Here is a 57,057-nt window from a genome sequence, read left to right on the forward strand (position 1 = left end):
CTTGGGACCGACTCCAGCCCCAGGATGCGACGAGCCGACATCGAGGTGCCAAACCATCCCGTCGATATGGACTCTTGGGGAAGATCACTCGCGGGAACTGACACCGGTACCTGATACGGCCGGTGCAGCACACAAGGAGAAACACCATGCCTCAGCCCGCCAAGGGTGCCCGTCTGGGCGGCAGCGCTGCGCACGAGAAGCTTCTTCTCATCAACCTCGCGAAGTCGCTGTTCGAGCACGGCCGCATCACCACGACCGAGGCCAAGGCCCGCCGCCTGCGTCCGGTCGCCGAGCGCTTCATCACCAAGGCGAAGAAGGGCGACATCCACAACCGTCGCCTGGTGCTGCAGTCGATCACGGACAAGAGCATCGTGCACACGCTCTTCACCGAGATCGCCCCGCGGTACGAGAACCGCCCCGGTGGCTACACCCGCATCACCAAGATCGGCAACCGTCGTGGCGACAACGCCCCGATGGCGGTCATCGAGCTGGTCGAGGCGCTGACCGTGGCCCAGCAGGCCACCGGTGAGGCCGAGGCCGCGACGAAGCGCGCGGTCAAGGAAGACGCCGCCAAGAAGGACGAGGCCCCCGCGGCCGAGTCCGAGGCCGTCGAGGACGCCAAGCCGGCCGAGAAGGCCGACGAGGAGTCCAAGGACGCCTGAGCGTTCTGAGACCCGGATACGGGCCCGCACCACCCTTCGGGGCGGTGCGGGCCCGTTCTGCTGAGAGGATCTTCGGGTGAGTGACGAGGCAGAGCCCGGACACGTACGGGTACGGCTGGACCTTTCCTACGACGGCAGGGACTTCTCCGGCTGGGCGAAGCAGAACGGCCGGCGCACGGTGCAGGGCGAGATCGAGGACGCGCTGCGGACGGTGACCCGGTCCCCGGTGACGTACGGCCTGACGGTGGCGGGCCGGACGGACGCCGGGGTGCACGCGCGCGGGCAGGTGGCGCACGTCGACCTGCCGGCCCCGGTGTGGGCCGAGCACGAGGAGAAGCTGCTGCGGAGGATGGCGGGGCGGCTGCCCCCGGACGTGCGGATCTGGCGGGCGGCCGAGGCCCCGGCGGGGTTCAACGCGCGCTTCTCCGCACTGTGGCGCCGGTACGCCTACCGGGTGGCGGACCGGCCGGGCGGTGTGGACCCGCTGGTCCGCGGCCACGTGCTGTGGCACGACCGTCCGCTCGACCGGGACGCGATGAACGAGGCCGCGGCCCTGATGGTGGGGGAGCACGACTTCGCCGCGTACTGCAAGAAGCGGGAGGGCGCCACGACCATCCGGACGCTGCAGAAGCTGCACTGGGTGCGCGACGCCGAGTCGGGCGTGCTCACGGCGACCGTCCAGGCCGACGCGTTCTGCCACAACATGGTGCGGGCGCTGATCGGCGCGGCGCTGTTCGTCGGGGACGGACGCCGGCCCGCGGGGTGGCCCGTCGAGGTGCTGGCCGCGCGGGTGCGCGATCCGGCGGTGCACGTGGTGCGCCCGCACGGACTGACACTGGAGGAAGTTGCCTACCCGGCCGACGCGTTGCTGGCCGCGCGCGCCCTGGAGGCGCGCAACGTCAGGACGCTGCCGGGGGCGGAGTGCTGCTGACCGGACGGCGGCGCAGGGCACGGACCAGCTTGGCCGCGAAGTGCAGGGCCAGGGCGGTGGAGGCGGAGGAGCGGAACCAGCCGATGTCCGGGGTCCACCAGGCGTAGCCGGCGGCCGCGGTGAAGAACAGCAGCGCCGCCGTCCGCAGCACCCACCAGTGGGCCGGGTGCGGCTCGTCCTGCGGCGGGGCCTCCGGGTGGACACCGCTCTTCGTGGTCATGGTGTCCCGCATGCCCGCGAGAAAGCCCCGCCGGGCCAGCACCCGGGCGCCGGGGAGCTCCGCGAGCACCTCCTGCGCGCCGCCGTACCCGGCGGGCGGCGGGGGGAGGCGCAGGGCGGCGACCAGCTCGCTCTGGTGGCGGGCGGGGTCGCCGGTGGCGCGCAGGACGTGGGCCAGCGGGCGGGGGTCGGCGATCCCGTAGGCACGGGCGAGCGCGGCGGCCGTCGCCGTCGCCTCCGCGTGGTCGGTGGCGGGGGCGGCGGTCTCCCAGACGTGGGCCGCCGCCTTCCTGCCCCGGTGCACCAGCGTGAAGCTGCTGCGTTCCGGGGTGCGGTGCAGGACCAGGGCCGGCCAGTCCTCGGCCGTGGTGAAGTTGCCGGCCGCCGCGGTGAGCGGGTCCTCGGGGAGCAGCGCGCCCCGCCTGCCGCGCACCGGGTCCGGCACGATCTCGACGTACGTGTGGTGGTTGCCGGCCGGGGCCGTCCGCAGGCTGTGCCCGCAGATCAGGGCGGCCCTGGCCACCTCGGTGGGCCCGGTGGAGGCGATGGCCAGCGACCGCGGTGCCAGCTCGCGCTCCCAGTCGTGCGCACCGGTGTCCGGGGGCACGGGCGAGCCGCGGAAGAAGGGGATCCGGGTCGCCAGCTCGATGCGGGTGTCGGAGCGGGCCTCCAGGAACTCCTCGCGGGCCTCGCCGAAGTACGTCCACGGGAAGGTGGTGGCGTGCACCCCGATGCTGCGGAAGGCGGTCAGGGCCTCCTCGTGGCGGTTCAGCGCCCACAGGACGTAGGCCAGGTGGTTGCGGAAACCGGCGGCCTCCCGGTCCCCCGGGGCGTAGCTCTCCGACAGCGCCTGCGCGCGGGCCACCGCCGCCGCGGTGCGCGCGCTGTGCGGCCCGGGCCCGGGCGTCCCGTCGTCCGCGATCAGGTACTCCACGACGGCCTGGAGCGGCAGCGCGTGGAGCCGGGAGCCCGGAGGAGCCTGGTCGGCCGTGCGCTCGGCGTAGGCGAACATCTCCTCGTGCGAGCCGTACCACTTGGCGCAGAGGTACTGGAGCGCCTGGACGTGGCAGCCCTCGTGGTGCGGATCGCGGGCGTTCGCCTCGGACCGATAGGTGTCGAAGACCTCGCGCGGGGCCTGGATGCCGCGGGCCTGGGTCAGTGCGATGCGCCACGGGACCGGGTCGCCGGGGTTCAGCTCGGCGGCGGCGGAGATCACCGGCACCGAGTCCCGCAGCACCGCGTGGAACGCCCGGAACTGGTCGGCCTCGACGTGCTTGGCGCGGGCGCCGGTCCGTATCTGCCAGGCCTGGTAGATGTACTGGTCGGCCTTGACCAGCACGGCGTCGGGGTCCTCGGGGGAGTCCTCCAGCCAGCTGTCCAGCCAGCCCGGGTGGTGCAGCGAGGCCCGCGCGAGGCGGGAGACGCAGGTGTCCCTGCGCTCCCACTGGGCGTGCTCGCGGGTGCCCGCGAGCAGTTCGGCGGCCGGCGCGTGGTCGCCCGATGAGGCGGCGGCGAGTGCGGCCCGCAGCGGGGGGTCCGGGGCGTCGAGGACCACGGCGTCGTCCGGGGGCAGGTCGGCGCCGATCGCGTTGCTGTGGCGCAGGACGCGCGGGACGGTGAAGAGGGCGGTCAGACGCACGGCTGCGGGTCCTCGGTCGAGGGGAAGGACGGGGCTGGTGCGTGGGGGGAGATGCGGGGCGGGCCGGGTGCGTGGGGGAGCACCGGACCGTCAGGTGACGGGGGCCTGCGCCGCCGCCGAGGCCTGGACCTCACCGCGGTGGCGGATCTGGCGGAAGGTGAAGTCGGTCAGGTCGTCGCCGACCGCGTACACGTCCTCGGAGGACTCCGTCGTGTCCCGCCCGTCGGTGTAGCCGCCGATGGTGAAGTAGGCGTAACGGCCGTAGGAGTTGGCGGTACGCCGGCACACGGACCCGCCGCGGCAGAAGGTGGGGACGCCCGAGCCGCTGAGCGAGGCGAGACCGCCGGACGCCTCCTGGGCGGCCTTCCTGGCCTCCTTCTCGGTGCCGAAGACGGCGAGGCCGATGGTGACCGCGATGCCGTCCTTGCTGTACGTGGCGCGGATGACCTGGTCGCAGCCGTTGCCGTCGAGGACCGAGCCGAGGGCGCCCTGGGTCGTCGTGGCGCAGGCGGCCGTGCGCGCGGTCGCGTTCTTGGCGTAGACGCGGTCGCCCATGGTCAGCTTCCTGCCGGGGAAGAAGGCGTCCACGGTGACCGGGGAGCTGTCCTTCTTCTCGTCGGCTATGTAGTCCTTCGGGTCCGGCGGGCGCGGCGGCGCGACCGAGGAGAAGGAGGGGTCCGGTGCGGACTCCGAGGGCAGATCGGCCGGGCCCGGCAGCTCGGTGGCGCTCTTCTTCGGCCCGGAGCCGCCGCCCCCGTCGGCGGAGATGACGGCCGTGGCCACGATCGCGCCGACCGCCGCGGTGGCCAGCGCCCCGCCGCCGATCAGCATCCACTTCCGGCGCCTGCCGCGCGACGCGGAGGCCTCCGCCAGCGCCGCCCAGTCCGGAGTGCGGCTGTCTCCCGGCCCCCAGGAGGGCCCCCCTTGCCCAAAGCTCATGCGGCGAATCCTAGACCGACCGTAATCCGGTTGGGTCCACGGTTCGGCTGCCGTGACAATGCTGTGCATGGGACATCTCGAAGCAGGCCATCTGGAGTACTACCTGCCGGACGGACGGGTGCTGCTCGGCGACGCGTCGTTCCGGGTGGCCGACGGCGCCGTGGTCGCCCTCGTGGGCGCGAACGGCGCGGGCAAGACGACCCTCCTGAAGCTGCTCGCCGGGGAGCTCCAGCCGCACGGCGGCTCGGTCTCGGTCAGCGGGGGACTGGGGGTGATGGCCCAGTTCGTGGGCTCGGTGCGGGACGAGCGGACCGTCCGCGACCTGCTGGTGTCCGTGGCCCAGCCCCGCATCAGGGAGGCGGCGAAGGCCGTCGACGCGGCCGAGACACGCATCCTCACGGTGGACGACGAGGCCGCGCAGATGGCGTACGCGCAGGCGCTCAGCGACTGGGCGGAGGCGCGGGGGTACGAGGCCGAGACGCTGTGGGACATGTGCACCACGGCCGCGCTCGGCGTCCCGTACGAGAAGGCGCAGTGGCGGGAGGTGCGCACGCTCAGCGGCGGTGAGCAGAAGCGGCTGGTCCTGGAGGCGCTGCTGCGCGGCCCCGACGAGGTGCTGCTCCTGGACGAGCCGGACAACTACCTGGACGTCCCCGGCAAGCGGTGGCTGGAGGAGAGGCTCAAGGAGACCCGCAAGACGGTGCTCTTCGTCTCCCACGACCGCGAGCTCCTCTCCCGGGCCGCCGAGAAGATCGTCAGCGTGGAGCCCAGCCCGGCCGGCTCGGACGTCTGGGTGCACGGCGGCGGGTTCGGCACCTACCACCAGGCGCGCAAGGAACGCTTCGCGCGCTTCGAGGAGCTCCTGCGGCGCTGGGAGGAGGAGCACGCCCGGCTGAAGGCGCTCGTCCTGCGGATGCGGCAGCAGGCGGCGAACAGCCCCGACATGGCGAACCGCTACCACGCGATGCAGACCCGCTTCAAGAAGTTCGAGGAGGCCGGACCGCCGCCGGAGCCGCCCCGCGAGCAGGACATCAGGATGCGGCTGCGCGGCGGCCGGACCGGGGTCCGGGCGGTGACGTGCACCGGCCTGGAGCTGACCGGGCTGATGAAGCCGTTCGACCTGGAGATCTACTACGGGGAGCGGGTGGCGGTGCTCGGCTCCAACGGATCGGGGAAGTCGCACTTCCTCCGCCTGCTGGCGGGCGAGCCGGTGGCGCACACCGGGGAGTGGAAGCTCGGCGCACGGGTCGTGCCCGGCCACTTCGCCCAGACCCACGCCCACCCGGAGCTGCTCGGCACGACGCTCGTCGAGATCCTGTGGAAGGAGCACGCCAGGGACCGCGGCGCCGCGATGTCGGTGCTGCGGCGCTACGAGCTGGAGCGCCAGGGGGACCAGGCCTTCGAGCGGCTGTCCGGCGGGCAGCAGGCGCGGTTCCAGATCCTGCTCCTGGAGCTGGCCGGCACGACCGCGCTGCTGCTGGACGAGCCGACGGACAACCTCGACCTGGAGTCGGCCGAGGCCCTGCAGGACGGGCTGGAGGCGTACGACGGGACGGTGATGGCCGTCACCCACGACCGGTGGTTCGCGAAGTCCTTCGACCGCTACCTGGTCTTCGGCTCCGACGGGGTGGTCCGGGAGACCGCGGAGCCCGTCTGGGACGAGCGCCGGGTGGAGCGGGAGCGGTAGGGCCCGACGCGTTTTGACCCGTCCGGGGCGGGGCGGGTACTGTCAGGGGTTGTTATACGTATTGGCTTCGTCGTTCTCACGCGAAGGGCCCTTACGTAGGTTCTCTGGAGCAGTTACCAGTGGCTCGCATACGGGCAGTGTTCCCGGCATTGTGCGCCCCAGCTGCATGATCGCTTCAGAGGTGCCATGTGTCTGGACCTCATCCACTGAAGAAGCGAAGGCTACGAAGTGCGTACGTACAGCCCCAAGCCCGGCGATGTCACTCGCCAGTGGCACATCATCGACGCCGAGGACATCGTCCTGGGCCGTCTGGCCACCACGGCTGCGAACCTTCTCCGAGGCAAGCACAAGGCGATCTACGCCCCCCACATGGACATGGGCGACTTCGTCATCATCATCAACGCCGAGAAGGTCCACCTCTCCGGCAACAAGAAGACCCAGAAGATGGCGTACCGCCACTCGGGCTTCCCGGGCGGTCTCCGTTCCGTGCGGTACGACGAGCTCCTCTCGAAGAACCCCGAGAAGGCCGTCGAGAAGGCCATCAAGGGCATGATCCCCAAGAACACCCTGGGTCGTCAGATGCTCTCGAAGCTCAAGGTCTACGCGGGCGACCAGCACCCGCACGCTGCGCAGCAGCCGGTCCCGTTCGAGATCACCCAGGTCGCGCAGTAGTTCCGGCCTCCCCCCTAAGACGTACAGAAAGATCTGAGGAGAATCGTGGCCGAGACCACTGTTGAGACGACCACCGAAGGTGCCGAGGGCACCGAGGGCGAAGAGACCTTCGCCGAGGTGACCACCTTCGAGTCGGAGGTCCCCGTCGAGGGTGAGTACACCTCCGAGTCGCTCGCGGGCCGCTTCGGCGACCCGCAGCCCGCCGCCGGCCTCGGCCGTCGCAAGAACGCCATCGCCCGCGTCCGGATCGTCCCGGGCACCGGCAAGTGGAAGATCAACGGTCGCACCCTTGAGGACTACTTCCCCAACAAGGTGCACCAGCAGGAAGTCAACGAGCCCTTCAAGGTGCTCGAGCTCGACGGCCGCTACGACGTCATCGCCCGCATCTCGGGTGGCGGCGTCTCCGGCCAGGCCGGCGCCCTGCGCCTCGGTGTGGCCCGCGCGCTGAACGAGGCCGACGTGGACAACAACCGCGCCACGCTGAAGAAGGCCGGCTTCCTCTCCCGCGACGACCGTGCGGTCGAGCGCAAGAAGGCCGGTCTCAAGAAGGCCCGTAAGGCCCCGCAGTACAGCAAGCGCTAAATCGCCTGCTCGTCTGCTTTACACGAACGCCCCGGCGGCACACCCCGTGCCGCTGGGGCGTTCGTTTATCGGCCCGTGCGGGCGTATAACGGCTTGAGACGCTTGCACGTTTATCGGGTCGATGGCCTCGGGCGCGCCCTCATTCGCTGTGCCTTGCCTTGCTATGCCCTGTTTTGTTTACTTTGGTTTGCGGTTTCGGAGCACCTTCGGAGGACACCAGTGGGACGACTCTTCGGCACGGACGGCGTACGCGGTGTCGCCAACGCGGACCTGACAGCGGAGCTCGCGCTCGGCCTGTCGGTCGCGGCGGCGCACGTACTGGCCGAGGCGGGCACCTTCGAGGGCCACCGGCCGACCGCCGTGGTGGGCCGCGACCCGCGCGCGTCCGGAGAGTTCCTGGAGGCCGCCGTCGTGGCGGGCCTGGCGAGCGCGGGCGTGGACGTGCTGCGCGTCGGTGTGCTGCCCACCCCGGCCGTCGCCTACCTCACCGGCTCGCTCGGCGCCGACATCGGCGTCATGCTCTCCGCCAGCCACAACGCCATGCCGGACAACGGCATCAAGTTCTTCGCCCGCGGCGGCCACAAGCTCGCCGACGAGCTGGAGGACCGCATCGAGTCGGTCTACGAGCAGCACCGCACCGGCGAGCCCTGGGTGCGCCCGACCGGCGCCGGCGTGGGACGCGTCACCGACTACACCGAGGGCTTCGACCGCTACGTCGCCCACCTCGTCGCCGTCCTCCCCAACCGGCTCGACGGGCTGAAGGTCGTCCTCGACGAGGCCCACGGCGCCGCCGCCCGCGTCTCGCCCGAGGCGTTCGCCCGGGCCGGCGCCGAGGTCGTCACCATCGGCGCGGAACCGAACGGCCTGAACATCAACGACGGATGCGGCTCCACCCACCTGGACCTGCTGCGCTCGGCCGTCGTCGAGCACCGCGCCGACCTCGGCATCGCGCACGACGGCGACGCGGACCGCTGCCTGGCCGTGGACGCGCACGGCCAGGAGGTCGACGGCGACCAGATCCTGGCGGTGCTCGCCGTCGCCATGCGCGAGGCCGGCCACCTGCGCAAGGACACCGTCGTCGGCACGGTCATGTCGAACCTGGGCTTCAAGACGGCGATGGAGCGCGAGGGCATCCAGCTCGTCCAGACCGCCGTCGGCGACCGCTACGTCCTGGAGTCGATGAAGGCCGAGGGCTTCGCCCTGGGCGGCGAGCAGTCCGGCCACGTCATCGTCCTGGACCACGCCACGACGGGGGACGGCACCCTGACCGGGCTGATGCTCGCCGCCCGGGTCGCCGCCACCGGACGCACCCTCGCCGACCTGGCGGGCGTCATGCAGCGCCTCCCGCAGGTCCTGGTCAACGTGCCGGACGTCGACAAGTCCCGGGTGGACACCTCGCCCGAGGTGGCCAACGCGGTGACCCTGGCCGAGCGCGAGCTGGGCGACACCGGGCGCGTGCTCCTGCGCAAGTCGGGCACCGAGCCGCTGGTGCGGGTCATGGTCGAGGCCGCCGACCTGGAGCAGGCGCGCGCCGTGGCCGGGCAGCTGGCCGACGTGGTCAAGGCCGCCCTCGGCTGACGGAACCCCGACGCACCGACGGACCCGGCCGCACGGCCGGGTCCGTCCTGCGCTGCCGGGCCCACAACGCCTTCTGCACCAGCAGCGTCAGCGTCCCCGCCAGCACGATGCCGCCCAGGTTGGCCATCAGCTGCCCCGAGGACCCCCAGGTCTGCGCCAGGTCCTGGTAGCTGAAGGCCACCGCGGCGTTGGCGGCGGCCGGGACCGTGGTCACCGAGATCGCCACACCGATCAGCGCCCCCGACTTCGCCGAGGTCAGCGACAGCGTCCCCGCGATGCCCGCCAGCAGCGCCACCACGAACGACATCCAGTCCGGATGCCAGATGAAACCGGTGTTCGGCCGGTCCGCCGCGACCATGTCCGCGGTGAACAGCCCGAGCGCGTCCATCAGCCGGGCGAAACCCGCCGTGAGCACCATCGCCGCCACGAAGCCGCCGGTCAGCGCCCACAGCGACCGCCCCACCAGCCTCGGCGCACGCTGCACCACGGCCGTCGAGATGCCCGCCAGCGGGCCGAACTCCGGGCCCACCGCCATCGCACCCACGATCAGGACCGCGTTGTCGAGCATCACCCCGCACGCGGCGAGCATCGTCGCGAGGGCGAGGAAGGCCACATAGGTGACGCTGAACGTCGACTCCTCGTGGGTGACCTCGCTCAGCTCCTCCCACAGCACCGCGTCCGCGCTCTCGCCGGGCGCCGCCCGCTCCGCCTCGTCGGCGTGCCGGGAGAGGGTGAGGTCGATGTTCTCGACGGTGATCGAGCCGACGCTGTCGATGCCCCTCTCCCGCAGCGCGCCGATCAGTTCGTCGCCCGCCTCCCGCGCCACGTCGCACAGGACCACGTCGCCCGCCGGGCTCCGCGCCGCACCCGCGAGCACGGCGACATGGGCGGTGCCCACGGTCCGCTCGACCAGGCCGACCACCTCGTCGGTGCGGTCGGCGGGCACGATGAGGCGCAGATGCAGCACGGCGCATCCCTTCCGGCGTCAGAGCTTGCGCAGCGAGAGCCGCTGGACCTTGTGGTCCGGCCCCTTGCGGAGCACCAGAGTGGCACGGCTGCGCGTCGGCGCCACGTTCTCCAGCAGATTGGGCTTGTTGATGGTCCGCCACATCGTCCGGGCGTAGTCCAGCGCCTCCTTCTCGGAGACCTGGGTGTACTTGCGGAAGTACGAGAAGGGGTTCTGGAACGCCGTCTCCCGCAGCCTGCGGAAGCGGTGGAGGTACCAGTTCTCGATGTCCTCGGCACGCGCGTCGACGTACACGCTGAAGTCGAAGTAGTCCGCGAGCCCGACCCGGGTCCGGCCGTCCTTGCCGGGCAGCGCGGGCTGCAGCACGTTCAGCCCCTCGACGATCAGGATGTCGGGGCGGCGCACGGTCAGCCGCTCGCCCGGGACGATGTCGTAGATCAGATGCGAGTAGACCGGCGCCGTCACCTCGTCCTTGCCGGCCTTGATGTCGGCGACGAACCGGGTCAGCGCCCGCCGGTCGTACGACTCCGGGAACCCCTTGCGCGACATGAGGCCCCGCGCCTCCAGCTCCTTCATCGGCAGCAAGAAGCCGTCCGTGGTCACCAGCTCCACCCGGGGGTGCTCCGGCCAGCGTGCCAGCAGCGCCTGCAGGATGCGGGCGGTCGTCGACTTGCCGACGGCGACACTGCCGGCCACCCCTATGACGAACGGTGTGCCGCGCTGCTCGCCGTGCCCGTTGCCCGCGTCGCCCAGGAAGGTGTTCAGGGCGCCGCGCAGTCCCGAGGTCGCCTGGACGTACAGGTTGAGCAGCCGGGAGAGCGGCAGATAGACGTCCCGGACCTCGTCGAGGTCGATGACGTCGCCGAGCCCGCGCAGCCTCTCGACCTCCTCCGCGGTCAGCGGCAGCGGGGTCTTGTCGCGCAGAGCGCTCCACTCGGCCCGGGTCAGGTCGACGTAGGGCGTCGGCGCGTGCTCGGTGCGGCGGGGGCTCCGTGCGGACGAAGTGATCACGTACTCATTGTCGCGGGAGTTCTGACGGAGTGGGGGGTGGGGTCGGTCACGTGGGGGAACCGGAGGTGCCCGATCGGTCGGAACGGGCCGGAGGCCCGGGGCGCACAGCCGCGTCCCGCGCCTCCGTCCCGACCGGGCCGCCGCGTCAGCCGAAGGCCTTGACGTCACCCCAGCCGCCGGAGATCACCGTCTTCGCAGGCCCGTTGGTGTTGGTCTTGGACGGGTGGTAGACCTTCACCGATCCGTCGACGGTGAAGCGCGCCCATAGGTCGGGGATGCGGTCGTTGTTGACGTCCGGGATCCCGATGACGGTGTCGATGGCGGCGCCGGTCCACGCGTTCCCGTACGGGGTGTCGACGCCCTCGCGGGAGGCCGCCGCCGTCTGCAGGGAGGCGGCACAGGCCGCGAAGAAAAAGGCAGCGGAGAAGAAACAGACAACCAGCAACAAGGCTGCCGACGAGACGAAGAAGACCGGCAGCCCCGTCCAGAAGCAGGCCCAGGCCAAGGCGGCACCCAACGTGTCCTCGGCTTGGGCCACCCACAAGAGCTCGGGCGGCTCCAAGGCGAGCGCGAGCAAACCCGGTGGTACTTCGGGTGGGTCCTCGCGGAGCAACGCAGGCAGCAGCCGGGGCGGCGGCTCAGGGAAGTCCGGCGAATCGGGTGGATCCTGTTCGGTCGGCAACAGCTTCGTCCCCGGGACGAAGGTGGTGATGGCCGACGGCTCGACCAAGGCCATCGAGGACGTCAAGGTCGGCGACAAGGTGCTCGCCACCGCCCCGGAGACCGGAAGGACCAGCGTCGAGACGGTCACCGCCGAGATCACGGGTGAGGGCGTCAAGCACCTGGTCAAGGTCACCATCGACACCGACGGGGACCGGGGCGACGAGACGGCCTCGGTCACCGCTACCGACGGTCACCCCTTCTGGGTCGAGGAACTCGGCGCCCGGATCGACGCGACGGACCTCAAGGGCGGCGAATGGCTCCGCACCGGCGCCGGCACCCACGTCCAGGTCAGCGCGATCCAACGCTGGACGGCGACCGGCGAAACGGTTCACAACCTCACGGTCAGTGACACCCACACGTACTATGTGCTCGCTGGTCAGACGCCGGTTCTCGTTCACAACAGCGACTGTGATCTTCCTGAGGGGTACACGTCTTCCCCGGCGCTCAAGGGTGATCCGTATCATCCGGACCCGGTAGCCGCGCGACGTGCACAGAACCGGGAGTTGTACGCCGGAACCGTAGGGGACAGGGCGGGGGCCCTTGGGCACAGGACGAGAATCCCTGCGCAGAAGGCTCCGTTCAATTCGCACGGACAGGTGGTCTTCTCGAACGGGAAGAACTACATCATGCCAGATATTGACGGGCATAATGTGTCGGACGGCTGGAAGATGTTCAACCGCAAGGGCCAACGGATCGGTACTTATGACCCAGATCTCAACTATCTCAAGGAATAACCGATTCGCGATCGAAGTGATCGGTGATCCCGCCTCGGAGGGCGGCGTCTCGTCGCCTTCCGAGGTCGCCGGTAGGCTCACGGTCGGGGATTTCTCAGAATCATTCCTGATGGACCTGAGCTTCTGGACGGTGGCTGACTACTCTCGAAGTTGGGAGAGAGCCCTGAGGGAGCTTGAGGTGAGCGACAATTCGGCCTCGTGCCTCGTCTCTTCGATCACGGACCCGGAGACCGCTAACTTCATCTCCTGCTGGCCCATTTACCGGGAAGGGGAATCTGTCCACGTGCAAAATTCGATCATCTTCCTGGATGGCCTCGAAGAAGAGTTCAATCCACAAGAGCCTTGGCGATATGTGGAGGCTCGAAGTTTGGTTGACGAGGACGGGAACCAAATTTCTGAGTGGTCGACGACCATCTCTGAGGTGCGGCGGTTCCGCGAGTCCATCGGGGATCAGTGAGCCTTTTCCAACCTCACGCTGACGCGTGGTGAAGGACAAGAACGGCCTGGACGATCGCGGTGATGCGGTTGGTGCTGCAGCGGAGTTTCCGCAGGAGGCGCCAGCCCTTGAGGGTGGCTGTGGCCTGCTCGCCAAGACAACGGATCTTGGCGTGGGTGGTGTTGTGGCGGCGCTTCCACTGCTTGAGGTGGTGCCCTCGAAACGGGACACGAACGGGCCTGCCGGCTCCTTGGTATGCCTTGTCCGCCCAGCAGGCCCGCTGCGGCGAGCGCGTCGATGATCCCGTGCTGCCGGGCGGCGGTCAGGTCGTGGGTCGAGCCGGGCGGAGCCGGTGAGGCCCACAGCAGACGGCCGAACGGATCGGTGAGGACCTGGACGTTCATGCCGTGGCGTTTGTGTTTCCCGGAGTAGTAGGGGGTGTCGGCGGCGATGCGGTCGATGGGCAGCAGGGTTCCGTCGAGGATGACGAACGCCTTCGTCCGGATGGTCCTCATCGCCTCGGCCAGGGTCGGGGCGAGGGCGGCCAAGACCTCGATGGCTTCACGTATGTAGCGGTAGACGGTGGCGATTCCGATGCCGAACCCGGCCGCAAGCCGGGCGTAGGTGTCGCCACACCGCAGGTGGGCCAGGGCGAGCAGGGCCTGACGGGCCACGGGAAGCCGTCGCCACCGCGTCCCGATGTCCCGACGCCTGGACGTCAGCTGTCCGGCCAGGAACCGCAGGGTGCGGGTGGACAAGGTCGATCGAGGACGGGTCCGGCCTCAGCCCCCGGCCTTCCCGCTCCCCGCCTTCCCACCCCCGCATGAGCCACCCCCGCATGAGCCACCCCCACATGAGCGGCCCCGACGCGAGCGGCCCCACCCGAGCTGTCCCCCAGGAGCACCCCCCGCCCCGCGCCGCCGGAGGGTTCACCCCTGTGCCGGAACACTTTTGGCGCAGCGTCAGGCGCTTCGGCGGCGCCCGGGCCGGTGATACCGGCCTTATGGTGTCGATATGTGCGGAATCGTGGGTTATGTCGGAACGCAGTCGGCGCAGGACGTCGTGGTCGCGGGGCTGAAGCGGCTGGAGTACCGGGGGTACGACTCCGCCGGGGTCGCCGTCCTCGCGGACGGGGGGCTGGCCGCCGCGAAGAAGGCGGGCAAGCTCCTCAATCTGGAGAAGGAGCTCAAGGACCGGCCGCTGCCGGCCGGGAACGCCGGGATCGGGCACACCCGTTGGGCCACCCATGGCGGGCCCACCGACGGCAACGCCCACCCGCATCTCGACAACGCCGGCCGGGTCGCCGTCGTGCACAACGGGATCATCGAGAACTTCGCGTCGCTCCGTGAGGAGCTGGCCGGGCGGGGCCACGACCTCACCTCCGAGACCGACACCGAGGTGGTGGCCCATCTGCTCGCCGAGGCGTACTCGTCCGGCGGCGACCTGGCGGACGCCATGCGGCAGGTGTGCCGTCGGCTGGAGGGTGCGTTCACCCTGGTCGCCGTCCATGCGGACGAGCCCGACGCGGTGGTCGGGGCCCGGCGGAACTCACCGCTCGTCGTGGGGGTCGGCGAGGAGGAGGTCTTCCTGGCCTCCGACGTCGCCGCGTTCATCGCGCACACCCGGTCCGCGATCGAGCTGGGCCAGGACCAGGTCGTCGAGCTGCGCCGGGACGGGGTGACGGTCACCGGGTTCGACGGGCGGCCCGCCGACGTGCGGGAGTACCACGTCGACTGGGACGCCTCGGCCGCCGAGAAGGGCGGCTACGCCTCCTTCATGCTCAAGGAGATCGCCGACCAGCCCAAGGCGGTCGCCGACACCCTGCTCGGACGCGTCGACGACTCCGGCACGCTCCACCTCGACGAGGTGCGCATCGCGCCGGGGGTGCTCCGCGAGGTCGACAAGGTCGTCATCGTCGCCTGCGGGACCGCGTTCCACGCCGGGATGATCGCCAAGTACGCCATCGAGCACTGGACCAGGCTGCCCTGCGAGACCGAGCTCGCCAGCGAGTTCCGCTACCGCGACCCGATCCTGGACCAGCGCACCCTCGTCGTCGCCATCTCGCAGTCCGGCGAGACGATGGACACCCTGATGGCGGTCCGGCACGCGCGTGAGCAGGGGGCGCGGGTCCTCGCCATCTGCAACACCAACGGCTCGACGATCCCCAGGGAGTCCGACGCCGTCCTCTACACGCACGCCGGACCCGAGGTCGCCGTCGCCTCCACCAAGGCGTTCCTGACCCAGCTCGTCGCCTGCTACCTCGTCGCGCTCTACCTCGGACAGGTGCGCGGCACCAAGTGGGGCGACGAGATCCGCACCGTGGTGCGCCAGCTCTCCGAGATGTCCGGCGCGGTCGAGCGCGTCCTGGACACCATGGAGCCCGTACGCGAACTGGCCCGCTCCCTGGCCGCCCACGACACCGTGCTCTTCGTGGGCCGGCACGTGGGCTATCCGGTGGCCATGGAAGGGGCGCTGAAGCTCAAGGAGCTGGCGTACATGCACGCCGAGGGGTTCGCCGCCGGAGAGCTCAAGCACGGGCCGATCGCGCTGATCGAGGAGGGGCTGCCGGTCGTCGTGATCGTCCCCTCGCCGCAGGGCCGTTCGGTGCTGCACGACAAGATCGTGTCGAACATCCAGGAGATCAGGGCGCGCGGAGCCCGTACCGTCGTGATCGCGGAGGAGGGCGACGAGGAGGTCGTCCCGTACGCCGACCACCTCATCAGGATCCCGGTTACGCCTACGCTGCTCCAGCCGCTGGTCGCCACGGTGCCCCTGCAGGTCTTCGCCTGCGAACTGGCGACGGCCCGGGGCAACGAGGTGGACCAGCCGCGCAACCTGGCGAAGTCCGTGACAGTCGAGTGAGTGAGTGAGTGAGCGCGTGATCATCGGGGTCGGGATCGATGTGGCGGAGATCGAGCGCTTCGGCGCGGCGCTGGAGCGCACGCCCCAGCTGGCCGATCGGCTCTTCCTGGAGCGGGAGTTGCTGCTGCCGGGCGGGGAGCGGCGCGGAACCGCGTCGCTGGCCGCCCGGTTCGCGGCGAAGGAGGCCCTGGCCAAGGCGCTCGGCGCGCCGGGCGGGCTGCTCTGGACCGACGCCGAGGTCTGCGTCGAGGAGAGCGGCCGGCCCCGGCTGGAGGTGCGCGGCACCGTCGCGGCACGGGCGGCCGAGCTCGGCGTCCGCAGCTGGCACGTGTCCCTCAGCCACGACGCGGGGGTGGCGTCGGCCGTGGTGATCGCGGAGGGTTGACCGTATGCGACACGCCTACAGCGTCGAGACCGTACGGGCCGCCGAGCGGGCCCTCATGGCGCGGCTCCCGGAGGGCGCGCTGATGCGGCGCGCCGCCGCCGGACTCGCGGTGGCCTGCGGCGATCTGCTGCGCCGGAACGGACGCGTCTACGGGGCGCGGGTGCTGCTCCTCGTCGGCAGCGGTGACAACGGCGGGGACACCCTGTACGCGGGCGCCCGGCTGGCCCGGCGCGGAGCAGCCGTCCGTGCCGTGCTGACCAGCCCGGACAAGGTCCACGGCGCCGGGCTCGCGGCGCTGCTGGCGGCGGGCGGGCAGGTGCTCGGCGGCCCGCCCGGCGCCGTCGGGACCGTCGACCTCGTCGTCGACGGCATCACCGGGATCGGGGGCCGCGGCGGACTGCGGCCCGGGGCGGCGGAGCTGGTGCGCGCGGTCACCGCGGGCCACGCGCCCGTCCTCGCCGTGGACCTGCCTAGCGGCGTCGAGGCGGACACCGGGCAGGTGCTCGGTGAGGCCGTGCGGGCCGACGCGACGGTCACCTTCGGCACGTACAAGCCCGGGCTGCTCGTCGACCCGGCCGCCGGGCACGCGGGCGCACTCCGGCTCGTCGACATCGGCCTGGCGGCGGACCTGCCCGACCGGCCCGACCTGGAGGCCCTCCAGTACGCCGACGTGGCCGCCCTGCTGCCCGCGCCCGGGTCCGCGAGCGACAAGTACCGGCGCGGGGTCGTCGGGGTGGCCGCGGGGTCGGAGCGCTACCCGGGCGCGGCCGTGCTGGCGGTCGCGGGGGCGCTCCGCGGGGGTGCGGGAGCGGTGCGGTACAGCGGGCCCGGGGCCGGCGCGGTGCTCGCCCGGTTCCCGGAGACCCTGGTGCACGCCGGTCCGCCGTCGAAGGCCGGACGGGTGCAGGCCTGGGTCGTCGGCCCGGGGCTGGGCGACTCCTCCGCGTCGGCGGAGGCCGTGGCCGACGTGCTGGCCGCGGAGGTCCCGGTGCTGGTCGACGCGGACGGACTGCGGCTGATGGACGCCGCGGCCGTGCGCGCGAGGACCGCCGCCACCGTCCTCACCCCGCACGCCGGTGAGGCCGCCGCCCTGCTCGGCACGGGGCGCGAGGAGGTCGAGGGCGGACGGCTCGCCGCCGTGCGGGAGCTGGCGGCCCGCTACCGCGCCACGGTGCTCCTGAAGGGCTCGACGACGCTCGTGGCGGAGCCCGGGGACACGCCCGTGCGGGTCAACCCGACCGGCACGCCCTGGCTGGCCACGGCGGGCAGCGGGGACGTGCTGTCCGGGCTGACCGGTTCGCTGCTGGCCGCGGGCCTCGCCGCCCACGACGCCGCGTCGGTCGGCGCCCATCTGCACGGTCTCGCGGCACGCCTGGCCTCGGACGGGGCACCGGTCGCCGCACAGGACGTCGCGGACGCCCTGCCGGCGGCGTGGCGGGACGTCCTGGCCTGATCCACGCTGGAAGGCACAGGCCTGAGCGACGGGAACGGGCGGTGACCGGACATGGGCAGCGGCAGCGGCATCCGCGTACGCAGGGTGTACGACCCGCCGGAGGACGACGACGGCACCCGCGTGCTGGTCGACCGGCTCTGGCCGCGCGGGATCTCGAAGGAGCGCGCGGCCGTCGACCTGTGGGCCAAGGACGTCACGCCGTCGGACGAGCTCCGGACCTGGTACCACGAGGACCGGTCGGGCGGCCGGTACGACGCCTTCGCGGACCGCTACCGCACCGAGCTCGGCGACCCCGCCCACACCGAGGCCGTCGAGACGCTGCTCGCGCTGCTGCGCAGGGGCGGCGCCGTCACCCTCGTCACGTCCGTGAAGGACGTCCCGGCCAGTCACGTCCCGGTCCTCGTCGGCCATCTGGAACATGCCCTCGACCACCGGTGACCGCCTCACCGGGCACAGGAGATCGAGAGCACAGGCGTACGGCTCTGAGACACTGGGCGCGATGAACGAGACAGCGACCCTGAGAGCCCGTGCCGAGATCGACCTCGCCGCACTGCGCGCCAACGTGCGCACGCTGCGCGCGCGGGCGTCCGGCGCGCAGCTCATGGCCGTGGTGAAGTCCGACGCGTACGGCCACGGGGCGGTGCCCTGCGCCCGGGCGGCCCGGGAGGCCGGCGCGGCCTGGCTGGGCACCGCCACCCCGCAGGAGGCGCTCGCCCTGCGGGCGGCCGGTATCGGCGGCCGGATCATGTGCTGGCTGTGGACCCCCGGCGGCCCCTGGCGCGAGGCGGTCGAGGCGGACATCGACGTCTCGGTCAGCGGGATGTGGGCGCTCGACGAGGTCGTCGCCGCCGCCACCCTCGCCGGGATCCCGGCCAGGGTCCAGCTCAAGGCGGACACCGGCCTGGGACGCAACGGCTGCCAGCCCGCAGACTGGCCCGCGCTCGTCTCGGCCGCCCGCGCCGCCGAGGACGCGGGCGTCCTGCGCGTCACCGGCCTCTGGTCACACTTCGCCTGTGCGGACGAGCCCGGCCACCCCTCGATCGCCGCCCAGCTGGACGTCTTCCACCACATGCTGGCGTACGCGGAGAAGGAGGGCGTCCGGCCCGAGGTGCGGCACATCGCCAACTCCCCGGCCACGCTCACGGTGCCCGAGTCGCACTTCGACCTCGTGCGCACCGGCATCGCGATGTACGGCATCTCGCCCAGCCCCGAGCTGGGCACCTCCGCCGACTTCGGGCTGCGTCCGGTCATGACGCTGGCCGCCTCGGTCGCCCTGGTCAAGCAGGTGCCTCCGGGGCACGGGATCAGCTACGGGCACCACTACACGACGCCCGCCGAGACGACGCTCGCCCTGGTGCCGGTCGGCTACGCGGACGGGATCCCCCGCCACGCCTCCGGCCGGGGCCCCGTCCTGATCGCGGGCGCCGTCCGCAGGATCGCGGGCCGGGTCGCGATGGACCAGTTCGTCGTCGACCTCGGAGGGGACACCCCCGCGGCGGGCACGGAAGCGGTGCTGTTCGGGCCGGGGGACCGGGGCGAGCCGAGCGCGGAGGACTGGGCGCGGGCGGCGGACACCATCGCGTACGAGATCGTCACACGCATCGGTGCGCGCGTCCCGCGCGTCCATCTCCACGAGGACTCCGGCAGGGACTGAGACCCCGGCCGGAGCGGGCCGCGGTCCGCCCCGGCCGACGACAGCGACGACAGCGACGAAGGAGCACGGCACGGTGAGCGAGACCAGCGCGGAGGACGTGGTGGCGACGGCGGCCGTCGCGGCGGCCGGCTGGCGCCGGGCGGGCGTCGCCGGGGCGGCGATAGGCGTCATCGCCGCGGGCGCGGCCGCCGGCGTCGCCGTCGAACGGCTCACCGTGGGCCGGGGCATGCGCAAGAAGGCCCGCCTCGCGCTGGACGCCTCCGGCCCGTACGGCTCCCTGCGGGGCCACCCCGGCCGGGCCCTCGCGGACGACGGCACCGAGCTGTACTACGAGGTCGACGAGATCGAACCGGACGGCGGGGCGAGCCGTGCGGGCGGACGCCCCGGACCGGGCACCCCCGCAGGCTCGGGGCCGCGCCGCCGCAGGCTCTTCGGCAGCAAGGACCCCGCACCGCTGACCGTCGTCTTCAGCCACGGCTACTGCCTGGGCCAGGACTCCTGGCACTTCCAGCGCGCCGCGCTGCGCGGGCTGGTCCGCACGGTGCACTGGGACCAGCGCAGCCACGGCCGGTCCGAGCGCGGCCGGGCGCAGGCCGAGGGCGTGCCGGTGGGTATCGACCAGCTGGGCCGCGACCTCAAGGCGGTCATCGACGCGGCGGCCCCCGAGGGACCGCTGGTGCTCGTCGGGCACTCCATGGGCGGCATGACGATGATGGCGCTCGCCGACCGCCACCCGGAGCTGGTCCGCGACCGGGTGGCCGCGGTCGCCTTCGTCGGGACGTCGAGCGGCAAGCTCGGCGAGGTGAACTTCGGCCTTCCGGTGGCCGGGGTGAACGCGGTGCGCCGGGTGCTGCCCGGGGTGCTCAAGGCGCTCGGCTCGCAGACGGAGTTGGTGGAGCGCGGCCGGCGGGCGACCGCCGACCTGTTCGCGGGGCTGATCAAGCGCTACTCGTTCGGGTCGAAGGACGTGGACCCGGCCGTCGCGCGGTTCGCCGAGCGGCTCATCGAGTCGACCCCGATCGATGTGGTCGCCGAGTTCTACCCGGCCTTCACCGAGCACGACAAGAGCGCGGCGCTGCCCGCCTTCCGTGGGATCCCGGTGCTGATCCTGGCCGGTGACAAGGACCTCGTGACACCCAGTTCGCACAGCGAGGCCATCGCGGACCAGCTGCCCGACGCGGAGCTGGTCATCGTGCCGGACGGGGGGCACCTGGTGATGCTGGAGCACCCCGAGACGGTGACCGACCGGCTCGCGGACCTGCTGGTGCGGATCGGAGCGGTTCCGGCCGGAGCGCGCTGATCCTCTACCGTTGGTCGGCATGGAAGCAGCGCACAACGGCCCGGTGGCCGACACCGTCGCACCGGGCACCGTCACCCTGGACGTCGCCGTCGAGTCCCCCGAAGAGATGAAGGAGCTGGGCCGCCGGATCGCCGGCGTGCTGGCCCCCGGCGACCTCGTGATGCTCACCGGTGAGCTCGGTGCGGGCAAGACCACCCTGACCCGGGGCCTCGGCGAGGGCCTCGGCGTCCGCGGGGCCGTGACCTCGCCGACCTTCGTCATCGCCCGGGTCCATCCGCCGCTGGGCGAGGGCCCCGCCCTGGTCCACGTCGACGCGTACCGCCTGGGCGGCGGGCTCGACGAGATGGAGGACCTGGACCTCGACGTGTCGCTGCCCGAGTCGGTGATCGTCGTCGAGTGGGGCGACGGCAAGGTCGAGGAGCTGTCGGACGACCGGCTGCGCGTGGTGATCGACCGCGCGGTGGGCGACACCGACGACGAGCGCCGCACGGTGACCCTGGTGGGGATCGGCGCGCGCTGGGCGTCCCTGGACACCGATCTGTCGGCACGCTGAGGGACGCCGGCCCGAGGCCGCTCCCGGCTCCGCTTCCCGACACTTTCCGACAGGGCGTCGGTAAAATGTTGCGCGGGGGAGCCCCGCCGTGGTCACATGGGGTACAGGGGCGGGTTAGGTGTACCTAACCACGTCTCTCACCGAAGCCCGAGGAGGCATCCATGCCGGCACCCGAGCGTGAAGTGCGGCCGCAGTCGTCGCAGGCGGAGCAGCCGCCGGTGTCCGCGGTGTCGATGAAGGACCTGCTGGCCTCCTGCGCGGCCGCGACGGCGGTGTCCACCCCGCCCCGCGACGCGGACGCCGATCCGGACGACACCGGTGACGCGCCGCCCCCCGCGGAGCGCGACGCGGCCTGATCCCGGCCGCCGCCCGGGACGCGGTACGCCCCGGGCCGCCTGCGGTCAGGTCAGGGGACGACGACGACCTTCGCGCCGACCGTGGCGAAGGTCCACATCTCGTCGCCGTCGGCCCGCTTCATCCGCACCCCGCCGGTCTTCATCGTGGGGTCGGGGCTCTGCATCGAGCCGTCCTGGGCGGCGCTGAAGCCCACGGACACGTCGTCGACGTTCGCGAAGCGCACCACGTGCTCGATCAGCACACCGTCGGAGCCCTTGATGGTGCCCGAGCGCGAGGACACCGTGTAGACACCCGGCAGCGGGCTCACCGAGCTCGGCATGACGGTGAACGTCCGGAGGGTCTTCTCCTTGTCGTCCACGAGCCAGACCCGCCGGTCCTTCAGCGCGTACACCACCCGGACACCCGTGTCGGAGTCCTCGGGGACCGCGTGCGGGTCCTTCGGCGGCGCCGGCTTCGACGAGGGAGCCGCCGGCGAGCTGGAGGGCCCGGCCGGAGCGGCGGTCAGGGAGTCGGGCGCGTTCGCCGACGCCTGGTAGGCGAGGAAACAGACCGCGGCCACCGCCGCGGCAGTGAGCCCGGCCACGATTCCCGAGCTGCCCCGTGCCACCGTGAGGTCCCCTTTCACCTGCATCCGTCGCATGTCGTACAAGCATTTACGTCGTACACGCGTATACCCGGCGACGGTACCAGCAGCGAGGAGGGAGCCCGGGACGCTGCACGGGCCGCCGTGGCCCGGTCGGCGGAGCCGTAGGCTGTTCGCGTGCTGCTGCTCGCCATGGATACCGCCACCCCCGCCGTCACCGTCGCCCTCCACGACGGGACCTCCGTCGTCGCCGAGACCGGCCAGGTCGACGCCCGCAGGCACGGGGAACTGCTGCTGCCCGCCGTGCACCGGGTCCTCGCCGAGGCCGGGGTCAAGCTCGACGCCGTGACCGACGTGGCCGTCGGGGTCGGCCCCGGCCCGTACACCGGGCTGCGCGTCGGGCTCGTCACCGCCGCGACCTTCGGCTCCGCGCTGTCCGTGCCGGTGCACGGCGTGTGCACCCTCGACGCCCTGGCGTACGCCGCCGGACCGGAGGGCCCCTTCGCCGTCGCCACCGACGCGCGGCGCAAGGAGGTCTACTGGGCGCGCTACACCGACCCCCGCACCCGGGACGGCGACCCCTCCGTCGACCGGCCCGCCGACATCGCCGAGCGGCTCGCCGGACTGCCCGTCGCCGGTGCGGGCGCGCTCCTCTACCCCGAGGCCTTCCCGGACGCCCGCGGCCCGGAGCACGTCTCCGCCGCCGCGCTCGCCGCCCTGGCCGTCGAACGGCTCGCCGCCGGCGTCGCGCTGCTGCCGCCCCAGCCGCTCTACCTGCGAAGGCCCGACGCCCAGGTCCCGAAGAACTACAAGGTGGTCACCCCCCAGTGACCGCCACGACCGCTGTGCTGCGCGAGATGCGCTGGTGGGACATCGAGCCGGTGCTGGAGCTGGAACACGAGCTCTTCCCCGACGACGCCTGGTCGGCCGGCATGTTCTGGTCCGAACTCGCCCGCACCCGCGGACCCCGGGCCACCCACCACTACGTCGTCGCCGAGGACCCCGCCGACGGGAGGGTCGTCGGCTACGCAGGCCTGGCCTCGGCCGGCGACCTCGCCGACGTCCAGACCATCGCGGTCGGCCGCAGCCGGTGGGGCACCGGCCTCGGCTCCGAACTGCTGACCGACCTGCTGCGGCACGCCACCGCCCTCGAATGCACCGCGGTGCTGCTGGAGGTCCGTGTCGACAACACCCGCGCCCAGAAGCTCTACGAACGCTTCGACTTCGAACCCATCGGCTTCCGCAGGGGCTACTACCAGCCGGGCAACATCGACGCACTCGTCATGCGCCTGACCGTACAAGGAACAGAGACAGACTGATGGCTGACGAACCGCTCGTACTCGGCATCGAGACCTCCTGCGACGAGACCGGTGTCGGCATCGTGCGCGGCACGACGCTCCTCGCCGACGCCGTCGCCTCCAGCGTCGACACACACGCACGCTTCGGCGGCGTCGTACCCGAGATCGCCTCCCGCGCCCACCTGGAGTCGATGGTCCCCACCATCGAGCGCGCCCTCGGGGACGCCGGGATCAGCGCCCGCGACCTCGACGGCATCGCGGTCACGGCCGGCCCCGGACTCGCCGGGGCGCTGCTCGTCGGGGTCTCGGCCGCCAAGGCGTACGCCTACGCCCTGGACAAGCCGCTGTACGGGGTGAACCACCTCGCCTCGCACATCTGTGTCGACCAGCTGGAGCACGGCCCGCTGCCCGAGCCGACGATGGCGCTCCTGGTGAGCGGCGGCCACTCCTCGCTGCTGCTGGCCCCGGACATCACCAACGACGTACGGCCGCTGGGCGCGACCATCGACGACGCGGCGGGCGAGGCCTTCGACAAGATCGCCCGGGTACTGGACCTCGGCTTCCCCGGCGGCCCGGTGATCGACCGGCTGGCCAGGGAGGGCGACCCGAAGGCCATCGCCTTCCCGCGCGGACTGAGCGGCTCGCGGGACCCCGCGTACGACTTCTCCTTCTCCGGCCTCAAGACCTCGGTGGCGCGCTGGATCGAGGCGAAGCGCGCGGCGGGCGAGGACGTCCCCGTCCGGGACGTGGCGGCGTCCTTCCAGGAGGCCGTCGTCGACGTCCTCACCCGCAAGGCCGTCCGGGCCTGCAAGGACGAGGGCGTGGACCACCTGATGATCGGCGGCGGTGTCGCGGCCAACTCGCGGCTCCGGGCGCTCGCCGAGGAGCGGTGCGCGAAGGCCGGGATCAGGCTGCGGGTCCCGAGGCCCGGGCTCTGCACGGACAACGGGGCGATGGTCGCCGCCCTCGGCGCGGAGATGGTCGCGCGCAACCGCCCGGTGTCGGACCTCGGCCTCTCGGCGGACTCCTCGCTGCCGGTCACCGAGACCCATGTGCCGGGTGCGCACAGCCACGCGCACGGCCATGACCACGTGCACGAGATCAGCAAGGACAACCTCTACTCATGACCGTCGCCCTGATGTGGGAGGCCCGCGCCGCCGAGGGCCGGGGCGCGGAGCTGCTGGCGTGGGCCGGGGCGAGGGCGGCCGAGCTGGCCCCCCGGCCGCTGCGCGGCGAGCTGCTGCGCGCCCCGCAGGACCGGGTGCTCGTGCTGACCTGGTGGGACGCGGCGTACGACGACGAGCTCCCGGAGCTGCCGGAGCCGGACGCCGGGCTGGTCACCCGCGCCGTGCACCGCTGGCGCTTCGAGTCCCTCGGTCCGGCGGGCGGCTGATCCGGACCGGGCGCCTCCCGGAACCCCGGGCCGGTGTGCGCGTGTCCCGATGAGTTCCGGGTCCTGCCGGGGTCTACCTTGCACAGCGTCCCGCGGAGCGGCGCGCCGAGTGGAGGAGAGAGACCATGCAGAAGATCAGGCCCTGTCTGTGGTTCGACGGCCAGGCCCGGGAGGCCGCGGAGTTCTACGTGTCCGTCTTCGGCGGCGACTCCCGCATCGTCGAGGTCACCCGCACCACGGACGCCGCGCCGGGGGAGACCGGCACCGTCCTGACGGTGGAGTTCGTCCTCGCGGGCCAGGAGTACCTCGGTCTCAACGGCGGCCCCCAGTTCCGGTTCAGCGAAGCGGTCTCGCTCAGTGTGGACTGCGTGGACCAGGCGGAGGTCGACCGGCTGTGGGAGCGGCTCACCGAGGGCGGTGAGGAGAGCATGTGCGGGTGGCTGAAGGACCGGTACGGCCTGTCCTGGCAGATCGTCCCGCGCGCCCTGCCCGAGCTGCTCGGCGGCCCCGACCGGGCCCGGGCGGACCGGGCGATGAAGGTGATGACGGGGATGCGGAAGCTGGACGTGCAGGCCCTGCTGGACGCCTGACCCGAACCCCGCACGGCGCGTGCCGCACGCCGTGCGCGGGCGGGGCGACGGGCGCACCCTGGAGACAGGAGATCCCGGGAGGTGACCGTCATGATGGAGACCACCGTCGGATGGCATGTCGAGCTGGAGTTCGAGGAGGACAGCCACCGGACCCGTGCCGCCGCGATGGTGCGGCTGAGCGACGGGACCGAGGTGCGGGCGCACGGCTACGCCAGCCGTCACCCCACCGACGCGCAGCAGCCACGGGTGGGCGAGGAGATCGCCGGGGCCCGTGCGCTCAACGAACTGGCGATGAGGCTGCTCACCAAGGCGCACGACGAGATCGACGAGGCGGCGGGCCGGACGTCCTACCCGCTGACCTGACCCGCACCGCCGGGCCACCGCGAGCCCGCCGTGGGGCCGGGGCGGCGCGGGGGAGCGGGGTGCGGGCTCGGTAACCTCGGAGCCATGCCCAGCAGTTCACCGCTCCCGCCGCCGCCCCCGCCCGTCGGAATACGTTCCTGGCCCGACCGGGACGCCCTGCTGAGGGACCGGGCGGTGGTGCTCGGTGAACTGGTCACGGGGTTCATCGGGCCCGCACGGCTCGGGATCCTGTGGATGTGGGCGGGTACCGCCGCGTTCGGCTGGTCCCTGGTGGGAGCCGCCTGGCTCATGTTCGAGGACGCCCTCGGCGCGTTCGACGCGATCCCGGGCGTCTTCTGCCTCGCGGGCGGCGCCGCACTGCTCGTCCCCGCCGTCGTCCTCCTCGCCGTCGGCGCGGCCCGGGACCTGCGGATCCACCGGCTGCTCGTGGCGTGGGGCGGTCTGGACCGCGATCCGGCGTGGGACGCTCCGCTGCGCAGGCCGCGGGCGAGCCTCGCCTGGCTGCTGACCTCGTTCCCGCTCTGCGCGGTGGGCCTGTTCGCCTGTGTCGCCGTCCCGGCGACCGCCCGGGCCGGCGAGCAGACGTACGGTCTGGTGGCCCTGCTGATGGGGCTCGGATTCCTCGCGTGGCTGACCGGACTGACCGGCCTCGTCAAGGCGTTCGCCCACCGCCGCTGGGTGCTCCGGGTGCTCGCCGGGGCGCCGGCCGCGGTGGACGCCTGATCAGGGCCGTGCGACCGGCTGCCCGATCAGCATCGTCGGGGCCCCGGCCACCCGGGTCAGGAACACCGTGGCCGCGTGCGGTCCCTGGAGCTTCATCCTGCGCCGCAGCTCCTCGGGTTCGACCGCCGAGCCGCGCTTCTTGACGGTCAGGACCCCCACCCGGCGCTCCCTCAGCAGCGCCTTCAGCTTCTTCGTGTTGAAGGGCAGCTGATCGGTGATCTCGTAGCCGGAGACGGCGTCCGAGGCGTACTCCCGCTCACTCGTGACGTACGCGATCGTCTCGTCGATCAGCCGCCCGCCGCACGCCTCCGCGATCCGGGCCACCAGATGGGCGCGGATGACGGCGCCGTCCGGCTCGTACAGATACCGGCCCACGGGACCGACCGGCGGGGCGGGCGGCCGGCCCCCGGAGACGAGGGTCGTGCCGGACGGCAGCAGCGTCGCCCGGAACGCTCCGGGTGTGAAGCCCTCGCCGAACCACAGCACGGCCTCCTTCACGTCGCCGCCGTCCGAGATCCACTCGGCCTCGGCCTGCGGCGCGATCGCCTCGTGCGGGACACCGGGGGCGATCTTCAGCGCGGCGCGCGGCGCCGCCAGCGCGGCCCCGGTCGCCCAGGAGAGCGGCGGCGAGTAGGCCTCGGGGTCGAAGATCCTGCCCCGCCCGCCGCGCCGCGCCGGGTCGACGAAGACGGCGTCGTACGGGGAGGTGTCGATCCCGGTGACATCGGCGCACCGCACCTCGACGCGGTCCTGGAGACCCAGCGCCTCGGCGTTGGCACGGGCCACCTGCGCGGTGAGCGGGTCGCGGTCCACGGCCAGCACCGAGATGCCCGCCCGGGCCAGGGCGATCGCGTCGCCGCCGATACCGCAGCACAGGTCGGCCACGCTCCGTACACCGAGCGCCGCGAACCGCCCGGCACGGTGGCCGGCGACGGAGCTGCGGGTGGCCTGCTCCACGCCGTTCGGGGTGAAGAACATGCGGTACGCGTCCTCCGCCCCGAACTTCGCCACCGCGCGCTGCCGCAGCCGCGCCTGGCCGAGGGCCGCCGACACCAGGGCGGCGGGATGGGTGCGGCGCAGCCGGGTCGCGGTCGCCAGTTCCCGGGCCGGGTCGTGGTCGCGCAGCTCGTCCAGGAGCGCGGCGCCCTCGGGGGTGCGCAGGGAGGCGAAGTCGGCGAGCGGACCGGCGGGACCGGTCCGGTCGGCGGGGGGAAGAGCGTTCACGGATCCATTGTGAGCCAGCCGGGCGACGCACCCGGCCCCCCGGAGGTGTCGCGGTCGGCGGCCCGTGCCGCGGTGGCAGGATGCGGCGCCATGCAGCTAGTAAGACAAAAACACAAAAGAACGGCGAGACCGCACAGAACGGTCTCTGCGGTCCTCGTCGCCCTGATGATCGGAGCGGTCGCCTCCGGGTGCGCCGACGGTGCGGACGAAGGGGCCGGAAGCCCTCCGGAACCGGCCGCCGGGCAGCCGGGAGCCGCCGCCGGGAAGGCGCCCGCCGCGGCCGAGGCCGAGGCCCGGCGGCTCAAGCGGGAGCTGGCCGCCCGCGTCGCCGTCGCGCGGAAGTGGGGGCTGGCGAAGGTGCCGCTCACCGCCCCCGCGCCGCCCGCCGTGAAGCCGCGGATCACCACCCGCAAGGGATTCGAGGTGGAGGGCGGGGAGACGCTGCCGCCGGTCTTCACCACCGTGCCCACCAAGGAGCGCATCGTCTTCCTGACGATGGACGACGGGGCGGAGAAGGACCCCGAGCTGCTGCGGATGATGACCGAGCTGAAGATCCCGTACAGCGCCTTCCTCAGCGACTACGTGGTCAGTGACGACTACGGCTACTTCAAGGACATGCAGGAGAGGGGGGTCACCCTCAACAACCACACGCTGAACCACCGGTACCTCCCGGGGCTCTCGAAGGAGGAGCAGCGGCGGGAGATCTGCGGCGAACAGGACAAGATCCAGAAGCACTTCGGGAAGCGCCCCACCCTCCTGCGGCCGCCGTACGGCAACTACAACGGCGACACCCTGCGCGTCGCCCGGTCCTGCGGCATCAAGGCCGTCCCCCTCTGGGCGGCCGAGGCCTTCCCGGACCACATGGAGTGGCGCGAGTGGGACCAGGACCTGCACCCCGGTGACATCATCCTCACCCACTTCCGGGGCGAGGAGGACTGGAAGGGGTCCATGGCGGACATGATCCGCCGCGTCATGAAGACCGTCACGGACAAGGGGTACGCCGTGGCCAGGCTGGAGGACTACGTCTGACGGGTCCGCGGCGGCGCGGGCGCGGACCTCGTGACGGGGCGTCCGCTCGGCCCGCGCCGCCGTCGGCCGCTGACGGCGCCGCCCGGCCCGTACTCCCCGGTGCCGCTCCCGAGCCCTGCGGCGCCGCCCGCGCCGCCCTCGGTCCCTTGTGCCGCCCACGCCTTCCGGTGCGTCCGCGCGGCCCTCGGCCCCTCGCGCCGTCCGTCCCCCGGTGCCGACCGGGCCTCCCGCGGTCCGCCGTCCGGTCCGGGCCGTTCTCCTCGTCCGGGCCGGAACGCCGCGGCCCTCTCCCGCGTTGACCGGGCGTGCGCCGGTCCCGCGACGCCACGCGAGGGTGGTGAATTGGCACTCCGCTTGACCGAGTGCTAATCGCGGTCATAGTCTCAGTGCTGGCACTCCCCGAGGGAGAGTGCCAGCACCACTGTGCGACAGGGCAGGTCCGGCACCCGCGACGACGGATCGACCTGGTCGCCACCCACAGACTGTTAAACCCCGTGAGATCTCCGAAGGGGGAGACCGGATCGTGTCGACCACCAGCTCCAAGGTTGCGATCAAGCCGCTCGAGGACCGCATTGTGGTCCAGCCGCTCGACGCCGAGCAGACCACGGCTTCCGGCCTGGTCATTCCGGACACCGCCAAGGAGAAGCCCCAGGAGGGCGTCGTCCTGGCCGTGGGCCCGGGCCGCTTCGAGAACGGCGAGCGCCTTCCGCTCGACGTCAAGACCGGCGACGTCGTGCTGTACAGCAAGTACGGCGGCACCGAGGTGAAGTACAACGGCGAGGAGTACCTCGTCCTCTCGGCGCGCGACGTTCTCGCGATCGTCGAGAAGTAGTTCACCCACGTTTGCTTCTGTTCTGCGCCCCTGGCCCCCTGCGAAATAACTAGCCGGGCGGCGAGGGGCGCAGTTCGTTTGAGAGGACAGCTCAGCCCATGGCGAAGATTCTGAAGTTCGACGAGGACGCCCGTCGCGCCCTTGAGCGCGGCGTCAACAAGCTTGCCGACACGGTGAAGGTGACGATCGGCCCGAAGGGCCGCAACGTCGTCATCGACAAGAAGTTCGGCGCCCCCACCATCACCAACGACGGTGTCACCATCGCGCGCGAGGTCGAGCTCGACGACCCGTACGAGAACCTCGGTGCCCAGCTGGTGAAGGAGGTGGCGACCAAGACCAACGACGTGGCGGGTGACGGCACCACCACCGCCACCGTGCTCGCCCAGGCCCTCGTACGCGAAGGCCTGCGCAACGTCGCTGCGGGCGCGTCCCCGGCCGCCCTGAAGAAGGGCATCGACGCCGCCGTGAAGGCCGTGTCCGAGGACCTCCTCGCGACCGCCCGCCCGATCGACGACAAGGCCGACATCGCCGCCGTGGCCGCGCTCTCCGCGCAGGACCCGCAGGTCGGCGAGCTCATCGCGGACGCGATGGACAAGGTCGGCAAGGACGGTGTCATCACCGTCGAGGAGTCCAACACCTTCGGCCTGGACCTCGAGTTCACCGAGGGCATGGCCTTCGACAAGGGGTACCTGTCCCCGTACATGGTGACCGACCAGGAGCGTATGGAGGCCGTCCTCGACGACCCGTACATCCTGATCCACCAGGGCAAGATCGGCTCCATCCAGGAGCTGCTCCCGCTCCTGGAGAAGGTCATCCAGGCCGGCAGCTCCAAGCCGCTGCTGATCATCGCCGAGGACGTCGAGGGCGAGGCGCTCTCCACCCTCGTCGTCAACAAGATCCGCGGCACCTTCAACGCCGTCGCGGTGAAGGCTCCGGGCTTCGGCGACCGCCGCAAGGCCATGCTCGGTGACATCGCCACCCTCACCGGTGCGACCGTCATCGCCGAGGAGGTCGGCCTCAAGCTCGACCAGGCCGGTCTGGACGTGCTCGGCACGGCCCGCCGCGTCACCGTCTCCAAGGACGACACGACCATCGTCGACGGCGGCGGCGACTCCGCCGACGTCAAGGGCCGCGTCAACCAGATCAAGGCCGAGATCGACGCCACGGACTCCGACTGGGACCGCGAGAAGCTCCAGGAGCGCCTCGCGAAGCTGGCCGGCGGCGTGTGCGTGATCCGTGTCGGTGCCGCCACCGAGGTGGAGCTCAAGGAGAAGAAGCACCGTCTGGAGGACGCCATCTCCGCGACCCGCGCCGCGGTCGAGGAGGGCATCGTCTCCGGTGGTGGCTCCGCTCTGGTGCACGCCGTCAAGGTGCTGGACGGAAACCTCGGCAAGACCGGCGACGAGGCCACGGGTGTCGCGGTCGTGCGCCGCGCCGCCGTCGAGCCGCTCCGCTGGATCGCCGAGAACGCGGGCCTCGAGGGCTACGTCATCACCTCGAAGGTCTCCGACCTCGACAAGGGTCAGGGCTTCAACGCCGCGACCGGTGAGTACGGCGACCTGGTGAAGGCCGGCGTCATCGACCCGGTCAAGGTCACCCGCTCCGCCCTGGAGAACGCCGCGTCCATCGCGTCGCTGCTGCTCACGACCGAGACCCTGGTCGTCGAGAAGCCGGCCGAGGAAGAGGCCGACGCCGCCCACGGCGGCCACGGCCACTCCCACTAGTACGCCCGGCACGCAGCACCGAGGCCCGGTACCCCCGTCGCGGGGGCACCGGGCCTCGGTGTTCTCCGGGGGACCGCCGCGCCGGGCGCGGACCGGTGAGCCTCGGCCCCTTCCGCGCGGGGGCGGGGCGAAGCGCGCGGCCCGCGGGTGCCGCGGGTCGCCCGGGTCCGTGCAGCCCACAGCGTCGCGGGCGCCCCGGTCCGGCCTACTCGGGACCGTACGTCCGGCCCGCGCGGGTGGTGACACCGCCGAGCAGGCTGCGGGGCGTCAGCTTCACCAGGCCCATCAGCGCCTTGTAGCGCGGGTCCGGGATCGACACGGACCTGCCCCGGGCCAGGTCCTCCAGGGCCGCGGCCACCAGCTTGTCCGCGTCGAGCCACATCCAGTCCGGGATGTTGCCCGTCCCCATGCCGGCCCGCTCGTGGAACTCGGTCCGTACGAAGCCGGGGCACAGCGCCATCAGCCGCACTCCCGTACCCGCCAGGTCCTTCGCCGCGCCCTGGGTGAACTGCACGACCCACGCCTTCGACGCCCCGTACGTCCCGCGCGGCAGGAAGGCGGCGACCGAGGCCACGTTGACCACCCCGCCGCGCCCGCGCTCCCGCATCGAGCCCGCCGCGGCCGAGGTCAGTCGCAGCACCGCCTCGCAGTGCACCTTCAGCATCGTCAGCTCGTCGGCGACGGACACGTCCAGATAGCGGCCCTTGTTCCCGAAGCCGGCGTTGTTGACCAGCAGGTCGACCGGGCTCACCCGGTCCGTCAGCCGGGCGGCGACCGCTTCGATCCCGGCATCCGTGGACAGGTCGGCCGTCAGCACCTCGGCCTCGATGCCGTGCCGGTCGTGCAGCTCCGTGGCCTGGGCCCGCAGCCGCTCGGTGTCGCGGGCAGCCAGCACCAGATTGTGCCCGTCACCCGCGAGCCGCCGTGCGAAGGCGGCCCCGATCCCCGCCGTCGCGCCCGTAATCAGTGCAGTCGTCATAGGCGGCACGTTAGCGTCCGCCCGAACGGGGTACCGACCCGCACACATCCCGGGCGGAAGACCCTCAGGAGGAGAGCCCCCGCTTCTCCACCCACGCCCGCGCCGCCCGCAGCGTCTCCGTGTGCAGCGCGTCCCCCGCGTCGAGCAGCCGGGGCAGCAGCTCCCGCTCCGTGGTCGTCGCCCGGAACTCCAGGGCCGCGGTGATGTCGTGGCCCGGCACGTGCACCACCTCGACCGGATCCCCGGAGCGGATCGTGCCCGGCTCGATCACCCGGAGGTACGCGCCCGTCGCCCCCTCGCGCGTGAACCGCTTCACCCAGCCCCGCTCGCCCAGGTGCCCGGCGAACGTACGGCAGGGGATGCGGCCCGCCGTGACCTCCAGGACCAGCGCGTCGCCGATCCGCCAGCGCTCCCCGATCCGTGCGCGGCTCACCTCGATCCCGAGCGTCGTGAGGTTCTCGCCGAACGCGCCGTTGGGCAGGGGACGGCCGAGCCGCTCCTCCCAGGCGTCCAGCTCCTCACGGGCGTACGCGTACACCGCCTGGTCGGTACCGCCGTGGTGGCGCAGGTCGCACACCGCGTCACCGGCCAGACCGCTGCCGCCGGTGCCCTTCGGGCCCGGGTCGTCCACCCGCACCGGGGCGTCGGACGGCTGCTTGCCGATCCCGGTGAGGCCGTCGGCCGCGTCGGAGTGCGCGGAGGGGGTGGGACGGCCGAGATTCACGGTGAGCACCTTCATGAACAGTCAGGTTAGCCGCGCGGTTCTCAAAGGTGCTCATGATTATTCGGCTGATTCTGCAAGCGTCCCTTATGGTTGAAGGGTGATCGAAGCCCGTCATCTCCGTGTCCTGCGCGCCGTGGCCACCACCGGTTCCTTCTCCGCCGCCGCCCGCGAGCTCGGCTGCACCCAGCCCGCCGTCAGCCAGCAGATGAAGGCACTGGAGACCTCGGCGGGCACCCCGCTGCTGATCCGCACCGGCCGCGAGATGCGCCTCACCCAGGCGGGTGAGGCGCTGGTGCGGCACGCCTCCGGCATCCTCGCCGGACTCACCGCCGCCGAGGAGGAGGTCGCCGCGATCGCCGGACTGCGGGCCGGCCGGGTCCGGCTGGTGTCCTTCCCCAGCGGCAGCTCCACCCTGGTGCCCGGCGCCCTCGCCGCCCTCCGCGCCGCGCACCCCGGCACCCAGGTCTCCCTCGTCGAGGCGGAACCGCCGCGTTCGGTGGAGATGCTGCGCGACGGCGACTGCGACATCGCCCTCGCCTTCCGCTACGGCACGGTCACCGGCGAATGGGACGACCTGGTCGTGCGCCCGCTGCTCAGGGACCGGCTGATCGGCCTGGTGCCCGAGGGGCACCGGCTGGCGGACAAGGACGCGGTGGGCATCGGGGAACTCGCCGACGAACCCTGGATCGCCGGCTGCCCGCGCTGCAGGCGCCAGCTGGTGGAGGTCTGCGCGACCTCCGGCTTCACCCCCCGGATCGACTTCGCCACCGACGACTACCCGGCGGTGATCGGACTCGTGGGCGCCGGGCTCGGCGTCGCCGTCCTGCCCGGCCTGGCTCTCGAATCGGTACGCCCCAAGGGGGCGCGCACCGTGACGGTGGAGCCCGCCGTGGAACGTGAGGTCGTCGCCCTCACCCTGCCCGACCTCGCCCGGGTCCCCGCGGTGGCGGCCACCCTGGACCAGCTGTCCCTGGCCGCCACGCGCTGACCCCGCCGCACCCGGTGCGAGTACGGCGGCGGGGCGTCCGCAGTGGAGGAACGTTTCTGCGTCAGACGGTCCGTCCGGGGCGTCAGGTGCGGCCGGACTCCTGCGGCGGTCCCGAGTGGGCGGAGATCAGACGGTTGCGGGCGCGGCCCATGAGCTCCTCGCGCTCGTCCTCGGTCAGGCCGCCCCAGACGCCGTAGGGCTCCCGGACCGCGAGCGCGTGCGCCGCGCACTCGGCGCGCACCGGGCAGCGCATGCAGACCTCTTTCGCCGAGGTCTCACGGGCGCTCCTGGCCGCTCCGCGCTCGCCTTCGGGGTGGAAGAAGAGCGAACTGTCGACCCCGCGGCAGGCTGCCAGCAGCTGCCAGTCCCACAGGTCCGCGTTGGGTCCTGGAAGGCGGGAGAAATCTGCCATTGCGTGTCCCCTCGAAACCCTTGCTGGTTCGGAAACGGCATGTCGGCCGTCGCCGCTCGTCACTGCTCGACGGTGACCTGAGTCCCGACGGTACATCTACGGTCTTAGTAGATGTAAATATGACTGATGGCGAATCTAGCCATAGACGCCACCAAAAGGGAAGAAAACCCGCTAAATGGGGCAGGTCGAAGAGTGGAAGATCGATTGACGGGTGAACGATCCCGTGTCGCTCTCCTCCGTGAACGACCCCTCACTTAGAGTGCCGAACCGGATGCTTCGGCCCGTAACTCTTTCGAGTGACCGTCGTTGATGAGGGGGAGGCGGTTGACGCAGAACGAGCTCGGGCAGATGTCCGAGGGGGTCGACCGCACAGGTGACGACTTGTATCAGCCTGGAGGCTCAAGGTGACGCGCATCAGCTGCGGAGGACGGTCATGACATCCGTCCTCGTCTGCGACGACTCCCCGCTTGCCCGAGAAGCGCTCCGCCGGGCGGTTGCGACCGTGCCCGGTGTCGAGCGCGTGACGACCGCGGCCAACGGCGAGGAAGTCCTCCGCCGCTGGGGGGCCGATCGTTCGGATCTGATTCTGATGGACGTACGCATGCCCGGCCTGGGGGGTGTGGAGACGGTCCGGCGGCTGCTCTCTGCGGACCCCGGGGCCAGGATCATCATGCTGACCGTCGCCGAGGACCTGGACGGGGTCGCCCTCGCGGTCGCCGCCGGAGCCCGCGGCTATCTCCACAAGGACGCCTCGCGCGCCGAGCTGCGGGCGACCGTCACCCAGGCGCTCGCCGACCCGACCTGGCGGCTGGCCCCGCGCCGGCTGCGGTCCGCGGAGATGGGCGCGGCGCCCACGCTCACGGCGCGGGAGATCCAGGTGCTCGAAGGCATGAGCCACGGCCGGTCCAACGCCGAGATCGGACGCGAGCTGTTCCTCTCCGAGGACACCGTGAAGACCCACGCGCGCCGTCTGTTCAAGAAGCTCGGGGCGTCGGACCGCGCGCACGCCGTCGCACTCGGCTTCCGCTGGGGCCTCGTCCGCTGACGCCGCCGCGCGGCCGGTAGCCGTGCGATCCCGTCCGCACGCCGGCGGACGGGGCGACGGTGGCGGCGGACCCGCGGCCGGGTCGTCCCCATCAGCGCTGTGTGACGCTTCCCGGCCGATGCCGCATCCTTGGGGTGGTGGAGTTCCTCGGGGAACATTCGGTCGAGCGGAAGGGGAGGGCGCAGGACATGACATCCGGCGCACCCGCTCAGAACGCAGGGGCACGCACGCACCACGCCGACGGCGCACCGGCGGACGCCTCCGCCGGGCGCCCCGACGCGCCCGCCGGCGGTGCGGGCGCCGCCGCTGATAACGCTTCGGTGCACAACCCGGGACGCGATGGCGCGGATCGGACGGCGCCGGGGCACCATGGTCCGATGCGTGAGGACGGGACGACGGTGATCGGTGCTCTGGTGCACCAGGCCGTCGACGGTGACGCGCAGGCCACCCACGACCTGCTGGCACACGTCCACCCCCTCGCCCTGCGCTACTGCAGGTCCCGGCTGAACCGGCTGCCCGGTGACGCCCGTCACTTCGTGGAGGACCTGGCACAGGAGGTCTGCGTCGCGGTGCTGATGGCGCTGCCCAGGTACAAGGACACCGGCCGGCCCTTCGAGGCCTTCGTCTTCGCCATCGCGGGCCACAAGGTCGCCGATCTCCAGCGCGCCGCGATGCGGCACCCCGGTTCGACGGCCGTGCCCTCGGACGAGATGCCGGAACGCCCCGACGACTCGCTCGGCCCCGAGGAGCGGGCCCTGCTCAGCAGCGACGCCGCCTGGGCGAAGAAGCTCCTCGCCAATCTTCCGGAGAACCAGCGGGAGCTGCTGGTCCTCCGGGTCGCGGTCGGACTGACCGCCGAGGAGACCGGGCAGATGCTCGGGATGTCCCCCGGCGCCGTCCGGGTCGCCCAGCACCGTGCGCTGAGCAGACTGCGGGCCCTCGCGGGCCAGTGACGACCGGTCCGGCGGACTCCGGCGGTGTGGAGGATGCCACAGAACCGCCAGGTGATCTTGCTCGTGGAATGAGACACCCCGCGAGGCCGTTAGCATGGACATCCGCACCGATCAAGGCCATTTGGGGAAGGTGTCATGACTGCAAACGTCGACGGAGTGCCTGAGAAGTTCGCGACGCTCGGGCTGACATACGACGACGTGCTGCTGCTGCCGGGCGCGTCCGAGGTCCTGCCCAACGCGGTCGACACCTCGTCCCTCATCTCGCGCAACGTGCGGGTGAACATCCCCCTGCTGTCGGCCGCCATGGACAAGGTGACCGAGGCGCGGATGGCCATCGCCATGGCCCGTCAGGGCGGCGTCGGCGTGCTGCACCGCAACCTCTCCATCGAGGACCAGGTCAACCAGGTCGACCTGGTCAAGCGGTCCGAGTCGGGGATGGTCACCGACCCGATCACCGTGAACCCCGACGCCACGCTGGGCGAGGCGGACGCGCTCTGCGCGAAGTTCCGCATCAGCGGGGTGCCGGTCACCGACCCCGCGGGCAAGCTCCTCGGCATCGTGACCAACCGTGACATGGCCTTCGAGTCGGACCGGTCGCGCCAGGTGCGCGAGGTCATGACGCCGATGCCGCTCGTCACCGGACGCGTCGGCATCTCCGGCGTGGAGGCCATGGAGCTGCTGCGCCGCCACAAGATCGAGAAGCTGCCGCTGGTCGACGACGCGGGCGTCCTCAAGGGCCTCATCACGGTCAAGGACTTCAAGAAGGCCGAGCAGTACCCGAACGCCGCCAAGGACGCCGAAGGCCGTCTGCTCGTCGGCGCGGCCGTCGGAGCCAGCCCCGAGGCGCTGGACCGCGCGCAGGCGCTGGCGTCCGCCGGGGTCGACTTCCTGATCGTCGACACCTCGCACGGGCACAACCGCAACGCCCTCGACTGGATGGCGAAGATCAAGTCGAGCGTCGGCATCGACGTCATCGGCGGCAACGTCGCCACCCGCGACGGCGCCCAGGCGCTGGTCGACGCCGGTGTCGACGGGGTGAAGGTCGGCGTCGGCCCCGGCTCGATCTGCACCACCCGCGTGGTCGCCGGCATCGGTGTCCCGCAGGTCACCGCGATCTACGAGGCGGCCCTCGCGGCCCGCGCCGCGGGCGTCCCGGTGATCGGCGACGGCGGCCTCCAGTACTCCGGTGACATCGGCAAGGCGCTGTCCGCCGGAGCCGACAGCGTGATGCTGGGCAGCCTCCTGGCCGGCTGCGAGGAGTCCCCGGGTGAGCTGATGTTCATCAACGGCAAGCAGTTCAAGTCGTACCGCGGCATGGGCTCGCTGGGCGCCATGCAGTCCCGCGGCCAGGGGCGGTCGTACTCCAAGGACCGCTACTTCCAGGCCGAGGTCGCCTCGGACGACAAGCTCGTGCCCGAGGGCATCGAGGGGCAGGTGCCCTACCGCGGCCCGCTGGCCAACGTCCTGCACCAGCTCGTCGGCGGCCTCCGCCAGACCATGGGATACGTCGGCGCCGCGACCGTCGACGAGATGGAGAGCAAGGGCCGCTTCGTCCGGATCACCTCGGCGGGTCTCAAGGAGAGCCACCCGCACGACATCCAGATGACGGTGGAAGCACCGAACTACAGCAGGAAGTAAGGCATCAGCGCAGGTGAGGGGCGGACCGGTGTTCCCGGGACCGCCCCTCACGCGTGCGTCGGGGATACTGGTCAGCGCAGACGTAGAGGAAAGGCCACACCATCGTGACTGAGATCGAGATCGGGCGCGGCAAGCGCGGCCGCAGGGCTTACGCGTTCGACGACATCGCTGTCGTGCCGAGCCGGCGCACCCGTGACCCGAAGGAGGTCTCGATCGCCTGGCAGATCGACGCCTACCGTTTCGAGCTGCCGTTCCTGGCCGCGCCCATGGACTCGGTGGTCTCCCCGCAGACCGCCATCCGCATCGGTGAGCTGGGCGGCCTCGGTGTCCTCAACCTCGAAGGGCTGTGGACCCGGCACGCCGACCCGCAGGCCCTGCTCGACGAGATCGCCGAGATGCCCGTCGAGACCGCCACCCGGCGGCTCCAGGAGATCTACTCCGCCCCCATCCAGGAGGAGCTGATCGGACAGCGCATCAAGGAGGTGCGCGACTCCGGTGTCGTCACCGCCGCCGCGCTCTCCCCGCAGCGCACCGCGCAGTTCTCCAAGGCCGTCGTCGACGCGGGCGTGGACATCTTCGTCATCCGCGGCACGACGGTCTCCGCCGAGCACGTCTCCGGCGCCGCCGAACCGCTCAACCTGAAGCAGTTCATCTACGAGCTGGACGTCCCGGTGATCGTCGGCGGCTGCGCCACGTACACCGCCGCCCTGCACCTGATGCGCACCGGCGCCGCCGGTGTCCTCGTCGGCTTCGGCGGCGGCGCCGCGCACACCACGCGCAACGTCTTCGGCATCCAGGTCCCGATGGCGACCGCGGTCGCCGACGTGGCCGGTGCCCGCCGCGACTACATGGACGAGTCCGGCGGCCGGTACGTCCACGTCATCGCCGACGGCGGTGTCGGCTGGTCCGGCGACCTGCCCAAGGCCATCGCCTGCGGTGCGGACGCCGTGATGATGGGCTCCCCGCTCGCCCGCGCCACGGACTCCCCGGGCCGCGGCCGGCACTGGGGCATGGAGGCCGTCCACGAGGACGTGCCGCGCGGCAAGCTGGTCGACCTCGGCTCGGTCGGCACGACCGAGGAGGTCCTGACCGGCCCCTCGCACACCCCCGACGGCTCGATGAACATCTTCGGCGCGCTGCGCCGCGCGATGGCCACCACGGGCTACAGCGACCTCAAGGAGTTCCAGCGCGTCGAGGTGACGGTGGCGGACTCGCAGCACCGCCGCTGACCTCCCGCGCGCCACGCGCGACGGCCCGGACCTCGTCGAGGTCCGGGCCGTCGCGCGTGGGCCGGTCCGCCGGTTACGCGGCCTTCTTGGCGCCACCGAAGGCGGCGACCGGAGCCAGGAGCAGGAAGAGGTACGTCATGAAGTCGGACTCCCGCTTCCAGACGTCGAGGACGTCGCCGAAGTGGTCGAAGAAGACCTCGGAGAATCCGATGCCCAGCCCGTCCGCGAGGATCATCGACATGGCGACGAGCTGACCGAGGAAGACCGCGCCCAGGGCGAAGACGGCACTGGCCGCGCCGATCGCCGGGAGGGGCCCGCCGACCTTGCTCGCCGCGAAACCGACCAGGAAGCCGACGCCGATGGCCGCGTAGCCGACCTCGCGCTCGATGGAGCCGGCGATGACGCCGTACAGGATCGCCGCGACGACCGCGGTGCCGAAGGCGGTCAGGATGCCGAGGCCCACGTTGCCGCGCGGAGCGGGCGGGGCGGGCGGGAAGCCGCCGGCGAACTGGCCGGGCTGCTGGCCCGCGAAGGGGTTGCCCGTCGGCGCGCCCTGCTGCTGGCCCGCGAACGGGTTGCCCGTCGGGGCCCCCTGCTGCTGGCCGGCGTACGGGTTGCCCGTCGGCGCGCCCTGCTGACCGGCGTAGGGGTTGCCGGGCGCGGGCTGCTGATCCGCGTACGGGTTGCCGTCGGACGGCCGGCCGCCGTGGGGCTGCTGCGGCGGGTTGGGCGGCTGTACGGGCTGGCTCATCTGGATGTTCCCCCTGGAATGGTGCGCACGCGTGTGCGAGAAGTGACGCCGCAGGCTAGCAGCCCGCGCCGACACGGCCCACCGGAAATGTCCGGGGCCCGCGCGAGGGGGCGACCGCTACAGCCGGTGGGCGGCTCCCGCCGGGGTGGCCCCCCGGGTGTCCAGGAGGAGTTGGGCCTTCACCGCCAGTCCCTGGAGGTCGTAGGTGCGGTGATGCTGGAGGAGCACCGTCAGGTCGGCCCCGGCGGCGGCCTCGTAGAGCGAGTCGGCGCGCGGGACGGGCCGTTCGCGCACCCGCCAGTCCAGGACGTGCGGGTCGTGGTAGCGGATCTGAGCGCCCATGTCCATCAGCCGGGTGGCGATCTCGCGGGCGGGCGAGGACTCCTGGTCGGCGAGGTCGGGCTTGTACGTGACGCCGAGCAGCAGGACCCGGGCGCCGCGGACGGACTTGCCGTGCTCGTTCAGCAGGGTCGCGCAGCGCTGGATCACATAGCTGGGCATCCGGTCGTTGATCTCCTTGGCCAGCGAGACCATGCGCAGGGGGTGCCCGGGGGTGCGGCTGTCGTACGGGAAGCAGCCGGGGTCGACCGGGGCGCCGTGGCCGCCGACGCCGGGACCGGGGCGGAACGCCTCGAAGCCGAAGGGCTTGGTCTCGGCGCACCTGATGACGTCCCAGAGGTCGACGCCCAGGTCGTGGCAGAGCACCGCCATCTCGTTGACCAGCGCGATGTTGACGTGCCGGAAGTTGGTCTCCAGGACCTTCGTCATCTCCGCCTCGCGCGGCCCGCGGGCCCGGACGACCTTGTCGGTGAGCCGCCCGTAGAAGGCGGCGGCCGACTCGGTGCACGCCGGCGTGAGGCCGCCGATGACCTTCGGGGTGTTGCCGTACGTGTGCACGCGGTTGCCGGGGTCGAGACGGCCGGGGGAGTGGGCGAGGTGGAAGTCCCGGCCGGCGCGCAGCCCGGACCCCTCCTCCAGCAGCGGGCGTACGACGTTCTCGGTGGTGCCGGGCGGCACCGCGGACTCCACCAGGACGGTGGTGTGCGGGCGCAGCCGCGCCGCCAGGGCGCGGGCCGCGTCCGTCACGGCGCCGAGGTCGAGGGTGCGGTCCGGCCCGAGGGGCGTCGGGGCGCAGATCGCGGCGGTGCGGACACGGCCCAGCTCCACCGGGTCGGCGGTCGGCCGGAAACCTCGCGAGAGCATCCTGCGGATGTCGGACGCGCTGAGGGATCCCTCGACCGGCGTACGCCCCGCGGAGAGCTCGGCGAACGGCCGCGGGTCGGTGTCGTAGCCGACGGTGTGGATCCCCACCCCGACGGCTGCCTGGGCGAGGGGCAGGCCGAGGTGACCGAGTCCGATGACGGCGAGGTCTGCGGGCATGTGGGCCGTCCTTTCCCTAAGGCCAAGAGACAGAAAGTGCAACTGCTGTGGACAGCGCTATGTCAGACTAGGCGTAAATATGACCTATATGTCGCATTCTGTGACTCTTGTGAGGCGGGTGTTGTCCACAGGCAGTGGCTGAAGTCGTGGACCGCGGACAGAATCGAGGGGTGGGCACGGGCGCCCGGCCCCCCGGCCGGTCCCCGCACTCGTGCCGTACCACCCCCGATGCACCGGGATTACCGGGAGGCAGCAGTGAGGACAGCGACACTGGGACCCGCGGAGCGCACCGACGCGCTGAACGCGATGGCCGAGCGCGAATTGGACGTGCTGGTCGTGGGAGCGGGCGTGGTCGGCGCCGGGACCGTGCTGGACGCGGCCACCAGAGGGCTTTCCACCGGACTCGTCGAGGCGCGCGACTGGGCCTCCGGCACGTCCAGCCGGTCGAGCAAGCTGATCCACGGCGGGCTGCGCTATCTGGAGATGCTGGACTTCGCCCTCGTGCGCGAGGCGCTGAAGGAGCGCGGGCTGCTCCTGGAGCGGCTGGCGCCGCACCTGGTGAAGCCGGTGCCCTTCCTCTACCCCCTGCAGCACAAGGGCTGGGAGCGCCTGTACGCCGGCTCGGGCGTCGCCCTCTACGACGCGATGTCGGTGTCCTCCGGCCACGGCCGCGGACTGCCCGTCCACCGGCACCTCAGCCGCCGCCGCGCGCTGCGGGTCGCGCCGGCCCTGCGGAAGGACGCCCTGGTCGGGGCCCTCCAGTACTACGACGCCCAGATGGACGACGCGCGGTTCGTCGCGACCCTGGTGCGCACCGCCGCGAGCTACGGCGCACACGTGGCGAACGGCGCGCGGGTGACCGGCTTCCTGCGGGAGGGCGAGCGGGTCGTCGGCGCGCGGGTGCAGGACGTCGAGGGCGGCGCCGAGTACGAGATCCGCGCCAAGCAGGTGGTGAACGCCACCGGCGTCTGGACCGACGACACCCAGGCGCTCATCGGCGAGCGCGGGCAGTTCCACGTCCGGGCCTCCAAGGGCATCCACCTCGTCGTGCCCAAGGACCGCATCCACTCCTCCACCGGGCTCATCCTGCGGACCGAGAAGTCCGTGCTCTTCGTGATCCCGTGGGGCCGGCACTGGATCGTCGGCACCACCGACACCGACTGGGACCTGGACAAGGCCCACCCGGCGGCCTCCAGCGCCGACATCGATTACCTGCTCGAACGCGTGAACTCGGTGCTGAACACCCCGCTCGGCAGGGACGACGTCGAGGGCGTCTACGCGGGGCTCCGGCCCCTGCTGGCCGGCGAGTCGGACGCCACCAGCAAGCTCTCCCGCGAGCACACGGTGGCCCATCCGGCACCGGGGCTCGTCGTCGTGGCCGGCGGGAAGTACACCACGTACCGGGTGATGGCGAAGGACGCCGTCGACGAGGCGGTGCACGCGCTGGACCAGCGGGTGGCGGACTGCGTCACCGAGGACGTCCCGCTGCTGGGCGCCGAGGGCTACCGCGCCCTGTGGAACGCCCGCGCCAGGATCGCCGCCCGCACCGGGCTGCACGTCGTCCGGGTGGAGCACCTGCTCAACCGGTACGGCTCGGTGACCGAGGAGCTCCTGGAGCTGGTGAAGGGGGACTCCTCGCTCGGCGAACCGCTCACCGGCGCCGAGGACTACCTGCGCGCCGAGGTGGTCTACGCCGCCTCGCACGAAGGCGCCCGGCACCTCGACGACGTCCTCACCCGGCGCACCCGGATCTCCATCGAGACCTTCGACCGGGGCACCCGCTGCGCCCGCGAGTGCGCGGACCTGATGGCACCGGTGCTCGGCTGGGACACCGACCGGATCGAACGCGAGGTGGAGCACTACCGCAAGCGGGTGGAAGCGGAGCGCGAGTCCCAGCGCCAGCCGGACGATCTGACGGCCGACGCGGCACGGCTGGGGGCGCCGGACATCGTGCCGGGCTGATCCCTCAGCCGCCCTCGGAGCGGGCCGGCGGGCAGAACTCCGCCGCCAGCAGGCCCGCTTCGAGGTCCGTGCCGGGCCGCGCGTCGGCGTTCAGCCGGAAGGTGAGCACGTGCCGCCCGTCCCGGGTGGCCGCGGTCCGCGCGTAGCTGCCGGCGATGAGCCCGTTGTGGCCCCAGACGGTGGTGCCGCAGGGAAGCCGCTGCGGATAGATCCCCATCCCGTACGCACCGCCCGCCGTACGGGTGTCCAGGAGCACGGCGAGCTCGGCGGGCGCCAGCAGCCGGCCGCCCAGCAGCGCCGCGTAGAAGCGGTCCAGGTCCCTCAGCGTGGAGATCAGCTCCCCCGACGCGCCCGCGATCCGCGGGTCGACGGCCGTGACCTCCCGCAACCTCCCGTCCACGGGGGAGCGGTGGTAACCGCGGGAGTGCGGGGAGGGGAGGGCGGAGTCGGATCCCGGCAGCGAGGTGCCGGTCAGCCGGAGGGGGAGGAGGACGCGGTGCCGGATCTCCGCGGCGTACGGCCGTCCCGTGACGCGCTGGACGACCAGGCCGAGCAGGACGTAGTTGGTGTTGGAGTAGGCGTAGGAGCCGTACGCCGCCACCGGGGGGCGGGCCACCGCCGCGCGGACCGCGGCGGTCGGCGTGAGCGGCCCCGCCGACGGACCCGCGGTCCCCGTGAACACCGGGTCCGAGGCGGGCAGGGCCGCCGTGTAGTCGGACAGGCCGCTGGTGTGGGTCAGCAGTGCGCGCAGTGTGATGGCGGAGCCGTCGCGCCCCCGGCCGTGCACCAGACCCGGCAGGTGGTCCTCGACGCTGTCCTCCAGCCGGAGCGCGCCCTCCCGGGCGAGTTGGAGGACGACCACCGCGACAAACGTCTTGGTGATGCTGCCCGCCCGGAAGCGGTCGTCCGCCCCGATGCCGGCACCCGCGGACTCGTACCGTTCCACGCCCCCGGGTGCGCCCTCGTGCGCCAGGAGCGCCGCCGCGGGGGCCGGGCCCTCGACGACGAGCCTGGACAAGGAGGACGATGCGGCCGGGAGGTGTGGTTCGCTGGGCAGGTTCGCGGATCCCACCGTGAGCAGAGTCAGCACCAGCGGGGCGGCGAGCAGCGCCCTCAGTATCGGCATGGCAGGGGGTTCCTTCCTCCCGCCACATCATGGCCGACCCCGGACCCGGCACCATGACCGGTCCCGAGGTGAGGGACAATGAACGCTCTGCCAGGGCGGGTTGATCGCAGAGGGGACGCATGTCGGAGGCGCAGCAGTCGCGGGAGCCCCAACGGGACAAGGACGGACGCCTTCTCGCGGGGCGGTACCGCCTCGGGGAGGTGCTCGGCCGGGGCGGCATGGGCACGGTCTGGCGTGCAGCCGACGAGACGTTGGGGCGTACGGTCGCGGTCAAGGAACTCCGGTTCCCGTCGTCCATCGAGGACGACGAGAAGCGGCGCCTGATCACGCGGACCCTGCGTGAGGCGAAGGCGATCGCGAGGATCCGCAACACCAGTGCCGTGACGGTCTACGACGTGGTCGACGAGGACGACCGGCCGTGGATCGTCATGGAACTCATCGAGGGCAAGTCCCTCGCCGAGGTGATCCGCGAGGACGGCACCCTCACGCCGAGACGTGCCGCGGAGGTCGGCCTCGCCATCCTCGACGTGCTGCGCTCCGCGCACCGCGAGGGCATCCTGCACCGTGACGTGAAGCCGTCCAACGTGCTGATCTCCGAGGACGGCCGCGTCGTCCTGACGGACTTCGGCATCGCCCAGGTCGAGGGCGACCCCTCCGTCACCTCCACGGGCATGCTCGTCGGCGCCCCCTCCTACATCTCGCCCGAACGCGCCCGCGGCCACAAGCCGGGCCCGCCCGCCGACCTCTGGTCGCTCGGCGGACTGCTGTACGCGGCCGTCGAGGGCCGTCCCCCGTACGACAAGGGCTCGGCCATCGCCACCCTGACGGCGGTCATGACGGAGCCGGTCGAGACGCCCGTGCACGCGGGGCCGCTGGAGAAGGTCATCTACGGCCTGCTGGCCAGGGACCCCGACGAGCGGCTGGACGACGCCGGGGCGCGGGTCCTGCTCAACGCCGTGATCAACGCCCCGGAACACCCCGTACCGCCGCCGGCCGACTCCACCCAGGTCATGGCCCTGCCCTCGATCGGTGACACCGGGAGCGACCGGGGCGGCAGGAAGGGCCGCGACGACGGCAAGGGCGGTGGCAGGAAGGCCGCTGCCGCCGGAGCCGCGGCCGCCGCGGGCTCCGGCGGACCGGCGGGTGACGGCGCGGGCTCCGGGAGCGCGGGCCCCGCCGCCACCGCCGTGACCCCGTCCGCGGGCGTCGCCGGGATCGCCGAGAGCACCCGGGACCGGCTGCGCGACGCGCTGAAGTCCGTACGGAACGCCAAGTCCCCGGCGGGCGCCGCGCCCGCGGCCCCCTCGCACGCCCCGGGCACCCCGGCGGCCACGGCCGGGAAGGCCTCGACGGGACGGCCGGCAGCGACCCGTGCGTCGATCACCGACGTGGTGCCGCGCCGCACCCTGGCGATCATCGCCGGGGTCGTCGTGCTCGCCGTCCTCGGCACGGTCCTCGCGCTCACGCTAGGCGACGACACGGGCGACGGGGGCGGGACCGGAGGGGGCGGCACCGCCTCCTCCTCCGGCGCGACCACGGGGGACGACACCGGGACCGCCACCGGAGGCGGCTCGGGCAAGGAGGAGAGCACCGACGCCGGTGCGAAGGACGGCGGCAAGGACGGTCAGGGACAGGGCGGGGACGAGGCCTCCGGGGACCCGTCTCCCTCGAAGGAGCCCGACGAGCCCGGTGACGGCCCGGACGCGCTGCCCGAGGGGTACGAGAAGGTCGCCAACAAGCAGTTCCACTTCTCGATGGCGATGCCCGGGTCCTTCACATTCGACGCCATAGCCGGCCGGAACTCCGGTGCCATCTACAACGCCGACGGCGGTTTCCCGCGGGTCCAGGTCGACTACACCTCCTCCCCGAAGAACGACGCCGCAGCCGCCTGGTCCGGGGCGGTCGGGGCCACCAAGAGCCTCAGCAGCGGCTACCGGCACATCGGGATAAAGAAGGTCGAGTACAACGGCTACCCGACCGCCGCCGACTGGGAGTTCACCCGCGACCAGCAGGGCAAGCGCATCCGGGTCCTCAACCGGGGCTTCAAGGTCGACGCCGGCCACGGTTACTCGATCATGGTCAGCTGCGAGGCCGACGCATGGGACGGCGAGGAATGCCGGACGCTGCGCGAAACGGCCTTCGCCACGTTCGAGCCGACCGACTGAGGCGCGGGGCGGCCGGGTTGCCCCGACCCGGCCGCACCGCCGCGACTTGCCACGTATGGTGAGAGACCGAGAACCGTACACAGCTGGTACGACAGGTCAATTGCACGGCAAGTGACCGCAACTGACGGAATCACGCGGTCTCGGTGACCGGGGGACAGCGCGCTCTGGGGAGGCGTCGTGGACGACTACGCGGGTCGGGTGCTTGCCGACCGCTACCGCCTGCCGCTGCCCCCGTCCGACGCGTACGAACTCGCGGAGACGCGGGCCTTCGACACCTACAGCGGGCAGGAGGTCCTGGTCCGGCAGGTGCCGCTGCCCGAGGTCGTGGACGCCGAGGTGCTCGACGCCGACGGCCTGACCTCCGCCCGGCGCGCCACCGGACGCACGGTGCGGCGGTCCACGGACCCCGCGGTCCGGCGGGCGATCGAGGCCGCGCAGGCCGCCGCCCAGGTGCCCGACCATCCCCGGCTGGACCAGGTCTTCGACGTCTTCGCCGAGGCGGGATCGCTGTGGATAGTCAGCGAACTCGTCCCTGCACGGCCGCTCGCCGCGCTCCTCGCGGAGCGGCCGCTCAACCCCTACCGGGCCGCCGAGATCGGCTCCGACGTGCTCACGGCACTGCGGGTCCTGCACGCGCACGGCTGGACGCACCGCAACATCACGGTCCGCACGGTGCTGGTCTGCGACGACGGACGCGTCGTGCTGACCGGGCTCGCGGCGGGCGCGGCCGAGGAGGCGCTGTGCGGATACGTTCCGGCGCCGCAGCGGGACGAGGAGGACACCTACGGGCCCCCGGCGGTCGAATCCGGCCCCACCGGCCCGTACGAACCGCCGGCCGTCGAGCCCGGCCCGTACGGACCGCCGGCCGTCGACGCCGACCGGTACGAGCCCGACCGGTACGAGTCCGGCCGGTACCAGCCCGAGGCGGTGGAGCCCGGCCCGTACCGGCGGTCCGTCGCCGGGCCCGGCCCGCAGGAGCGGCCCGGCGCCGCACCGGGTCCCGCCGCCGCGGTGGATCCCCCCGCCGCACCGTGGCCCGCCGAGGCGCCGACGGAGGAGCACGGTCCCTCCCGGTGGCCGGCCGCGGAGCCCGGCGCCCACGGACCTCCGGCCGCCGCGTCCGCGCCGGAGGCGCTGCCCGCGCCCAGGGCGTCCACCGACGGGGTGCCGGCCCCCGCGCCCCGCACCGGGACCGACGCGGAGCGCCCCGCGCTGCCCGCGCCCGGGAGTGCCGCACAGGCGCGTGCCGCCCGTGCCGGGGCCATCGCGGCCTACCGTGCGGGAGCCCGTGCGGCGGCCCGCGCCGGTGAGGACCACCGGCACGTCGACCAGGAACGCGACGCCGCGTCCGCGACGGACGGACGGGAAGAGCCCGCCGCCCCGGCGGCTCCCGCCCCCGACCCGGGCCGCCCTCAGCTGCCCAGCGGCTGGGGCAGGCCGGGCGAGTCCCCGTATCCGTATCCGTACGGCACGGCGCCCGGCGCCGTGGACGACACGGCGGACGACGACGAAGAGGACGACGACAGCGACGACGCCGACGGCCCGTACGGCGGCCCTGACGGCCCGTACGGCGGTTCCGGCGGCCGGGGTCCGGGCGGCGCGGGTCCGGACGGCCGCGGCCCCGGCGGTCCGGTGCCTCCCGGCCGGCGGGTCCATCTCGCAGGCACCTGGAGCGACGGTCCCGGCTCCGGCCGTCCCGTGCCCGCGGGCGGCTCCGGAGGACGGGGCGGCTCCGGCGAGGACGCGCTGCGCGCCGACGCCCGCCGCCCGGGCGGCAGTCACGTCGCGCGCCGGGACGGGTTGCCGGAGCCGGTGCCCGCCCGGGCGGCCGCCGGCGGCTGGGGCGAGGTCGTCGCCGGGGGCGGCGCCGCCCCCGCCTACCGGGGCCCGGCCACCCCGCTCGCCGCCGAGCGCGCCCGGCAGGCCCGCATCGCCGTCGTCGGGGCGGTCACCGAGCGCTGGGCGCCCGAGCAGGCCGGGCCCGTCCACGACAACTGGCGCCTCGCCCCGCCCATCGGCCCCTCCACCGACCTCTGGGCGCTCGGCGCGCTGCTCTACCGCGCGGTGCAGGGCCACGCCCCGTACCCGGAGGAGAACGCCGCCGAGCTCGTCCAGATGGTCTGCGGTGAACCGCCCGCCTTCGCCGAGGAGTGCGGACCGCTGCGGCCCGTCGTCGAGTCGCTGCTGCGCCAGGACCCCACGGAGCGGCCGGACTTCGAGGAGCTGCGCGGCTGGCTGCGCTCCCTCGTGCGCTCGGCCCCCGAGCCCGAGGCCGGCATCGACATCGTCACGATGCCGCCGGCCGACGCCACCCGTCTGCCGATCGTGCGCCGCCGGGGCGAGCTGGTGCGCCGCCGCTGGGGACGCGGCGGCGCGGCCCACGGCCGGCACCGCCAGGGGCGGTCACGGCGCCGCGGGACACCACAGGCCCACGAGCAGCAGGCCTTCGGGCAGCAGGGCTACGAGCAGCAGGTGTACGAGCAGCCGCAGGCGTACGAGAAGCCGTCCCGGCCGCCCCGGGAGCCCAAGGGGCCCAAGGTGCTGCGGCAGCCGCCGCCCGGCGGCCGGGCGCCGCGACGGCTCGGGCGCCTGCTGCTGGTCCTGATCCTGCTCGCGATGGCCGCGGCCGTCGCCTACGCCGTGCTGTTCATGCCCAAGGAGGGCGAGGGCACGGGGGCGGCGCCCTCCGACTCCGTCGCACCCGCGGACCCCGGCAGCGGCCCGTCCGCCTCCTCCGGGGACGCGCCGCCGGAGGGTTCCGCACCGTCGAAGGGGTCCTCGGCGTCGTCCGGTTCGCAGCAGCCGCAGACCAGCCGCTCCGCCGTCGCCCTGGCGTCCGGCTACGCCCTGCGCAAGGACGCCGAGGGGTTCGAGATCGGCGTGCCGAAGGACTGGCAGCGCAGCCCGGCCAACGCGGACCGTCAGGTCCGGTACGGCAGCGACGGGTTCAGTGTGCTGATCGTGCCCGGCCGGGACACCGTCAAGGCCAACGGCGACGACCCGCTGGACTACCAGCGGACCGCGGAGCCCGAGCTGCGGCCCTTCCGCGAGTCCAGCTGGGCCACCTCCACCGGTCTGCGACGCGTCGACGTCGGCCGACAGGCCATGGCGGAGGGGCAGTTCACCTGGCAGGAGAGCAGCGGCCGTCAGGTGTACGTCCGCAACCTGGTCCTGATCGTGGACGGCCGGTACCACGTCGTGCAGGTCATCGGCCCGGAGAACGAGCGGGACAAGGTCGCCGAGATCTACGGGCAGGCCATCTCCTCCTACCGCGCCGGGTCCTGACCCGTCGACAGCGGAACGCGACAAGCATCACAGTGCGGTCTCGTGAGCGGTGCGAGGTTCCGTGGCACCGCCTCCCCTCCGTACCCTGTCGTCCCAAGGAACGGGGCGGGGACACACGTGGAACACGCACAGGGCACGGACGCGGAGATCGTACTGGCCGGACGGTACCGCCTGGGTGACGTCCTGGGCCGCGGCGGCATGGGCAAGGTGTGGCGCGCTCACGACGAGGTGCTCCACCGGACCGTGGCCGTCAAGGAACTGACCGCCGGGCTGTACGCCTCCGAGTCCGACCGCGCCGTCCTGCACGCCCGGACGCAGAAGGAGGCGCGCGCGGCGGCCCGGATCACGCACCCGGGCGTCGTCACGGTCCACGACGTCATCGAGTACGACCACCGCCCCTGGATCGTCATGCAGTACGTCGACGGGCCCTCGCTCGCCGACGCGGCGAAGGAGTCCGGCGAGGTCGAGCCGCGCGAGGCGGCCAGGATCGGGCTGCACGTGCTGAGCGCCCTGCGGGCCGCCCACGGCGCGGGGGTCCTGCACCGGGACGTGAAACCGGCCAACGTCCTGCTCGCCCGGGACGGACAGGTCCTGCTGACCGACTTCGGGATCGCCGCCATCGAGGGCGACTCCACCATCACCCGGACGGGCGAGCTGGTCGGTTCCATCGACTACCTGGCACCCGAGCGGGTGCGCGGCGGCGACCCGGGGCCCGCGTCCGACCTCTGGTCGCTGGGCGCCACGCTCTACGCGGCGGTCGAGGGGAACTCGCCGTTCCGCCGCACGTCGCCCATCTCCACCATGCAGGCCGTGGTCGGGGAGGAACCGCCCCCGCCGGCGCGCGGGGGTGCGCTGACGCCGGTGATCACCGCGCTGCTGCGCAAGGACCCCGCGGAGCGCCCGACCGCCGAGCAGGCGGAGCGCATGCTGCTGGACGCGATGGAGGGGCGCAGACCGCGCGCCGCACAGGCGCACGTGCCGACGCAGCGGCTCTCCGGGGACGATCTGCGGCCCGTCCCCACGCCGGAGGGCTCCACCGAGCGCCTCCCGAGGTCGGGAGCCCAGGCCCCGGAGCCGTCGGCCCCGTACACCGCGGCGTCCCCCGCCCGGGCCGGTGCGGGCCGCTGGCGCACCGTCCTGGTGGTCGTCGCCGCGGCCGCGGTGCTCGGCGGGGCGGCCGGCCTCGTCGCGATGAAGGCGCAGGACCGGGACGGGGGCACCGCGGGCGGCGGGGGGCGGAGCAGCGCCGCACCGGGCCCCTCCGCCACCGACGGGCAGACCGGGGGAGACGCCCCGGTGAAGGACATCCCCGACGGATGGAAGAGGGTCACCGACCCCGAGGGCTTCAGCCTCGCCGTCCCGGAGGGCTGGGAGCGCAGCACGGACAAGGGCCAGATCGACTACACCCCGGACGAGGGCGCGCACCGTGTCCGCATCAGCCTCGACCCCGATCCGGACTTCGGCACCTCCTACGCGCACATGCGCAGCATCGAGAAGGACCTGTCCGTGCGCCTGCCCGCGTACGCACGGCTGACGCTGGAGGAGAACGTCTTCCGGGACCGTCCCGGCTCCCGCTGGGAGTTCACCTGGGTCGAGTCCAAGGACCACCCGGGACCGCGCCACGGCATCGACCAGATGTACTTCGCGGAGACGGGCGGACCGGAGTACGCCCTCTACATGACCGGTCCCGAGGAGGACCGGGAGGAGAGCCGGAAGACCTTCGAGACGATGCTGCGCAGCTGGGAACCGCCCGAGCGGACCGGCTGACGGCCGAACCTTCACGTCCGGCGGCCCGGGATCCGCCGAGCGGCGGTGTATCGCTCCTGATCAGCGGTTATGCCGCCAGTGATCACTGGCTGAATGAAGGGACTCCGCAGGCGTCTCCCGCAGGGTCTGTGAAAACCTGTTACCCACGGGTACCCAAAGTGGGCGGGTGGACATACTCTCGCCCTCATGACGGACTCGCAGGCCTCCACGACCACGCCCGCCGCCTCCGGCAGCCGCGTCGGCACCAATCCGGTGGCCGCCGCCCCGGCGCACGCGCGCACCGCCGCCGACGTGGTCACCCCCGAGGTGATCGCCCGGCTGACCCGTGACGTCGTCGGCTCCGGCCGCACGGCCAACCACAGCCCCTTCACCGGGGAGAGGCTCGCCGAGCTGCCCGAGTCCACGCCCGAGGACGTCGCCACGGCCTTCGACCGTGCCCGTGCGGCCCAGCCCGCGTGGGCCGCCACGCCGGTGCGCGCCAGGGCCGCCGTGCTGCTGCGCTTCCACGACCTGGTCCTGCGGCGTCAGTCCGAGGTCCTCGACCTCATCCAGCTGGAGACCGGCAAGGCCCGGCTGCACGCCCACGAGGAGGTGCAGGCCGTCGCCGTCGCCGCCCGGCACTACGGGCGCACGGCCGCCTCGTACCTCAAGGCCAAGCGCCACACCGGCGTCGTCCCGACCCTCACCAAGGTCACCGAACTCCGCCAGCCGCGCGGGGTCGTCGGCCAGATCGCCCCCTGGAACTACCCGCTCGAACTGTCCGTCGGCGACGCGCTGCCGGCCTTCGTCTCCGGCAACGCCGTCGTGATGAAGCCCGACACGGAGACCGCGCTGACCGCCCTGTGGGCACGCGACCTGCTGATCGAGGCCGGGCTGCCCGCCGAGGTGTTCCAGGTCGTCATCGGCGAGGGCCCCGTCGTGGGCCCCGAGGTCGTCAGCCGTGCCGACTACGTCTCCTTCACCGGCTCCACCCGCACCGGCCGGGAGGTCGCCCAGGGCGCCGCCGCCCGGCTCGTCGGCGTGTCCCTCGAACTCGGCGGCAAGAACGCCATGCTGGTGCTGGAGGACGCCGACGTGGAGAAGGCCGCCGCGGGCGCCGTCCGCGCCTGCTTCTCCTCCGCCGGACAGCTCTGCATCTCCATCGAGCGGCTCTACGTCCACGAGTCGGTCGCCGACGCCTTCGTGGAGCGCTTCGCCGCCCGTACGAAGGCCATGCGGCTCGGCAACTCCCTCGCCTACGGCGCCGACATGGGCTCCCTCGTCGGCGAACGGCAGCTGGAGACCGTCAGCCGGCACGTGGCGGAAGCCGTGGAGAAGGGCGCCACGCTCGTCGCGGGCGGTGTCGCCCGCCCCGACATCGGCCCCCTCTTCTACGAGCCGACGATCCTCGACGGCGTGGAGGCACCCATGGCGGTGTGCGGTGAGGAGACCTTCGGGCCCGTCGTCTCCGTCTACCGCTTCCGTGACGACGCCGAGGCCGTCGCCCTCGCCAACGCCACGCCGTACGGCCTCAACTCCAGTGTCTGGACCAGGAGCAGCGGGCGCGGGCACAGCGTCGCCGCGCGGCTGCGGACCGGCACGGTCAACATCAACGAGGGCTACGCACCCGCGTACGGCAGCGTCCAGTCGCCCATGGGCGGCATGAAGGACTCCGGTCTCGGCCGGCGCCACGGCTCCGAGGGCATCCTGAAGTACACCGAGGCCCAGACGGTGGCACAGCAGCGGCTGATGCCCCTCGCCCCGGCGTTCGGGATGGACGACGAGAAGTACGCGGCCTTCATGAGCCGCAGCCTCGCGGTGATGAAGGCACTCCGGCTGCGCTGACACCGCCCCGGCCCCTTCCGCTCCGTCCCTGCTCCGCGCCCCACCCACCCACCCGTCCGTCCTTTCCGCACCGAGGAGAGCCATGTCCCAGGACAGCCATGCCCAGAACCAGGCCGGTCCGGCCGCTCCGGCGGCGGACGACGACGCGTACGACTACGACGTCCTCGTCGTCGGCTCGGGCTTCGGCGGCGCGGTCTCGGCCCTGCGGCTCAGCGAGAAGGGGTACCGGGTCGGCGTCCTGGAGGCGGGCCGCCGCTTCACGCCCGCGACGCTGCCCAAGAACTCCTGGGACGTCAAGAACTACCTCTGGGCCCCGGCGCTCGGCCTGTTCGGCATCCAGCGGGTGCACCTGCTCGGCAAGGTGATGGTGCTGGCCGGCGCGGGCGTCGGCGGAGGCTCCCTCAACTACGCCAACACCCTGTACGTGCCGCCCGCCCCCTTCTTCGAGGACCGCCAGTGGTCCGGCATCACCGACTGGAAGGCCGAGCTGGCGCCGTACTACGACCAGGCGAAGCGGATGCTCGGGGTGCGGCTGAACCCGACCGTGACCCCGGCGGACGTGCACCTGAAGGCCGTGGCCGAGACCATGGGCGTCGGCGACACCTTCCACCTGGCCCCGGTCGGGGTCTTCTTCGGGGACGGCCAGGACGCCGACGGCACCGCCCGCGCGAAGCCCGGGGGAGAGACGGCCGACCCCTACTTCGGGGGCGCGGGCCCGGCGCGCAAGGCCTGCTCCCAGTGCGGTGAATGCATGACGGGCTGCCGCCACGGCGCGAAGAACACCCTCAACGAGAACTACCTCTACCTGGCGGAGAAGGCCGGCGCCGTCATCCACCCGATGACGTCCGTCGTCGCCGTCACCGACGGCCCGGACGGCGGCCACCGCGTCTCGACGGTTCCCACGCACCGGCGCCGCAAGGCCGCACCGACCGTGCTGCGGTCCCGGTACGTCGTCGTCGCGGCCGGGACCTACGGCACCCAGACCCTGCTGCACACCATGAAGGACGAGGGGCTGCTGCCCCGGCTCTCGGCCCGGCTCGGCGAGCTGACCCGGACCAACTCCGAGGGCCTGGTGGGGGCGCAGACCAGCGACCGCCGCTACCGCAGGAAGCACGGCACCGCGAAGGCCGACTTCACCCGGGGCGTCGCCATCACCTCGTCGATCCACCCGGACGCGAACACCCACATCGAGCCCGTGCGGTACGGCAAGGGCTCCAACGCCATGGGCGCGCTGACCATCCTCCAGGTGCCCTACAGCACCCACCGGGTCCTGGGCTGGTTCGGCAACGCGGCCCGGCACCCGTGGCTCCTCATGCGGTCGCTGTCCAACCGGCGCTGGTCGGAGCGGACCATCATCGGCCTCGTCATGCAGTCGCTGGACAACTCGCTGACCGCGTACCGCAAGCCCGGCGGTGTCGGAAAGGGCCTGCTCACCGCCCGGCAGGGCCACGGCTCGCCCAACCCGACGCAGATCGCCGAGGCCACCCAGGGCGCGACGCTGCTCGCCCAGGAGATCAACGGCTTCGCCGGATCGAACGTCGGGGAGCTGATGGGCACCCCGCTGACCGCGCACTTCCTCGGCGGCTGCCCGATCGGCGCGAGCCCGCAGGAGGGCGTCATCGACCCCTACCACCGGCTGTACGGGCACCCCGGGATCTCCGTGGTCGACGGCTCCGCCGTCTCGGCCAACCTCGGGGTCAATCCCTCGCTGACCATCACCGCGCAGGCCGAGCGCGCGATGTCCTTCTGGCCCAACAAGGGCGAGGCCGACCCGCGCCCGGCGCAGGGCGCCGCCTACGAACGGCTCGCCGCGGTCGAACCGCAGGCGCCCGCCGTGCCGGAGGAGGCCTTCGGCGCGCTGAAGCTGCCGTTCCTGGGGATGCCCGCGGTCCCGCCGAGGACCGCCGCCGAGGAGGTCTGAACAGGTGAACGCCGAGGGGCCGCACTCCGGGTGCGGCCCCTCGGCGTACGTCCCGGGGCGGGGATGCTGCCGCACCCCCGGGACTTCGCACCGCCGTCGCCCCCCTGCGCCGACGCCGGGGGAACGGAACCGGCGGCCGCGTCCCGGCAGCAGGGGCCGGTGCCGAGGTCCTTGCCGAGGTCTCCGCGGAGGCCCATGCCGGGTCTTCACCGTGCCCCCGCCGAGTCTGGGCCCCGGCGGGGGCGTGCTCCTTTCGTGATCTTGTCCGGCGCAACTCTCGGCGCCGTGCGGCGGTCGAACCCGTACCGAGTCACAGCAGTCACAGCAGTCACACAGCTATGCCGATCCCCCACGAGGTTCGCGATGACACGCCTTTCCCCCCGAGCAGTGCTGCGCCGCGCGGCAGGAGGTCTCGCCGCCGCCGGGCTGCTCGCCGCCGGCTCGCTCGCCGTCGGCACCCCGGCGCGGGCGGACGCCCCTGCTTTCACCCTCGGCGGCCCCGCCGAGACCGCGGTGCACCCCCGTCCGGAGAGCGGGAACCCCCAGCGGTCCTCGCTCGGGCTCACCGTCCGCCACCCGGGCCCGGACGGCACGGACTACCGGGGCGAGGTGACCTACACCCTCGACCTCGCCGGCATCGAGGGCGTGGCCGAGCTCCTTCCGGCCGAGGACACCGGATCGGACTGCGAGATCAGCGGGGACACGGCGGTCTGCCACGACTACGGCGTCCACGCCGGCTTCAGCTCCGTCGCCGACTTCGACCTGGTCGCCGCCGAGGGCAGCGAGGACGGCGCCTCCGGCACCATCGAGGTGACCGGTTCGGCGGACGGCGCCACCTTCACCCCCTTCTCGACGCGGGTGACCGTCGGCGGCCCCGACCTGGTCATGGAGCCGCTCCCCTTCGAGCACCGGCTCCGCCCGGGCGACGTGCAGCTCGCACCGATCACGTTCACCAACCGGGGCACCAGGGCCGCCGACGGCGTCCTGCTGACCCTGAGGTACTCGCGCGGCCTGGAGATCCCCGAGCGGTACGCCAACTGCGCGTACGACGACGAGGCCGGGGAGGAGCCGTTCGAGGGCTTCGTCTGGGCCACCGCCCTGTGCTCGGTGCCGGGCTCCTTCGAGCCGGGCGCCACCTACACGCTGGCGGAGCCGCTGTCGGTCGTTGCCACCGAGCGCGCCTACTACGACACCTTCATCCACCGGATCGACGAGGACAGCGCCGCACAGCGCTCCGCCCGGCGCGCGGGGGCGCCCTTCACCCGCGGCACGGGACCCGAACTGACCGTGCGGAGGACCGGCTCCTCCGCCCGGAGCGCGGACCTCGACCCCTGGGACAACCAGCAGGAGGCCGACTTCCGTACGGAGAACACCGCGAACTTCGTCGCGGTGGGCGGCAGGACCGGCGGCGCCGTGGGCGAGACCGTCACCGCGGACCTCGGCTTCCGCAACGACGGACCCGCGTGGATCGGCTACATCCGGTCCGGTGAGCCCGTCGCCACCTTCGACTTCACCGTCCCCGAGGGCGCCGAGGTCACCGCCCGGCCGGACTCCTGCCAGGGGGTGACGGCGAAGGGCACGTACCGCGAGGACCAGCACGCCGCACCCCGCTACGTCTGCGACACGTCGATGGCCGTCCGCGACGGTGCCGAGACCCGGTACCGGTTCGAGCTGAAGATCACCGAGGTGGTCCCCGGAGCCCGGGGCGCCGTCCGGATCCGCAACACCTGGCTGAGCGACCCCGCTCTGCCCTTCGACCCGGAGCCGGCGGACAACACCGCGTATCTCGTGCTGGGCGGCGGGGA

At 72.7% G+C, this 57,057-nt stretch carries 51 protein-coding genes and 1 pseudogene (1 of these 52 only partly in view); 38 read left to right on the forward strand and 14 right to left on the reverse strand.

The features are described from left to right. The first annotated feature begins 146 nt into the window (after window positions 1-146). Together rplQ and truA are read left to right on the forward strand one after the other, a co-directional pair. The gene (gene rplQ, locus ABZ172_RS24145) at window positions 147-662 is read left to right on the forward strand and encodes a 50S ribosomal protein L17 (RefSeq protein ID WP_356886310.1); all 516 of its coding nucleotides are present in this window, start codon (window positions 147-149) and stop codon (window positions 660-662) included. 76 nt (window positions 663-738) lie between these two features. After that, a complete protein-coding gene (gene truA, locus ABZ172_RS24150; RefSeq protein ID WP_356886312.1) occupies window positions 739-1,593 on the forward strand; it encodes a tRNA pseudouridine(38-40) synthase TruA in 855 nt (284 codons plus the stop codon). On the opposite strand, the gene ABZ172_RS24155 is transcribed toward truA, so the two are convergent. After that, window positions 1,562-3,451 carry a hypothetical protein gene (locus ABZ172_RS24155; protein ID WP_356886314.1) on the reverse strand — a complete coding sequence of 630 codons (1,890 nt, stop codon included), beginning with the start codon at window positions 3,449-3,451 and terminating at the stop codon, window positions 1,562-1,564. The two genes, truA and ABZ172_RS24155, sit on opposite strands and share 32 nt — an antisense overlap. 90 nt (window positions 3,452-3,541) lie before the next feature. Further along, window positions 3,542-4,390 carry a hypothetical protein gene (locus ABZ172_RS24160; RefSeq protein WP_356886316.1) on the reverse strand — a complete coding sequence of 283 codons (849 nt, stop codon included), beginning with the start codon at window positions 4,388-4,390 and terminating at the stop codon, window positions 3,542-3,544. Between the two features lie 67 nt (window positions 4,391-4,457). Here ABZ172_RS24160 and ABZ172_RS24165 point away from each other — a divergent pair, with 67 nt between their 5' ends. The 4 genes from ABZ172_RS24165 (at window position 4,458) to glmM (ending at window position 8,909) form a co-directional block, all read left to right on the forward strand. Beyond that, window positions 4,458-6,077, forward strand: a complete 1,620-nt coding sequence (locus ABZ172_RS24165) for an ATP-binding cassette domain-containing protein (protein ID WP_356886318.1) — start codon at window positions 4,458-4,460, stop codon at window positions 6,075-6,077. Between the two features lie 228 nt (window positions 6,078-6,305). Beyond that, entirely contained in the window at window positions 6,306-6,749 is a 444-nt protein-coding gene (gene rplM, locus ABZ172_RS24170; protein ID WP_030914195.1) for a 50S ribosomal protein L13, read from the forward strand. Between the two features lie 117 nt (window positions 6,750-6,866). Further along, entirely contained in the window at window positions 6,867-7,331 is a 465-nt protein-coding gene (gene rpsI, locus ABZ172_RS24175) for a 30S ribosomal protein S9 (protein ID WP_167526154.1), read from the forward strand. A 219-nt stretch (window positions 7,332-7,550) separates the two neighbouring features. Next, complete coding sequence (gene glmM / locus ABZ172_RS24180) at window positions 7,551-8,909, forward strand: phosphoglucosamine mutase (RefSeq protein WP_356886320.1); 1,359 nt, start codon at window positions 7,551-7,553, stop codon at window positions 8,907-8,909. On the opposite strand, the gene ABZ172_RS24185 is transcribed toward glmM, so the two are convergent. The 3 genes from ABZ172_RS24185 to ABZ172_RS24195 form a co-directional block, all read right to left on the reverse strand. Next, window positions 8,890-9,876: a DUF389 domain-containing protein gene (locus ABZ172_RS24185; RefSeq protein WP_356886322.1), complete on the reverse strand. Its 987-nt coding sequence runs from the start codon at window positions 9,874-9,876 to the stop codon at window positions 8,890-8,892. The two genes, glmM and ABZ172_RS24185, sit on opposite strands and share 20 nt — an antisense overlap. An 18-nt stretch (window positions 9,877-9,894) precedes the next feature. Beyond that, window positions 9,895-10,887 carry a type I pantothenate kinase gene (gene coaA / locus ABZ172_RS24190; RefSeq protein ID WP_356886324.1) on the reverse strand — a complete coding sequence of 331 codons (993 nt, stop codon included), beginning with the start codon at window positions 10,885-10,887 and terminating at the stop codon, window positions 9,895-9,897. A gap of 145 nt (window positions 10,888-11,032) precedes the next feature. Beyond that, window positions 11,033-11,623 carry a hypothetical protein gene (locus tag ABZ172_RS24195; protein ID WP_356886326.1) on the reverse strand — a complete coding sequence of 197 codons (591 nt, stop codon included), beginning with the start codon at window positions 11,621-11,623 and terminating at the stop codon, window positions 11,033-11,035. Between ABZ172_RS24195 and ABZ172_RS24200 the strand changes: the two genes are divergently transcribed. Further along, the gene (locus ABZ172_RS24200; protein WP_356886328.1) at window positions 11,598-12,344 is read left to right on the forward strand and encodes a polymorphic toxin-type HINT domain-containing protein; all 747 of its coding nucleotides are present in this window, start codon (window positions 11,598-11,600) and stop codon (window positions 12,342-12,344) included. The two genes, ABZ172_RS24195 and ABZ172_RS24200, sit on opposite strands and share 26 nt — an antisense overlap. Continuing rightward, window positions 12,313-12,801: a hypothetical protein gene (locus ABZ172_RS24205; protein ID WP_356886330.1), complete on the forward strand. Its 489-nt coding sequence runs from the start codon at window positions 12,313-12,315 to the stop codon at window positions 12,799-12,801. The genes ABZ172_RS24200 and ABZ172_RS24205 overlap by 32 nt, the downstream gene beginning before the upstream one ends. Window positions 12,802-12,814: 13 nt before the next feature. On the opposite strand, the pseudogene ABZ172_RS24210 reads toward ABZ172_RS24205, so the two are convergent. Then, window positions 12,815-13,538, reverse strand: a pseudogene (locus ABZ172_RS24210) (transposase family protein). A gap of 256 nt (window positions 13,539-13,794) precedes the next feature. Between ABZ172_RS24210 and glmS the strand changes: the two are divergent. From glmS to ABZ172_RS24250, 8 genes are all read left to right on the forward strand, one after another. After that, window positions 13,795-15,642 (forward strand): glutamine--fructose-6-phosphate transaminase (isomerizing), encoded by a 1,848-nt coding sequence (gene glmS / locus ABZ172_RS24215; protein WP_356886332.1) that lies wholly within the window; start codon window positions 13,795-13,797, stop codon window positions 15,640-15,642. 16 nt (window positions 15,643-15,658) lie between these two features. Then, window positions 15,659-16,027: a holo-ACP synthase gene (locus ABZ172_RS24220; protein ID WP_014154565.1), complete on the forward strand. Its 369-nt coding sequence runs from the start codon at window positions 15,659-15,661 to the stop codon at window positions 16,025-16,027. 4 nt (window positions 16,028-16,031) lie between these two features. After that, entirely contained in the window at window positions 16,032-17,480 is a 1,449-nt protein-coding gene (locus tag ABZ172_RS24225) for an NAD(P)H-hydrate dehydratase (protein WP_356886334.1), read from the forward strand. 51 nt (window positions 17,481-17,531) lie between these two features. Then, window positions 17,532-17,918, forward strand: coding sequence for a DUF488 family protein (locus ABZ172_RS24230; protein ID WP_356886336.1), 387 nt, complete (start codon window positions 17,532-17,534; stop codon window positions 17,916-17,918). Between the two features lie 61 nt (window positions 17,919-17,979). Beyond that, window positions 17,980-19,134, forward strand: a complete 1,155-nt coding sequence (alr, locus tag ABZ172_RS24235) for an alanine racemase (RefSeq protein ID WP_356886338.1) — start codon at window positions 17,980-17,982, stop codon at window positions 19,132-19,134. A gap of 73 nt (window positions 19,135-19,207) precedes the next feature. Continuing rightward, window positions 19,208-20,434: an alpha/beta hydrolase gene (locus ABZ172_RS24240; RefSeq protein ID WP_356886340.1), complete on the forward strand. Its 1,227-nt coding sequence runs from the start codon at window positions 19,208-19,210 to the stop codon at window positions 20,432-20,434. 19 nt (window positions 20,435-20,453) lie between these two features. Then, on the forward strand, window positions 20,454-20,987 hold the full coding sequence (tsaE, locus tag ABZ172_RS24245; protein ID WP_356886342.1) for a tRNA (adenosine(37)-N6)-threonylcarbamoyltransferase complex ATPase subunit type 1 TsaE: 534 nt from the start codon (window positions 20,454-20,456) through the stop codon (window positions 20,985-20,987). A 161-nt stretch (window positions 20,988-21,148) separates the two neighbouring features. Then, window positions 21,149-21,343: a hypothetical protein gene (locus tag ABZ172_RS24250; protein WP_356886344.1), complete on the forward strand. Its 195-nt coding sequence runs from the start codon at window positions 21,149-21,151 to the stop codon at window positions 21,341-21,343. A 50-nt stretch (window positions 21,344-21,393) separates the two neighbouring features. Here ABZ172_RS24250 and ABZ172_RS24255 read toward each other — a convergent pair whose 3' ends face one another. Then, complete coding sequence (locus tag ABZ172_RS24255; RefSeq protein ID WP_356886418.1) at window positions 21,394-21,975, reverse strand: hypothetical protein; 582 nt, start codon at window positions 21,973-21,975, stop codon at window positions 21,394-21,396. Window positions 21,976-22,119: 144 nt separating this feature from the next. Between ABZ172_RS24255 and tsaB the strand changes: the two genes are divergently transcribed. From tsaB to ABZ172_RS24290, 7 genes are all read left to right on the forward strand, one after another. Continuing rightward, window positions 22,120-22,758 carry a tRNA (adenosine(37)-N6)-threonylcarbamoyltransferase complex dimerization subunit type 1 TsaB gene (gene tsaB / locus ABZ172_RS24260; RefSeq protein WP_356886420.1) on the forward strand — a complete coding sequence of 213 codons (639 nt, stop codon included), beginning with the start codon at window positions 22,120-22,122 and terminating at the stop codon, window positions 22,756-22,758. Beyond that, on the forward strand, window positions 22,755-23,246 hold the full coding sequence (gene rimI, locus ABZ172_RS24265; protein ID WP_356886346.1) for a ribosomal protein S18-alanine N-acetyltransferase: 492 nt from the start codon (window positions 22,755-22,757) through the stop codon (window positions 23,244-23,246). The genes tsaB and rimI overlap by 4 nt, the downstream gene beginning before the upstream one ends. Next, window positions 23,246-24,352, forward strand: coding sequence for a tRNA (adenosine(37)-N6)-threonylcarbamoyltransferase complex transferase subunit TsaD (tsaD, locus tag ABZ172_RS24270; protein ID WP_356886348.1), 1,107 nt, complete (start codon window positions 23,246-23,248; stop codon window positions 24,350-24,352). Before rimI ends, tsaD begins: the two co-directional genes overlap by 1 nt. After that, window positions 24,349-24,618, forward strand: a complete 270-nt coding sequence (locus ABZ172_RS24275; RefSeq protein WP_356886350.1) for a hypothetical protein — start codon at window positions 24,349-24,351, stop codon at window positions 24,616-24,618. The genes tsaD and ABZ172_RS24275 overlap by 4 nt, the downstream gene beginning before the upstream one ends. 125 nt (window positions 24,619-24,743) lie before the next feature. Next, window positions 24,744-25,208, forward strand: a complete 465-nt coding sequence (locus ABZ172_RS24280) for a VOC family protein (protein WP_356886352.1) — start codon at window positions 24,744-24,746, stop codon at window positions 25,206-25,208. A 90-nt stretch (window positions 25,209-25,298) separates the two neighbouring features. Continuing rightward, window positions 25,299-25,571: a DUF1876 domain-containing protein gene (locus tag ABZ172_RS24285; RefSeq protein ID WP_356886354.1), complete on the forward strand. Its 273-nt coding sequence runs from the start codon at window positions 25,299-25,301 to the stop codon at window positions 25,569-25,571. 84 nt (window positions 25,572-25,655) lie between these two features. Beyond that, the gene (locus tag ABZ172_RS24290; RefSeq protein ID WP_356886356.1) at window positions 25,656-26,294 is read left to right on the forward strand and encodes a hypothetical protein; all 639 of its coding nucleotides are present in this window, start codon (window positions 25,656-25,658) and stop codon (window positions 26,292-26,294) included. Here the strand turns inward: ABZ172_RS24290 and ABZ172_RS24295 are convergent, their stop codons facing one another. Then, the gene (locus tag ABZ172_RS24295; protein WP_356886358.1) at window positions 26,295-27,518 is read right to left on the reverse strand and encodes a methyltransferase domain-containing protein; all 1,224 of its coding nucleotides are present in this window, start codon (window positions 27,516-27,518) and stop codon (window positions 26,295-26,297) included. It lies immediately after the preceding gene. 90 nt (window positions 27,519-27,608) lie between these two features. On the opposite strand from ABZ172_RS24295, the gene ABZ172_RS24300 reads away from it, so the two are divergent. The 3 genes from ABZ172_RS24300 to groL all read left to right on the forward strand — a co-directional run bounded on the left by ABZ172_RS24300 (window position 27,609) and on the right by groL (window position 31,103). Next, the gene (locus tag ABZ172_RS24300) at window positions 27,609-28,547 is read left to right on the forward strand and encodes a polysaccharide deacetylase family protein (protein ID WP_356886360.1); all 939 of its coding nucleotides are present in this window, start codon (window positions 27,609-27,611) and stop codon (window positions 28,545-28,547) included. A 523-nt stretch (window positions 28,548-29,070) separates the two neighbouring features. After that, a complete protein-coding gene (gene groES, locus ABZ172_RS24305; protein ID WP_003966899.1) occupies window positions 29,071-29,379 on the forward strand; it encodes a co-chaperone GroES in 309 nt (102 codons plus the stop codon). A 98-nt stretch (window positions 29,380-29,477) separates the two neighbouring features. Next, the gene (gene groL / locus ABZ172_RS24310) at window positions 29,478-31,103 is read left to right on the forward strand and encodes a chaperonin GroEL (protein WP_356886362.1); all 1,626 of its coding nucleotides are present in this window, start codon (window positions 29,478-29,480) and stop codon (window positions 31,101-31,103) included. 205 nt (window positions 31,104-31,308) lie between these two features. On the opposite strand, the gene ABZ172_RS24315 is transcribed toward groL, so the two are convergent. Both ABZ172_RS24315 and ABZ172_RS24320 read right to left on the reverse strand, forming a co-directional pair. Next, window positions 31,309-32,082 (reverse strand): SDR family oxidoreductase, encoded by a 774-nt coding sequence (locus tag ABZ172_RS24315; protein WP_356886364.1) that lies wholly within the window; start codon window positions 32,080-32,082, stop codon window positions 31,309-31,311. Between the two features lie 64 nt (window positions 32,083-32,146). Continuing rightward, entirely contained in the window at window positions 32,147-32,821 is a 675-nt protein-coding gene (locus tag ABZ172_RS24320) for an MOSC domain-containing protein (RefSeq protein ID WP_356886366.1), read from the reverse strand. An 82-nt stretch (window positions 32,822-32,903) separates the two neighbouring features. Here ABZ172_RS24320 and ABZ172_RS24325 point away from each other — a divergent pair, with 82 nt between their 5' ends. Continuing rightward, the gene (locus tag ABZ172_RS24325; RefSeq protein ID WP_356886368.1) at window positions 32,904-33,794 is read left to right on the forward strand and encodes a LysR family transcriptional regulator; all 891 of its coding nucleotides are present in this window, start codon (window positions 32,904-32,906) and stop codon (window positions 33,792-33,794) included. Between the two features lie 82 nt (window positions 33,795-33,876). Here ABZ172_RS24325 and ABZ172_RS24330 read toward each other — a convergent pair whose 3' ends face one another. Beyond that, complete coding sequence (locus tag ABZ172_RS24330; RefSeq protein ID WP_356886370.1) at window positions 33,877-34,206, reverse strand: WhiB family transcriptional regulator; 330 nt, start codon at window positions 34,204-34,206, stop codon at window positions 33,877-33,879. A gap of 433 nt (window positions 34,207-34,639) precedes the next feature. Between ABZ172_RS24330 and ABZ172_RS24335 the strand changes: the two genes are divergently transcribed. The 4 genes from ABZ172_RS24335 (at window position 34,640) to ABZ172_RS24350 (ending at window position 39,071) form a co-directional block, all read left to right on the forward strand. Further along, on the forward strand, window positions 34,640-35,251 hold the full coding sequence (locus ABZ172_RS24335; RefSeq protein ID WP_003948568.1) for a response regulator transcription factor: 612 nt from the start codon (window positions 34,640-34,642) through the stop codon (window positions 35,249-35,251). Between the two features lie 377 nt (window positions 35,252-35,628). Continuing rightward, complete coding sequence (locus tag ABZ172_RS24340; RefSeq protein WP_356532885.1) at window positions 35,629-36,204, forward strand: sigma-70 family RNA polymerase sigma factor; 576 nt, start codon at window positions 35,629-35,631, stop codon at window positions 36,202-36,204. Between the two features lie 135 nt (window positions 36,205-36,339). Continuing rightward, window positions 36,340-37,842 (forward strand): IMP dehydrogenase, encoded by a 1,503-nt coding sequence (gene guaB, locus ABZ172_RS24345; RefSeq protein ID WP_356886372.1) that lies wholly within the window; start codon window positions 36,340-36,342, stop codon window positions 37,840-37,842. Window positions 37,843-37,946: 104 nt separating this feature from the next. Continuing rightward, window positions 37,947-39,071, forward strand: a complete 1,125-nt coding sequence (locus ABZ172_RS24350; RefSeq protein WP_356886374.1) for a GuaB3 family IMP dehydrogenase-related protein — start codon at window positions 37,947-37,949, stop codon at window positions 39,069-39,071. A 73-nt stretch (window positions 39,072-39,144) separates the two neighbouring features. Here the strand turns inward: ABZ172_RS24350 and ABZ172_RS24355 are convergent, their stop codons facing one another. Continuing rightward, window positions 39,145-39,822, reverse strand: a complete 678-nt coding sequence (locus tag ABZ172_RS24355; protein WP_356886376.1) for a hypothetical protein — start codon at window positions 39,820-39,822, stop codon at window positions 39,145-39,147. A gap of 117 nt (window positions 39,823-39,939) precedes the next feature. Continuing rightward, window positions 39,940-41,202 carry a nucleotide sugar dehydrogenase gene (locus tag ABZ172_RS24360; RefSeq protein ID WP_356886378.1) on the reverse strand — a complete coding sequence of 421 codons (1,263 nt, stop codon included), beginning with the start codon at window positions 41,200-41,202 and terminating at the stop codon, window positions 39,940-39,942. A 255-nt stretch (window positions 41,203-41,457) separates the two neighbouring features. On the opposite strand from ABZ172_RS24360, the gene ABZ172_RS24365 reads away from it, so the two are divergent. Further along, on the forward strand, window positions 41,458-43,164 hold the full coding sequence (locus ABZ172_RS24365) for a glycerol-3-phosphate dehydrogenase/oxidase (RefSeq protein ID WP_356886380.1): 1,707 nt from the start codon (window positions 41,458-41,460) through the stop codon (window positions 43,162-43,164). Window positions 43,165-43,168: 4 nt separating this feature from the next. Here the strand turns inward: ABZ172_RS24365 and ABZ172_RS24370 are convergent, their stop codons facing one another. Next, window positions 43,169-44,290: a serine hydrolase domain-containing protein gene (locus ABZ172_RS24370; RefSeq protein ID WP_356886382.1), complete on the reverse strand. Its 1,122-nt coding sequence runs from the start codon at window positions 44,288-44,290 to the stop codon at window positions 43,169-43,171. 119 nt (window positions 44,291-44,409) lie between these two features. Here ABZ172_RS24370 and ABZ172_RS24375 point away from each other — a divergent pair, with 119 nt between their 5' ends. From ABZ172_RS24375 to ABZ172_RS24400, 6 genes are all read left to right on the forward strand, one after another. After that, window positions 44,410-46,455 carry a serine/threonine-protein kinase gene (locus ABZ172_RS24375; protein WP_356886384.1) on the forward strand — a complete coding sequence of 682 codons (2,046 nt, stop codon included), beginning with the start codon at window positions 44,410-44,412 and terminating at the stop codon, window positions 46,453-46,455. Between the two features lie 177 nt (window positions 46,456-46,632). Beyond that, window positions 46,633-49,740, forward strand: coding sequence for a protein kinase (locus ABZ172_RS24380; RefSeq protein WP_356886386.1), 3,108 nt, complete (start codon window positions 46,633-46,635; stop codon window positions 49,738-49,740). Between the two features lie 117 nt (window positions 49,741-49,857). Next, complete coding sequence (locus ABZ172_RS24385) at window positions 49,858-51,507, forward strand: protein kinase (protein WP_356886388.1); 1,650 nt, start codon at window positions 49,858-49,860, stop codon at window positions 51,505-51,507. Window positions 51,508-51,693: 186 nt separating this feature from the next. Next, complete coding sequence (locus ABZ172_RS24390) at window positions 51,694-53,331, forward strand: succinic semialdehyde dehydrogenase (RefSeq protein WP_356886390.1); 1,638 nt, start codon at window positions 51,694-51,696, stop codon at window positions 53,329-53,331. 82 nt (window positions 53,332-53,413) lie between these two features. Then, window positions 53,414-55,252: a GMC family oxidoreductase gene (locus tag ABZ172_RS24395; protein WP_356886392.1), complete on the forward strand. Its 1,839-nt coding sequence runs from the start codon at window positions 53,414-53,416 to the stop codon at window positions 55,250-55,252. 363 nt (window positions 55,253-55,615) lie between these two features. Further along, window positions 55,616-57,057, forward strand: partial view of a peptidase gene (locus ABZ172_RS24400; protein WP_356886394.1) — the 5' portion only. It continues 280 nt past the right edge of the window; 1,442 of the gene's 1,722 nt are visible here — the first part of the coding sequence; the start codon lies at window positions 55,616-55,618; its stop codon lies beyond the right edge, outside the window.

Source organism: Streptomyces sp. NPDC006296 (genome assembly GCF_040613235.1).
Taxonomy (GTDB): Bacteria; Actinomycetota; Actinomycetes; order Streptomycetales; family Streptomycetaceae; genus Streptomyces.

Bases quoted from the DNA above. Each gene is read 5' to 3' on its own strand.
- ABZ172_RS24250 (WP_356886344.1), top strand. From the start codon at position 21,149: ATGCCGGCACCCGAGCGTGAAGTGCGGCCGCAGTCGTCGCAGGCGGAG.
- ABZ172_RS24360 (WP_356886378.1), bottom strand. From the start codon at position 41,202: ATGCCCGCAGACCTCGCCGTCATCGGACTCGGTCACCTCGGCCTGCCC.
- ABZ172_RS24300 (WP_356886360.1), top strand. From the start codon at position 27,609: ATGCAGCTAGTAAGACAAAAACACAAAAGAACGGCGAGACCGCACAGA.
- tsaE (WP_356886342.1), top strand. From the start codon at position 20,454: ATGGAAGCAGCGCACAACGGCCCGGTGGCCGACACCGTCGCACCGGGC.
- ABZ172_RS24340 (WP_356532885.1), top strand. From the start codon at position 35,629: ATGCGTGAGGACGGGACGACGGTGATCGGTGCTCTGGTGCACCAGGCC.
- rplQ (WP_356886310.1), top strand. From the start codon at position 147: ATGCCTCAGCCCGCCAAGGGTGCCCGTCTGGGCGGCAGCGCTGCGCAC.
- ABZ172_RS24200 (WP_356886328.1), top strand. From the start codon at position 11,598: ATGGCCGACGGCTCGACCAAGGCCATCGAGGACGTCAAGGTCGGCGAC.
- ABZ172_RS24395 (WP_356886392.1), top strand. From the start codon at position 53,414: ATGTCCCAGGACAGCCATGCCCAGAACCAGGCCGGTCCGGCCGCTCCG.
- groL (WP_356886362.1), top strand. From the start codon at position 29,478: ATGGCGAAGATTCTGAAGTTCGACGAGGACGCCCGTCGCGCCCTTGAG.
- glmS (WP_356886332.1), top strand. From the start codon at position 13,795: ATGTGCGGAATCGTGGGTTATGTCGGAACGCAGTCGGCGCAGGACGTC.
- ABZ172_RS24375 (WP_356886384.1), top strand. From the start codon at position 44,410: ATGTCGGAGGCGCAGCAGTCGCGGGAGCCCCAACGGGACAAGGACGGA.
- ABZ172_RS24165 (WP_356886318.1), top strand. From the start codon at position 4,458: ATGGGACATCTCGAAGCAGGCCATCTGGAGTACTACCTGCCGGACGGA.
- ABZ172_RS24330 (WP_356886370.1), bottom strand. From the start codon at position 34,206: ATGGCAGATTTCTCCCGCCTTCCAGGACCCAACGCGGACCTGTGGGAC.
- ABZ172_RS24315 (WP_356886364.1), bottom strand. From the start codon at position 32,082: ATGACGACTGCACTGATTACGGGCGCGACGGCGGGGATCGGGGCCGCC.
- ABZ172_RS24320 (WP_356886366.1), bottom strand. From the start codon at position 32,821: ATGAAGGTGCTCACCGTGAATCTCGGCCGTCCCACCCCCTCCGCGCAC.
- ABZ172_RS24290 (WP_356886356.1), top strand. From the start codon at position 25,656: ATGCCCAGCAGTTCACCGCTCCCGCCGCCGCCCCCGCCCGTCGGAATA.
- tsaD (WP_356886348.1), top strand. From the start codon at position 23,246: ATGGCTGACGAACCGCTCGTACTCGGCATCGAGACCTCCTGCGACGAG.
- ABZ172_RS24255 (WP_356886418.1), bottom strand. From the start codon at position 21,975: ATGCAGGTGAAAGGGGACCTCACGGTGGCACGGGGCAGCTCGGGAATC.
- ABZ172_RS24230 (WP_356886336.1), top strand. From the start codon at position 17,532: ATGGGCAGCGGCAGCGGCATCCGCGTACGCAGGGTGTACGACCCGCCG.
- alr (WP_356886338.1), top strand. From the start codon at position 17,980: ATGAACGAGACAGCGACCCTGAGAGCCCGTGCCGAGATCGACCTCGCC.
- ABZ172_RS24355 (WP_356886376.1), bottom strand. From the start codon at position 39,822: ATGAGCCAGCCCGTACAGCCGCCCAACCCGCCGCAGCAGCCCCACGGC.
- ABZ172_RS24225 (WP_356886334.1), top strand. From the start codon at position 16,032: ATGCGACACGCCTACAGCGTCGAGACCGTACGGGCCGCCGAGCGGGCC.
- guaB (WP_356886372.1), top strand. From the start codon at position 36,340: ATGACTGCAAACGTCGACGGAGTGCCTGAGAAGTTCGCGACGCTCGGG.
- ABZ172_RS24335 (WP_003948568.1), top strand. From the start codon at position 34,640: ATGACATCCGTCCTCGTCTGCGACGACTCCCCGCTTGCCCGAGAAGCG.
- tsaB (WP_356886420.1), top strand. From the start codon at position 22,120: ATGGATACCGCCACCCCCGCCGTCACCGTCGCCCTCCACGACGGGACC.
- ABZ172_RS24195 (WP_356886326.1), bottom strand. From the start codon at position 11,623: ATGGCCTTGGTCGAGCCGTCGGCCATCACCACCTTCGTCCCGGGGACG.
- ABZ172_RS24160 (WP_356886316.1), bottom strand. From the start codon at position 4,390: ATGAGCTTTGGGCAAGGGGGGCCCTCCTGGGGGCCGGGAGACAGCCGC.
- ABZ172_RS24390 (WP_356886390.1), top strand. From the start codon at position 51,694: ATGACGGACTCGCAGGCCTCCACGACCACGCCCGCCGCCTCCGGCAGC.
- ABZ172_RS24285 (WP_356886354.1), top strand. From the start codon at position 25,299: ATGATGGAGACCACCGTCGGATGGCATGTCGAGCTGGAGTTCGAGGAG.
- ABZ172_RS24205 (WP_356886330.1), top strand. From the start codon at position 12,313: ATGACCCAGATCTCAACTATCTCAAGGAATAACCGATTCGCGATCGAA.
- ABZ172_RS24275 (WP_356886350.1), top strand. From the start codon at position 24,349: ATGACCGTCGCCCTGATGTGGGAGGCCCGCGCCGCCGAGGGCCGGGGC.
- ABZ172_RS24370 (WP_356886382.1), bottom strand. From the start codon at position 44,290: ATGCCGATACTGAGGGCGCTGCTCGCCGCCCCGCTGGTGCTGACTCTG.
- ABZ172_RS24280 (WP_356886352.1), top strand. From the start codon at position 24,744: ATGCAGAAGATCAGGCCCTGTCTGTGGTTCGACGGCCAGGCCCGGGAG.